This window comes from Pseudomonas edaphica, assembly GCF_965277385.1.
Taxonomy (GTDB): domain Bacteria; phylum Pseudomonadota; class Gammaproteobacteria; order Pseudomonadales; family Pseudomonadaceae; genus Aquipseudomonas; species Aquipseudomonas edaphica.
The window spans coordinates 5,213,145-5,270,815 of the sequence record NZ_OZ255725.1 but is presented as its reverse complement, the minus strand read 5'-3'; the positions used below and the strand labels follow the sequence as shown (position 1 = coordinate 5,270,815).

The 57,671-nt window shown below is 61.2% G+C and carries 42 protein-coding genes (2 of these 42 cut by a window edge); 25 read left to right on the top strand and 17 right to left on the bottom strand.

Annotated elements, in window-relative coordinates:
* Positions 1-466, bottom strand: partial view of an acyclic terpene utilization AtuA family protein gene (locus ACQY47_RS24035; RefSeq protein WP_428552487.1) — the 5' portion only. The gene continues 857 nt to the left of window position 1, outside the view; the window shows 466 of its 1,323 coding nt (coding positions 1-466); it begins with the start codon at positions 464-466; the stop codon falls past the left edge of the window.
* Between the two features lies 1 nt (position 467).
* Positions 468-1,760 carry a CitMHS family transporter gene (locus ACQY47_RS24030; RefSeq protein ID WP_138452847.1) on the bottom strand — a complete coding sequence of 431 codons (1,293 nt, stop codon included), beginning with the start codon at positions 1,758-1,760 and terminating at the stop codon, positions 468-470.
* Between the two features lie 111 nt (positions 1,761-1,871).
* Between ACQY47_RS24030 and ACQY47_RS24025 the strand changes: the two genes are divergently transcribed.
* Positions 1,872-2,768 carry a LysR family transcriptional regulator gene (locus ACQY47_RS24025; RefSeq protein ID WP_428552483.1) on the top strand — a complete coding sequence of 299 codons (897 nt, stop codon included), beginning with the start codon at positions 1,872-1,874 and terminating at the stop codon, positions 2,766-2,768.
* A gap of 65 nt (positions 2,769-2,833) precedes the next feature.
* Here ACQY47_RS24025 and ACQY47_RS24020 read toward each other — a convergent pair whose 3' ends face one another.
* Positions 2,834-3,436, bottom strand: a complete 603-nt coding sequence (locus tag ACQY47_RS24020) for a glutathione S-transferase family protein (RefSeq protein WP_428552480.1) — start codon at positions 3,434-3,436, stop codon at positions 2,834-2,836.
* 10 nt (positions 3,437-3,446) lie between these two features.
* Positions 3,447-4,613 carry a PLP-dependent aminotransferase family protein gene (locus ACQY47_RS24015; RefSeq protein ID WP_099548915.1) on the bottom strand — a complete coding sequence of 389 codons (1,167 nt, stop codon included), beginning with the start codon at positions 4,611-4,613 and terminating at the stop codon, positions 3,447-3,449.
* A gap of 81 nt (positions 4,614-4,694) precedes the next feature.
* On the opposite strand from ACQY47_RS24015, the gene ACQY47_RS24010 reads away from it, so the two are divergent.
* The 3 genes from ACQY47_RS24010 (at position 4,695) to ACQY47_RS24000 (ending at position 7,550) form a co-directional block, all read left to right on the top strand.
* Entirely contained in the window at positions 4,695-5,129 is a 435-nt protein-coding gene (locus tag ACQY47_RS24010; RefSeq protein WP_099548914.1) for a MarR family winged helix-turn-helix transcriptional regulator, read from the top strand.
* Between the two features lie 370 nt (positions 5,130-5,499).
* Positions 5,500-6,846, top strand: a complete 1,347-nt coding sequence (locus tag ACQY47_RS24005) for an NCS2 family permease (RefSeq protein WP_017137842.1) — start codon at positions 5,500-5,502, stop codon at positions 6,844-6,846.
* A 65-nt stretch (positions 6,847-6,911) separates the two neighbouring features.
* Entirely contained in the window at positions 6,912-7,550 is a 639-nt protein-coding gene (locus tag ACQY47_RS24000; RefSeq protein WP_428552474.1) for a LysE family translocator, read from the top strand.
* On the opposite strand, the gene ACQY47_RS23995 is transcribed toward ACQY47_RS24000, so the two are convergent.
* A complete protein-coding gene (locus tag ACQY47_RS23995; RefSeq protein ID WP_428552471.1) occupies positions 7,528-12,783 on the bottom strand; it encodes a dermonecrotic toxin domain-containing protein in 5,256 nt (1,751 codons plus the stop codon). The genes ACQY47_RS24000 and ACQY47_RS23995 overlap by 23 nt on opposite strands.
* A gap of 163 nt (positions 12,784-12,946) precedes the next feature.
* Positions 12,947-13,300, bottom strand: coding sequence for a hydroxyisourate hydrolase (gene uraH, locus ACQY47_RS23990; RefSeq protein WP_017137845.1), 354 nt, complete (start codon positions 13,298-13,300; stop codon positions 12,947-12,949).
* A gap of 390 nt (positions 13,301-13,690) precedes the next feature.
* On the opposite strand from uraH, the gene puuE reads away from it, so the two are divergent.
* The 8 genes from puuE (at position 13,691) to ACQY47_RS23950 (ending at position 20,906) form a co-directional block, all read left to right on the top strand.
* The gene (gene puuE / locus ACQY47_RS23985; RefSeq protein ID WP_017137846.1) at positions 13,691-14,617 is read left to right on the top strand and encodes an allantoinase PuuE; all 927 of its coding nucleotides are present in this window, start codon (positions 13,691-13,693) and stop codon (positions 14,615-14,617) included.
* A complete protein-coding gene (gene uraD / locus ACQY47_RS23980; RefSeq protein WP_428552467.1) occupies positions 14,614-15,129 on the top strand; it encodes a 2-oxo-4-hydroxy-4-carboxy-5-ureidoimidazoline decarboxylase in 516 nt (171 codons plus the stop codon). Before puuE ends, uraD begins: the two co-directional genes overlap by 4 nt.
* 41 nt (positions 15,130-15,170) lie before the next feature.
* Positions 15,171-16,166, top strand: coding sequence for an allantoicase (gene alc / locus ACQY47_RS23975; RefSeq protein ID WP_017137848.1), 996 nt, complete (start codon positions 15,171-15,173; stop codon positions 16,164-16,166).
* 126 nt (positions 16,167-16,292) lie between these two features.
* Positions 16,293-16,796, top strand: a complete 504-nt coding sequence (locus ACQY47_RS23970) for an ureidoglycolate lyase (protein ID WP_056861103.1) — start codon at positions 16,293-16,295, stop codon at positions 16,794-16,796.
* A 51-nt stretch (positions 16,797-16,847) separates the two neighbouring features.
* Positions 16,848-18,146, top strand: coding sequence for a urate hydroxylase PuuD (locus ACQY47_RS23965; RefSeq protein ID WP_017137850.1), 1,299 nt, complete (start codon positions 16,848-16,850; stop codon positions 18,144-18,146).
* 181 nt (positions 18,147-18,327) lie between these two features.
* Positions 18,328-19,674 (top strand): nucleobase:cation symporter-2 family protein, encoded by a 1,347-nt coding sequence (locus ACQY47_RS23960; protein ID WP_099548910.1) that lies wholly within the window; start codon positions 18,328-18,330, stop codon positions 19,672-19,674.
* Between the two features lie 53 nt (positions 19,675-19,727).
* Positions 19,728-20,105, top strand: a complete 378-nt coding sequence (locus ACQY47_RS23955) for a hypothetical protein (RefSeq protein ID WP_157786505.1) — start codon at positions 19,728-19,730, stop codon at positions 20,103-20,105.
* A gap of 15 nt (positions 20,106-20,120) precedes the next feature.
* On the top strand, positions 20,121-20,906 hold the full coding sequence (locus tag ACQY47_RS23950; protein WP_017137852.1) for an outer membrane protein OmpK: 786 nt from the start codon (positions 20,121-20,123) through the stop codon (positions 20,904-20,906).
* Positions 20,907-21,014: 108 nt separating this feature from the next.
* On the opposite strand, the gene ACQY47_RS23945 is transcribed toward ACQY47_RS23950, so the two are convergent.
* Complete coding sequence (locus ACQY47_RS23945; RefSeq protein WP_017137853.1) at positions 21,015-22,145, bottom strand: patatin-like phospholipase family protein; 1,131 nt, start codon at positions 22,143-22,145, stop codon at positions 21,015-21,017.
* 29 nt (positions 22,146-22,174) lie between these two features.
* Positions 22,175-23,110, bottom strand: coding sequence for a lipid A biosynthesis lauroyl acyltransferase (locus ACQY47_RS23940; protein ID WP_017137854.1), 936 nt, complete (start codon positions 23,108-23,110; stop codon positions 22,175-22,177).
* Between the two features lie 118 nt (positions 23,111-23,228).
* On the opposite strand from ACQY47_RS23940, the gene minC reads away from it, so the two are divergent.
* The 8 genes from minC to ACQY47_RS23900 all read left to right on the top strand — a co-directional run bounded on the left by minC (position 23,229) and on the right by ACQY47_RS23900 (position 31,415).
* Entirely contained in the window at positions 23,229-23,966 is a 738-nt protein-coding gene (gene minC, locus ACQY47_RS23935; RefSeq protein WP_017137855.1) for a septum site-determining protein MinC, read from the top strand.
* Between the two features lie 200 nt (positions 23,967-24,166).
* A complete protein-coding gene (gene minD / locus ACQY47_RS23930) occupies positions 24,167-24,979 on the top strand; it encodes a septum site-determining protein MinD (protein WP_003209098.1) in 813 nt (270 codons plus the stop codon).
* A 3-nt stretch (positions 24,980-24,982) separates the two neighbouring features.
* Positions 24,983-25,237, top strand: a complete 255-nt coding sequence (minE, locus tag ACQY47_RS23925) for a cell division topological specificity factor MinE (protein ID WP_003175252.1) — start codon at positions 24,983-24,985, stop codon at positions 25,235-25,237.
* Between the two features lie 95 nt (positions 25,238-25,332).
* Complete coding sequence (locus ACQY47_RS23920) at positions 25,333-25,968, top strand: pseudouridine synthase (protein WP_099487231.1); 636 nt, start codon at positions 25,333-25,335, stop codon at positions 25,966-25,968.
* 196 nt (positions 25,969-26,164) lie between these two features.
* The gene (locus ACQY47_RS23915) at positions 26,165-27,454 is read left to right on the top strand and encodes a M18 family aminopeptidase (RefSeq protein WP_138451017.1); all 1,290 of its coding nucleotides are present in this window, start codon (positions 26,165-26,167) and stop codon (positions 27,452-27,454) included.
* 183 nt (positions 27,455-27,637) lie between these two features.
* Entirely contained in the window at positions 27,638-27,814 is a 177-nt protein-coding gene (locus ACQY47_RS23910) for a hypothetical protein (protein WP_017137858.1), read from the top strand.
* A 72-nt stretch (positions 27,815-27,886) separates the two neighbouring features.
* Positions 27,887-30,052, top strand: coding sequence for a mechanosensitive ion channel family protein (locus tag ACQY47_RS23905; protein ID WP_428552454.1), 2,166 nt, complete (start codon positions 27,887-27,889; stop codon positions 30,050-30,052).
* A gap of 16 nt (positions 30,053-30,068) precedes the next feature.
* Positions 30,069-31,415 carry an amidohydrolase gene (locus tag ACQY47_RS23900; protein ID WP_428552451.1) on the top strand — a complete coding sequence of 449 codons (1,347 nt, stop codon included), beginning with the start codon at positions 30,069-30,071 and terminating at the stop codon, positions 31,413-31,415.
* Between the two features lie 149 nt (positions 31,416-31,564).
* Here ACQY47_RS23900 and ACQY47_RS23895 read toward each other — a convergent pair whose 3' ends face one another.
* The 5 genes from ACQY47_RS23895 to ACQY47_RS23875 all read right to left on the bottom strand — a co-directional run bounded on the left by ACQY47_RS23895 (position 31,565) and on the right by ACQY47_RS23875 (position 37,034).
* Positions 31,565-31,789, bottom strand: coding sequence for an MbtH family protein (locus tag ACQY47_RS23895; protein ID WP_017137860.1), 225 nt, complete (start codon positions 31,787-31,789; stop codon positions 31,565-31,567).
* A gap of 82 nt (positions 31,790-31,871) precedes the next feature.
* Positions 31,872-33,266 carry an aspartate aminotransferase family protein gene (locus ACQY47_RS23890; protein ID WP_017137861.1) on the bottom strand — a complete coding sequence of 465 codons (1,395 nt, stop codon included), beginning with the start codon at positions 33,264-33,266 and terminating at the stop codon, positions 31,872-31,874.
* Positions 33,267-34,140: 874 nt separating this feature from the next.
* A complete protein-coding gene (locus ACQY47_RS23885) occupies positions 34,141-34,908 on the bottom strand; it encodes an N-acetylmuramoyl-L-alanine amidase (protein ID WP_017134989.1) in 768 nt (255 codons plus the stop codon).
* Between the two features lie 123 nt (positions 34,909-35,031).
* Positions 35,032-36,354: an ATP-binding protein gene (locus ACQY47_RS23880; RefSeq protein WP_017134988.1), complete on the bottom strand. Its 1,323-nt coding sequence runs from the start codon at positions 36,352-36,354 to the stop codon at positions 35,032-35,034.
* The gene (locus tag ACQY47_RS23875; RefSeq protein WP_017134987.1) at positions 36,354-37,034 is read right to left on the bottom strand and encodes a response regulator; all 681 of its coding nucleotides are present in this window, start codon (positions 37,032-37,034) and stop codon (positions 36,354-36,356) included. The genes ACQY47_RS23880 and ACQY47_RS23875 overlap by 1 nt, the downstream gene beginning before the upstream one ends.
* A gap of 163 nt (positions 37,035-37,197) precedes the next feature.
* On the opposite strand from ACQY47_RS23875, the gene dsbD reads away from it, so the two are divergent.
* The 3 genes from dsbD to dsbG are packed head-to-tail and all read left to right on the top strand — an operon-like array spanning position 37,198 to position 40,516.
* Positions 37,198-38,925 carry a protein-disulfide reductase DsbD gene (gene dsbD, locus ACQY47_RS23870; RefSeq protein WP_169984801.1) on the top strand — a complete coding sequence of 576 codons (1,728 nt, stop codon included), beginning with the start codon at positions 37,198-37,200 and terminating at the stop codon, positions 38,923-38,925.
* Complete coding sequence (locus ACQY47_RS23865; RefSeq protein ID WP_017134985.1) at positions 38,925-39,776, top strand: TlpA disulfide reductase family protein; 852 nt, start codon at positions 38,925-38,927, stop codon at positions 39,774-39,776. Before dsbD ends, ACQY47_RS23865 begins: the two co-directional genes overlap by 1 nt.
* A complete protein-coding gene (dsbG, locus tag ACQY47_RS23860; RefSeq protein ID WP_428552442.1) occupies positions 39,752-40,516 on the top strand; it encodes a thiol:disulfide interchange protein DsbG in 765 nt (254 codons plus the stop codon). Before ACQY47_RS23865 ends, dsbG begins: the two co-directional genes overlap by 25 nt.
* A 117-nt stretch (positions 40,517-40,633) precedes the next feature.
* Here dsbG and ACQY47_RS23855 read toward each other — a convergent pair whose 3' ends face one another.
* Positions 40,634-53,524, bottom strand: a complete 12,891-nt coding sequence (locus ACQY47_RS23855) for a non-ribosomal peptide synthetase (RefSeq protein WP_428552439.1) — start codon at positions 53,522-53,524, stop codon at positions 40,634-40,636.
* Positions 53,525-53,575: 51 nt separating this feature from the next.
* Positions 53,576-54,328, bottom strand: coding sequence for a thioesterase II family protein (locus ACQY47_RS23850; protein WP_428552436.1), 753 nt, complete (start codon positions 54,326-54,328; stop codon positions 53,576-53,578).
* A gap of 300 nt (positions 54,329-54,628) precedes the next feature.
* Between ACQY47_RS23850 and ACQY47_RS23845 the strand changes: the two genes are divergently transcribed.
* Entirely contained in the window at positions 54,629-55,180 is a 552-nt protein-coding gene (locus tag ACQY47_RS23845) for an RNA polymerase factor sigma-70 (RefSeq protein ID WP_005789991.1), read from the top strand.
* A 188-nt stretch (positions 55,181-55,368) separates the two neighbouring features.
* Here ACQY47_RS23845 and ACQY47_RS23840 read toward each other — a convergent pair whose 3' ends face one another.
* Both ACQY47_RS23840 and ACQY47_RS23835 read right to left on the bottom strand, forming a co-directional pair.
* Complete coding sequence (locus tag ACQY47_RS23840) at positions 55,369-56,157, bottom strand: substrate-binding periplasmic protein (protein ID WP_176991392.1); 789 nt, start codon at positions 56,155-56,157, stop codon at positions 55,369-55,371.
* A gap of 93 nt (positions 56,158-56,250) precedes the next feature.
* Positions 56,251-56,874 carry a TetR/AcrR family transcriptional regulator gene (locus tag ACQY47_RS23835; RefSeq protein WP_099548899.1) on the bottom strand — a complete coding sequence of 208 codons (624 nt, stop codon included), beginning with the start codon at positions 56,872-56,874 and terminating at the stop codon, positions 56,251-56,253.
* A gap of 153 nt (positions 56,875-57,027) precedes the next feature.
* Here ACQY47_RS23835 and ACQY47_RS23830 point away from each other — a divergent pair, with 153 nt between their 5' ends.
* On the top strand, positions 57,028-57,671 hold the beginning of the coding sequence (locus ACQY47_RS23830) for an acyclic terpene utilization AtuA family protein (protein WP_428552431.1). 1,135 nt of this gene lie beyond the right edge of the window; the window shows 644 of its 1,779 coding nt (coding positions 1-644); its start codon is at positions 57,028-57,030; its stop codon lies off the right edge, out of view.

The window sequence follows — 57,671 nt, the reverse complement described above, 5'->3', positions numbered from 1 at the left end:
CAAGGATGCCGTCGACGCCCAGGTAGGCGTTCGCGGATATCAACCGCGCGCCCAAAGAGCCAACGGTCTGGCCGTTATCCAGCAAAAACCCGGGCTGTAAAACCTCCAACACGTCATCGCCCACCACCGCCACGACCTTGAGGTCCTGGCCCAACTCGTTGGCAACCCGCCGCACTTCAACGGCCGCCGCCACGGGGTTGGCCGCGCCCATATTGGTAATTACCCGCAGGCGACGGTGGCCCTTCAAGCCAACAAATGGCAACACCCGGCGCATACGCTCGCTCAGCAGTGGGTCGTAACCGCCCTGCGGGTCGCTGATACGCGCCTGTTGCGCCAGGGCAATGGTGCGTTCGGCCAGGCATTCGAACACCAGGTAATCCAGGTCGCCCTGTTCGGCCAGTTCCACGGCAGGCTCGATACGGTCGCCGGAGTAGCCGGCGCCGGAACCGATGCGCAAGGTTTTCATCTCAAATCACTCCCAGGAGCAATGCGGTCAGGGTCATCAACACCGACGCAGCAAACAGAAACGGAATAGTGAAGCGCTGGTGATCGGCCAGTTCGATCTTGCACAGGCCCACCAGCAGGAAGGTCGCAGGCGTCAGCGGGCTGACCGGGAAACCGGTGGTGTGTACGCCCAGCAACGAGGCCTGGGCCACTTGCAGCGGGTCGACGCCCAGGGCTTTGCCGACCTCGGCGATCACCGGCATCACACCGAAATAGTAGGAATCGGGGTCAAACAACATGCTCAACGGCATGGAAATAAAGCCCACCACCGCCGGGATCAACTTGCCGTGGCCGGCGGGAATCTGTGCGACCGCCACCTCGGCAATCGCCTTGAGCATGCCAGTGCCTTGCATGATGCCGGTGAACACGCCAGCGGCGAGCAGGATACTGGCCATGGTCAGGGCGGTTTTCGCATGGGCATCGATGCGCGCCCGTTGGGCATCCACATTCGGGTAGTTGATGCACAGCGCCACCACGGTGCCGAGCATAAACATCACCACCGGGTCGACCCAGCCGGCAATCATCACCACCATTACCAGCACGGTCAGCAACAGGTTGACCCAGAACAGCCGTGGGCGCCGCAGCTTGATGTCCTCTTCGCTGAGCACCCGTTGCGGTACCGCCTCCACCGAGGAACCGGCGCCCAGGCCCAGGCGTTTTTCTTCACGACGGCCCAGCCACCAGGCGCAGGCAAACACGAAGACCAGGCCGACGATCTGCACCGGGATCAGCGGCTGGAACAGGTCGGCCACCGGCACATGCAAGGCCGCCGAAGAGCGCAGCACCGGGCCGGTCCACGGCAGGAAATTGACCCCGGCGGCCATGGCGCAGACACACGCAAGGATGCGCTTGTCGATGCCCAACCGCGTATACAGCGGCAGCATCGCCGGCACCGTCACCAGAAACGTCACCGCGCCGGAGCCGTCCAGGTGCACCAGCAGCGCGAGGGTCGCGGTGCCGACCACAATCCGCGTAGGACGCGTGCCTACGGTGCGCAGGATGCGATCAATGATCGGGTCGAGCATGCCGGCGTCGGTCATGATCCCGAAAAACAGAATCGCGAACACAAACATGCCCACCACTGGGGCGACGTTCTTGATTCCGGTAATGATAAAGGCGCTGGTTTGCAGGCCGAAACCGCCGAGCAGTGCGGCGATGATCGGCAAGGCGATCAGCGCCACCAGTGGCGACAGGCGTTTGCTCATGACGGCAGCGAGCAGGCACAGGATGGTGATGACACCCAGGGTTGCGAGCATGGGTTACTCCAGAGCGGCCTTGGTGGCCGGTTATTGTTTTCCCTGGAGTATTGGAAGCAGGTTAGTCTTTGTAAATTGGAATATTCGGCCTGGCACGTTCGGAAAAACAAAATGAAGAACAGTATCCAACACATACAAGCCTTTTTAGCCGTAGCCCGTACCGGCAGTTTCACCAAGGCCGCCAACGAGTTGCACTTATCGCCCTCAGCCCTGACGGTGCAGGTGCAACAACTCGAAGACTGGCTTGGTGTCGCCCTGCTCGACCGCAGCCCTCGTCATGTGAGCATTACCGCCGCCGGCGAGGACGCACGCGGCCCCATGGAAAAACTGTTGCTGGACCTGGACAACATCGTCACTGGCTCGCGCGACCTCGCCGCCCTGCGCCGCGGCGTGGTCACCATCGCCGCACTGCCCTCGGTATGCGCCGGCGCCCTGCCGCCGGCCTTGCGCCTGTTTCGCGAACGCTTTGCCGGCATCGAAGTACGTTTGCATGACCTGGTCGCCCATCGCATTCATGCACAGGTGCGCGAAGGCGTGGTGGACTTTGGCATTGGTGTGCGCGCACGGCTGAGCCACGGCCTGGTGTTTTTGCCGGTGCTCAATGATCGGTTGTGTGCGTTTGTGCCACTGTGCCATCCCCTCGCCCACCATCGGCGGCTGACCCTGGAGCAATTGGCGGACCAGCCAATCATCCTCACCGGGCGCGACAGCAGTGTGCGTGAGCAGGTGGACGCGTTGTTTGATCAGACACGGCTGACAATGAATGCTGGCATGGAAGCCAACTACATGTCGACGGTACTGGCGTTGGTGCGCCAGGGGTTGGGCATCAGCGTGTTGCCGGAGTCGGCGGCGGACAGTTTGCAGGGGTTGAAGCGCATCAATATTGACCATCCCGGCGTGAATCGCGAGATCGGGTTGATCAGTCGCAGCGGGATGGGCCTTAGCCCGGCGGCGCAGCGTTGCTTTGAGCTGCTGAGTGATGAGCTGTCTGGCACAACATCGAACTGAAACTGGACACTATCAATGTGGGAGCCAGCTCCCACACAAGCCAGCTCCCACATGTCGATCCGCGTTTAATCAAGCATCGCTACATGTTTTGGATGACTGGCCACCCGCGCCAGCCACGCCTGCACACCCGGATAAGCGTCCAGCTCAAACCCACCCTCCTGGGCCACATGGGTATAGGCATACAACGCCACATCGGCGATGGAGAATTGATCGCCTACCAGATACGGGGTCAGTTGCAGTTGGCGCTCCATGACCTTGAGGGCCTTGTAGCCACCTTTGTGCAGCTTCTTGTATTCCTCAAGACGGTCTGCGGGCAAGCCCAGGTAAAACTGGATAAACCGCGCCACCGCAATATACGGTTCGTGGCTGTACTGCTCGAAAAACTGCCACTGCAACACTTGCGTGCGCAGGCGTGGCTCGGACGGCAAAAATTCGCTGCCATCGGCCAGGAAGTTGAGAATCGCGTTGGACTCCCACAGGCAAGTGCCGTCTTCAAGTTCCAGCACCGGGATCTTGCCATTGGGGTTCTTGGCCAGGAACTCAGCAGTCTGGGTGTCGCCCTTGAGGATGTCGACATCGATCCATTGGTACGGGATGCCCAGCAGGTTGAGCATCAATTTGACCTTGTAGCAGTTGCCCGACTTGTAATCGCCATAAACCTTGTACATGGGGCTCCCCTTATGCCGCTTGCGCGTGCTGTGCTTGACGGACCACCGCGGCCAGGCGCTTGAGACCTTCGTCCAGACGGGCCGGGTCGATATGGCTGAAATTGAGGCGCAACGAACCCAAGTGTTGATCGGGCTCGGAAAAGAACGGTTCACCGGGCATGAACGCCACGTCCTGATCCAATGCTTGCGCCAACAAGGTGCGGGTGTCGAGGGGTTGTTTCAAGGTCAGCCAGAAGAATAATCCACCTTGAGGCACTTGCCAGTCGGCCAGGTCGCCAAAGTGGCGCTCCAGAGCCGACTGAAAGGCATCGCGACGCTCGCGGTAAAAGTCGCGTAACTGCGCCAGGTGTTGCTGGTACTTTTGCGTGCCGATCCACTGCATCGCTTGCCACTGGCCGATGCGGTTGGTGTGCAGGTCGGCCGATTGCTTGAGCTTGAGCAGGTGCGGGAACAAATCCTCGCTGGCGATCAGGTAACCGACGCGCAACCCCGGCAACAGGGTCTTGGAGACGGTGCCGGTGTAGATCCAGCTGGCTTTTTTCAACCGCCCGGCGATGGGCTGCGCACTGGCGCCGTCGAATGTCAGCTCGCGGTAGGGCTCGTCTTCGATCAGGGTTACGCCGAATTCATCGAGCAAGGCGGCCACGGCTGCGCGCTTGGCCTCGCTGTAGCGCACGGCCGAGGGGTTCTGGAAGGTCGGGATGAGGTAGATGAACGCCGGGTGATGGCGTTCGAGGCTGGCGCGCAGCGCGGCCAGGTTCGGGCCGTCGGCCTCCAGTTGCACGGTGAGGCAATCGGCGCCGAACAGTTGGAAAATCTGCAAGGCGGCCAGGTAGGTCGGGCCTTCCAGCAAGACTTCAGTGCCCTTGTCGATGTACAGCTTGGCCGCCAGGTCGAGGGTTTGCTGGGAGCCGCTGACCACCAGCACCTGACTGGCCTGGCACGGTAAGCCCAAGGCGCGGGCCTCGGCGGCGAGCAGTTCACGCAGTTGCGGCTCGCCTTCGCTCATACCGTATTGGCCGATGTTCAGTGGCAGTTCATCCCAATTCAGTACCGGCAACATGGCTTCGGCGGGCAGGCCACCGGCGAACGACATCACTTGCGGGCGCTGGGCCGCCGCAAGAATTTCACGGATCAAGGAGCTTTTGAGGCGCGTAACACGTTCAGAGAAGGCCATAGGGTCACCGGTAGCGAAGTCGGGGGCAAATACGTCAAACTGGTTGACCGAAATTACGACGACTCGCGTGGATACGTCAATATGCTTGACCTTAAAAACCAGGGCAGCCAACAACAAGCCATGGAAGCCTTTTTCTTCGGCTACCAGGCTTTTACCGCCAAGGCCGACGAAATGCTCGAGCGCCGTGGCCTGAGCCGCGTGCATCAGCGCATCGTATTTTTTATCGCGCGTTACCCCGCCTTGAGCGTGAAGCAGCTGCTGGAGTTGCTTGGCGTGAGCAAGCAGGCGCTGAACATGCCATTGCGCCAATTGCAGGAAATGCACCTGGTCGACAGCGTTGCCTCCGAGGCCGACAAGCGCAAACGCCTGTTGGAACTGACTGAAGAAGGCCAACGTTTTGAGCAGTCACTGCGCCGCGAGCAGGTGAAGCTGTTGCAGCGTGCGTTCAGTGAAGCCGGTGAAGACGCCGTGGCTGGATGGTTGGCGGTGAATCAGGCCCTCGCCGGCCAACCTTAACCCTATGCCGAGCGAGCTTGTTGTGGCGAGCAGGCTTGCCCTGCGTTGGGCTGCTTAGCGGCCCCAAAACCTGCCGATGATCTCTAGCTGAAGCCCCGCGGTGACTGTTTCAGGGCCGCTTCGCAGCCCAACGCAGGGCAAGCCTGCTCGCCACAACAAGCCGAAGAAACGCCCGCGCATCCGCCTTTCATCCCCTTTCGCAGACAAAATAGAAAACATTATTTGCTTTATTTGTATACAAAAGCATAATTCGCTTCGTGCGAGTTCCTGACCTATTGATCAACAAAACCCGCCAGTACCTCAAAGCGCTGCTGCCCACCTCTGTGACCGGCGCTGGAAATAACAATAAAACTCTTGAGGAGTACTTGCTGTGGATAGCCAAAAAACCGAAGCCCCTACGCTGGACCTCGCCCCACCGCAAGGCGGCTGGCTGGAACGCCTGTTCAAACTGCGCTTGCATGGCACCACAGTGAGGACCGAGTTGATTGCCGGCCTCACCACCTTCATCACCATGGCCTATATCATCTTCGTCAACCCCAACATCATGGCCGACGCCGGTATCGATCACGGTGCGGCGTTTGTCGCCACCTGTATCGCCGCCGCGCTGGGCTGCCTGCTGATGGGGCTGTACGCCAACTGGCCGGTGGGTTTGGCGCCGGGCATGGGCCTGAATGCGTTTTTCACCTACACCGTGGTCGGCACCATGGGCTACCACTGGGAAACCGCGCTGGGCGCAGTGTTTATTTCCGGCGTGCTGTTCATGGGCCTGACACTGTCGCGCGTGCGTGAATGGCTGCTCAACAGCATCCCTGTGAGCTTGCGTCATGCCATGGGCGCAGGCGTCGGTTTGTTCCTTGGGGTGATCGGCCTGAAGACCGCCGGTATCATCGTCGACAGCCCGGCCACCTTGATCAAGCTCGGTTCGCTGCACGAGCCTGCGCCCTTGCTGGCGGCCGTGTGCTTCCTGTTGATTGCGATCCTCAGCTATCACCGGGTATTCGGCGCGATCCTGATCAGCATCATCGCCGTGACCCTCGCCGGGTGGGGCCTGGGCCTGGTGCACTACAACGGCATTCTCTCAACCCCACCGAGCCTGGCGCCGACATGGATGGCCATGGACATAAAAGGTGTATTCAATGTAAGCATGATAAGCGTGGTATTTGCTTTTCTTTTTGTACACATGTTCGACACCGCGGGTACACTGATGGGCGTCGCGCAACGGGCCGGACTGGTCAACGCCGACGGCAAGATCGATAACCTGTCCCGTGCGCTGAAGGCCGACAGTGCCTCCAGCGTATTTGGCGCCATGGTCGGTGTGCCGCCGGTGACCAGCTATGTGGAAAGCGCTGCGGGTGTGGCCGCAGGTGGTCGCACCGGGCTGACCGCCGTGACCGTGGGCATCCTGTTTGTGGCCGCGATGTTTTTTGCGCCACTGGCGGGAATGATTCCGGCGTATGCCACCGCCGGCGCGCTGATTTACGTGGCGATGCTGATGATGGCGAGCATGGCCCATATCAACTGGGATGAGGCCACCGACAGCATTCCGGCGATTGTCACCGCGATCATGATGCCGTTGACCTTCTCGGTCGCCGACGGGATTGCCTTGGGCTTTATCACTTACGTGGCGCTCAAGGCAGGCACCGGCAAGTACCGTGAGATTTCTGTCAGCCTGTGGGTGCTGTGCGCGATCTTTATCGCCAAGTTCATCTTCCTGTAGTTCGGGAACGGCTGAAAAACCGCCTCACCTTCGGGTGGGGCTTTTGCATAGAGGGAGAAATGTAGATGAACCTGGATACCTGGCTGTTGTTCAGTGGTGCGGCACTGGTGGTGATCCTGATCCCCGGGCCGTTGTCGCTGTTGATGATCAGCAATAGCCTCAACTACGGCCTGCGCCGTTCGTACCCGGCGTTCCTGGGCGGGGTGTTTGCCTCGATCTGCCTGTTGAGCGCCTCGGCTCTGGGCCTGGGCGCATTGTTGCTGGCCTCCGAGCAGTTGTTCAGCGCCTTGAAAATCATCGGCGCGCTGTACCTGTTCTATCTGGCCTGGCAGAGCTGGCAGCAATCTCGCCTGCCAACCCATGGCGCCGAGGTACCGCAGGCGCCGGCGGTGCCGCGTTTTCGCGCACTGTTCGGCCGGGCCTTTGTGCTGGGCGCCAGCAACCCCAAGGACATCCTGTTCTTCGCCGCCTTCCTGCCGCAGTTCCTCAGTAGCGAGCAGCCGTTTCTGCCGCAACTGCTGATCATGATCGCGACCTGGACCGTACTCGACTTGCTCTGCAAGCTGGCTTACGGCCTCGGCGCCCACGGTGCCGCGCGCTACCTGCGCAGCGGCGCGGGCCAGAGCTGGTTCAATCGCGTCAGTGCCTTGCTGTTCGGCGCAGCTGGCGTGTTCTCTTTGATCAAGACGCGGGTCTCAATTTGACGAAATAGACGGTTGGAGAAATATCCCCCATGATTGGCCAATGTATGCCCGCCAAAATCGGTACCAGTCGTTGTTCAAATCGCGCATTGGTCACCTCCCGGACTAACGCCGGATCCTTGTAGGACCTGAGCGCCAAATCAAACCACTTATTCTCAAACCGTTTGTAGAGCCGGACATTGCCCATCTCCGCCCACTCATAGGAAACGTAGTACAAACGAGCGGGGGAGTTGGGGTGAGTCACTAACGACTCTCGAATAGACTTCCCGTAACGCCAGACATTGACGTCCCGAATGATAAAACCCTGCTGTTCCAGGACGCTCCTTACAGCGGCGCGCTGTGTGGTATGTCTGTCTACCGTAACCGCCTTACCACCGTGCTGGAGCCTCTTCGCCGGCATGATAGACGGTATGAAGTCGATGCGTTCAAGCCCTGGCGCAACCCCTTGGTAATTGATGAAAGTGGTATTGCGCGCAATTGGAATGGGCCGCAACATCCGCAGCAAGTCATCCGTCTGGCCTGGGCGAGCCGGGGCTGGGGGCAGCCATTCGTCCAGCGCCGCACGTAGCCCAAGCATATGACTTGCCGTCGCCGGACGTGATGGGCCTGACAACTCGATCATTCTCAGCACGACAAAGTCGCGGGTTCTGTTGGTCATCGTGGGAAACGCTTCAGCCACATACTGCTGTAATGGCCTGTCGAACAGTGGCGGATGGTTTTGCCATCCACCTGTGAGGGTGCGTGATACCGGCAGGGGTTGGTCACGCCTGTCCCTGCCCGTCCAGCGCACGATATCTACCTCCGCCAAAGACACCAGCGGCTCATTTCTGGTGATAAACACGATACCGGTCAACGGCGCATGGTCGCCAGGGGGCAGCACTCTGTAAAATCCGCTGTTCGGGTCTGAAATGCTGGTATTAGGAGGAGCCACCCGCAGGACATTATGGGGATAACCCTGGGGATCCAAAGCCAGATGAAATATCCAGGGAGCCGGGGAACCCGACAATTGATCGGCAGACACTTGGGTGCGCCAATCCAGCCAATGGTTGGCCAACGTGGTCGACTGATAAATCCGGTTTTCAGTCGCCGTTCGTATAACCGGCGGGTGCCAGTCCGGCGAAGGTGGCGTTGGGGCGCGCCAGGGGTTGTGCACGCCAGAACTGGGACCCGCTTTCGGCGCATCGGCTCCCAGCAGCCATTCACGGGGATGTTCGATATTTAGAGTCAGCTCATCTTGCCCGCCTCCCTGGCTCTTTTTCAGGCGCAGCCCCCGTTCGTTTTCGCGCTGGTATATCGGGTAAACGTCATTACCCTCGCGGATAAACTGCTGGCCATTTTTCGCATAACGCCCTTTACCTCCCGGCCCCGCCAATTCAACGGCACCGTCCAAGCCGACAGGGGACTGAAAGTGTTCCAGCAGATGACGTGGCTTGATCGGTGACGGTTTCAAGCCCGTGCGCGCGCCGAGCATAAACCCTTGATGGCGGTGCAAGCGCCCCAAAGCGACACGCGAAACACGCGCGCCTTTTGGGGAAGGACCAAAGGATGTGAGCACGTCGACGAACGCAAGTATCGTCAAGAACCCCACATCCACAGCATCATGGGCAGATCCGCTGTAATGATAGCGCCGCGCCGCAAGCAGCATTTCATAAAGGCTGATGCCAACACCCAGTACCGGGACAAAGCCCAGCAGCCCACGAATCGTCGCGTCGTGCTGCTCCCCCAAACGCTGCTCGCGGTATTGCTCCAGCGTCTGGGAAGACTGGGATTGGGCCTGGGTACGACGTTGCAGTTCGAACACCTGGGCGTGGGCCAGCAGGAGCATGGCATTGCCAGTAGCAGTAGGCGCAGCCGCTAACCAATGTTCAGGCTGCGACTCAATTTGCTCCTTGATCAGAGCCTCGACGCTCTCCTGGTCAGCACGCGGTATCTTTGGCCGGGCCCAAAAAAACTCCACAAGCGCGGCAACAAAACGATACAGAATGGTTTGCCCAGGCTCACGCCAGTGAGGCTGGCGGAGTCGCACCCCCAGGTCTCCATCGGGGTAACGGTCAAGCGCCTGCGCCTCCCAGCCAGGCGCCACTTGGCGCGCCAACACCTTCTGGTTTTCGGGAAGTGCGCCGACAAGATTCATCGCCTTTTCTGCTTCGGCCAAGCTGGCATACGCGACAATCACCCGGCTTGCCGCAGCCATGGGCCAATACACCACACAGAGCTTTGATAACCTGTCATGAATGAACAATAAGCCAGCAATGTGCCGATCATGTTCTGAGGCAGCGTCCATCAGGCGCAGCACCGCCAGCTGTACATCAAGCCCATCTTTTTTCAGGTCACTTGCCGACCGAGCGGCCATCGCCAGGGTAAACAGACGCTGCCCTTTTTCACCCAAACCTTGCTGGACCGCAGAATACAACTGCATCTGAGCGCGTTGTTGCAAAGCCCTATAGACCAGGGCCTGTGAGAGCCCGGGAGACGTGGCCGGACTAGACGCCGGCGGATAAAAAGCCTCGAGGATCAGCTTGTCGTACGCGCCACCCAGATCGAGCGAAGACAAGGTGTCTATCAGGTAACGCACGCTCAAGCGCTCTTTCCAGGCCAAGTCCAGCCAGCGTGCGCGATTCAAGCGCCAGCGGGTCCAGGGCGCCTTGGGATCGAGGTTGTGCAAAGCCAATTGCAGCATACTGAAGGTGGTGCGCTGTGAGCTGACGACCATTTTTATATCGCGATCACCCACCACGCACTGACTCGACGAGCCACACAATTGGGAGCTGACATCATCGGGCAAATCCAACAGCGGTTTGTCGATATCCAACTGCGGGTAAAAACCGTCCTGAGTCAAACGAGCAATCAAGGCATTACGGGCAAATGACTCCAGGCTCGGCAAATCCCGCCATAGTTTGCTCTCCACCGCAAAGGCATTCGTCAGATAACGGCGTGATAGTCGTTTGTAGTGTTTTCGACTACCGCTTGAGGCATAGCCCAACCACGACGGGAGTTTTTTCGCTTGAGTGGCTGCAACCCGCAACAGGTTGATATTGGATAAGGCTAGCGTTCTAGCATCATTGGCAGGTACTTGCAGGCACTCGAACAATTCCTGGGCAAGCAACATACGGCTCAACTGCGGATCGCTCATCTCACTGAACAACCGCACACCCTTGCCCGCAAGTTTGTTCAACGCGGCGTAATGTTGCATCAGTTTGGTGAACCAGTCTTTGAGCAGGGGGCGCTTGATGGCCTCGTAGTTCACCACCAGGGCCGTATTCCTGGGTAATGCAGTGATCGCGGCCCGCGCCACCTCGCGCTGATCCCGTCCGATACAGCGCCACAGCACGGAGCCATCGGGGCTTTTCAGGCTGGTTTGAAGGCCTTCGGCGAAAGCGTTCAAGTTATCAAAGGGCACCAGTGCGCCATACAAACCCGTGACGCATAACAACACCGAGTGTGGACCGTTCGGGTGAGCCAGGGCCTGATTAGTGGTCACAAGCGAAGCCCCCAACAGCGGGTACAACGGGTCGGACTCACTGCCGACCGTTACTTGCAACACACAGGTATCAGCAGCACTGTCGCCAGGCACCCAAGACTCACTCAATACCGTATTCAATCGCTCCAGATGCACGGAGGGCATCAGGTTCAACTGTTGCTGCATCTGGGCTTCCAGAAGCAAAGCCCGGCGCAGTGCAGTTCCCACCAATGAGCCGCGATTAGACGTGCCCAAAGGCTGTTCAAGCCAGAACGCCTTTTCAAACATGCGCTCGTGCGGGCCATGAGCCAATTGACTCGCTGTACTCACTTGTGCCTGCCATCGCTGCTCGAGGTTCAAAAAGTCTTGATAGGGTGCAGTGCTTTTGCCCACATCCGTCGGATCCAGCAGGGCCATCAAGCCTTTTTCGGAACGTTTGAGTTGCGCTTCACGGGTCTTGAGGGCGAGGTCCGGCGTCAAACTTGCACACACAATCTCACCGCTGCGGCGCTGATGATCCCACTCCGGCAAGGCGTCCAGGCTGTTTCCCAGCAGGAGGCTGCATGCCAGCCGGCGACGGCCTTTTTCGATGAATTTGAGGAAGCGTTTCACCTCAGGAGCGTTGAATTGCCCCACACCTTGAACGCCCACAGCCGCAGGGTTGATTGACAATGCGCAGGCCACCTCATTATCCCACTGCGCCTCCAGCAGCTCGGTCGCACTGGCAAGCAACACGTCTTCCTGATGTACACCAATAAGCTGAAGGGTAAACGCCTGAGGCGTAACACTGGGTGTGTTACACAGCTCATGCCAACGGCGCAGTGGCAAGCACTGCCAAAGTACTTGGCTCAAAGGGCCGTTGACCAGTGCCGGCAGGTCGCACTGCATTCGGTACCAGGAACTGAACTCGTAAAACTCACGAATCAGACCCGGCAGGTAGATCACATGGGGCGTATCCCCCGCGATGCCTTCACGATAAATATACAAAGCGCCCGGCACAGGAACCAGTGCCCGATTTGTGCCAGGCCACGCCACCCTGCTCACTTGAATACTCGCCCAGTCGCCTGCCGCCCTGCGTCGCGCATCGGCACCCGGGATCTCCATGACTTTACGGACCATGGCATAGCCGCGGTCCGAGAGTTGGTAAACGCGATGGGCCAGCAGTGCATGCTCGGCGAACAACGATTTTCGTAACTGGACCCAACGCTGCTTGCGCGTCAGCCAGGAGCCATAGGCCAGTTGCTGCCAATAGTCTCGTTCAGCCTTCTCAACCTGGCCGAGCAGCGCCAACCCCTTCACACGGACCAACGCATCCCAAGCGGTAAACGGCAACGTCCGTGCCGGTTCGTCCTTGATACGTAATGTAGTGAACTGGTTAATGTCCAGCGGCACATCCGGATCAATGAGAAGTGCCAAGCCTTTTTCGGTCAGGCTGTAGACCTTCTGGGGCAAAGGCGGCGGCCGGAACTCGGTGAACAACAGCGTATCGGGGTCCAGCGCAAAGGCCTTGCGTAATGCGCCCCGGATAATGCCCAAGACTCTCGGCGCACGCCCAATCAAGTCTTTTAAAAGTTTTACCGCCTCTCTGGCCCTGGCTTGGGCTTCGTACAGGCGATTGATTTCAAGGCTGGGCTGCGTGACCGCGTTTAGCCGTCGGGTCAGGAGTGTGCGAATCGCCGCATCACGCTGCGCGTCCGAGGTTTGCGGGTCATCAAAATTAAGCGTTTGCGCCGCAGCAGCCTCAGCGGCCAACCAGGCGGTGGTGTCGGTACTCATGGCGGACTGTTCCATACAGAAAAGCCGAGCCTAGGTACCTCGACCGCCCCAGGTGCGTTACATACTTGGGCGGCCCGTGAGCCATTCAGAATAAAAAAAGCCCGCAGTGTGGGCGGGCAAAAAACCAACGAAGAGCTTTGGGGGTGTGAAGCGAGGTGACGACTCAGCTACCGCGATAGGTGGAGTAGCTGTAAGGCGAAATCAGTAAAGGCACATGGTAGTGATCCTGTTCGGCGCTGATGCCAAAACGCAGCACGACGACGTCGAGAAACGCCGGTTCCGGCAATTGCACACCACGGGCGCGGTAGTAGTCGCCGGCGCTGAATTGCAGTTGGTAAACACCACTGCGGTAGTCGTCACCTTGCAGCAGCGGCGCATCGCAACGGCCGTCGCTGTTGGTGGTGGCAGTAGCAACCCGTTCCAGCTGCGCGCCGTCGACGCGGTACAGCTCGACCTTGATATTGCTACCGGGGCAGCCGTGTGCGGCGTCCAAAACGTGTGTGGTCAAACGTCCCATGGCGTCTTCGCGCCTCCTGAAGTCAGTAAAAGAGAAACCTGCACTTTTTCAGGGCATCGAAAAAGCCGGCGATGGCTGATTAAGACACTTTTTAAAAAAATTGTACACAATAAAAATCACAAAGCTTTGGATCTTCCCGTCGGTGTTGCTCGATGAGTCAATTCGTGAGTAAACCTTGCTTTTAAACGACCTTTTGTCCATTAACTGACCAGTCAGGCAAGTTTCTTGCTACAGCATCTGAACCCGGCGATACAGAAAAAATGCAGAAATGTAGGCTTACAAAGTGACAGATAAGTTGTATACAATCACTCATCGCTGTGACGCCACCCAGTCTTTTCACTGCCCGGCCGCCACACACACTTGCTATCACGAACAAGAAGGAAGACTGCAGTGAGCGCTGACTACCCACGCGACCTGATCGGTTACGGCAGTAACCCTCCTCACCCCCACTGGCCGGGCAAGGCACGCATTGCGCTGTCGTTCGTACTCAACTACGAAGAAGGCGGTGAGCGCAACATTTTGCACGGTGATAAAGAGTCCGAAGCCTTCCTCTCGGAAATGGTCTCGGCCCAGCCGCTGCAAGGCGCCCGCAACATGAGCATGGAGTCGCTGTACGAGTACGGCAGCCGTGCGGGTGTGTGGCGCATCCTCAAGCTGTTTAAAGAATTCGATATCCCGCTGACCATCTTCGCCGTCGCCATGGCCGCCCAGCGCCACCCGGATGTGATCCGCGCAATGGTCGACGCCGGCCATGAGATCTGCAGCCACGGCTACCGCTGGATCGACTACCAGTACATGGACGAGGCCCAGGAGCGCGAGCACATGCTCGAAGCCATCCGCATCCTCACCGAACTCACCGGCGAGCGCCCACTGGGCTGGTACACCGGCCGCACTGGCCCCAATACTCGCCGGCTGGTGATGGAGGAAGGCGGTTTCCTGTACGACTGCGACACCTATGACGACGACCTGCCCTACTGGGAGCCGAACAACCCGACCGGCAAGCCGCATTTGGTGATCCCTTATACCCTGGACACCAACGACATGCGCTTCACCCAGGTGCAGGGTTTCAACAAGGGCGATGACTTTTTCGAGTACCTCAAGGACGCGTTCGACGTGTTGTATGCCGAAGGGGCCGAGGCGCCGAAGATGCTTTCCATCGGCCTGCACTGCCGCCTGATCGGCCGCCCTGCACGCCTGGCTTCGTTGAAACGGTTTATCGAATACGCCAAAGGCCATGAACAGGTGTGGTTCACCCGCCGCGTTGACATCGCCCGTCACTGGCACGAAACCCACCCGTACACGGGAGCGGCGAAATGACTGCGTTCCAGACCCTGAAGCCATCGACCCTGAGCCGCGATGAATTTGTCGCCGCTTTCGCCGATATCTACGAACACTCGCCATGGGTGGCCGAAAAGGCCTTCGACCTGGGCCAGGACAGCTCGGTCGACCAGATCGAAACCCTGCACCAGCGCATGAGCGATATCCTGTTAAGCGCCGATCATGCCAGCCAATTGGCCCTGATCAACGCTCACCCGGACCTGGCCGGCAAAGCTGCCGTCCAGGGCAAACTGACCCAAGCCAGCACCGATGAGCAAGCTGGCGCGGGGATTCACCAATGCACGGCCGAAGAGTTCTCGCGCTTCACCGAGCTGAACGATGCCTACAAGGCCAAGTTCAAGTTTCCCTTCATCATGGCGGTAAAAGGCAGCAACCGGCATCAGATCCTCGCTGCGTTCGAAACGCGCATTCACAATTCGGCAGACGCCGAGTTCAAATGCGCGCTGGCCGAGATCAACAAGATCGCGTTGTTCCGTTTACTGACCCTCTAACAGACCATCCCCAGCCACTCTATCTAAGGCAGACAAGAAGAATGAAAGCTTACGCCGTACCTTTCGAAAAGTTCGTTAACCTGGCCGATGCCCGCCTGGGCACCAAGATCATCTCGGTGACCGATGACTGGTTCGCTGACGCCAACCGCCTGTTCCAGCCGACCCCGGCCGTGTGGAAGGAGGGCGTTTTCGATGACAACGGCAAGTGGATGGACGGCTGGGAGTCACGCCGCAAGCGCTTCGAAGGCTACGACAGCGCGGTGATCCGCCTCGGCGTACCCGGCTCGATCAAGGGCGTGGACATCGACACTTCATTCTTCACCGGCAACTTCCCGCCATCGGCCTCCCTGGAAGCCTGCTTCCTGGCCTCGGGCGAGCCGGACGCCAACACCCAGTGGGTGGAAGTGCTGTCGGCCGTGGAGCTGCAAGGCAACAGCCACCACTACCACGAGATCAACAACGACCAGGCGTTCAGCCACCTGCGTTTCAACATCTACCCGGACGGCGGTGTGGCCCGTCTGCGTGTGTACGGCGTGCCGTTCCGCGACTGGTCCTCGGTGGGCGACAACGAACAGGTCGACCTGGCAGCGGCCCTCAACGGCGGTCGCGCCCTGGCGTGCTCCGACGAACACTTCGGCCGCATGAGCAACATCCTCAACCCGGGCCGTGGCATCAACATGGGCGACGGCTGGGAAACCGCCCGTCGTCGTACGCCAGGCAATGACTGGGTGATCGTCGCGCTGGGCCACCCCGGCGAGATCGAGAAAATCGTGGTCGACACCCTGCACTTCAAGGGCAACTACCCGGACACCTGCTCGATCCAGGGCGCGTTCGTGAAGGGCGGCACCGACAGCCAGATCGAAACCCAATCGCTGTTCTGGCGCGAGCTGCTGCCGGCGCAGAAACTGGAAATGCACGCTGAACACACGTTTGCCGAGCAGATCAAGGCACTGGGGCCGATTACCCACATCCGCCTGAACGTGTTCCCGGATGGTGGTGTGAGCCGCCTGCGGGTCCTCGGTAAAGTCGCTAAATAAGCGGTGAGCCCATCGCAGGCAAGCCAGCTCCCACATTTGAATGTATTCACAGATCAAAATGTGGGAGACGGGCTTGCCCGCGATAGCAATAGAACAAACAACACAGAATTCGGATAAGAGACAGCCATGCGCACACTAGTGATCGAACCCCTGACCAAAGAAGCCTTCGCCCCTTTCGGAGACGTTATCGAAACCGATGGCAGCGATCACTTCATGATCAATAACGGGTCGACCATGCGCTTTCACAAGCTGGCCACGGTAGAAACCGCCCAGCCTGAAGACAACGCAATCATCAGCATCTTCCGCGCCGATGCGCAGGACATGCCTCTGACCGTGTGCATGCTGGAAAGACACCCGCTGGGCAGCCAGGCTTTCATCCCGCTGCTCGGCAACCCCTTTCTGATCGTGGTCGCGCCACTTGGCGATGAACCTGTATCGGGCTTGGTCCGCGCCTTCGTCACCAACGGCAGGCAGGGCATTAATTACCATCGCGGCGTCTGGCACCACCCGGTGCTGACGATCGAAAAGCGGGATGACTTCCTGGTGGTTGATCGCAGTGGCACAGGCAATAACTGCGATGAGCATTTTTTCAAAGAGGATGAGCGGTTGATCCTCGCCCCCCACCAATAAGAGAAGGTCTGATCACCCGACAACAAGGGTGACAGGCGAGAGGTAAAGACTGTGGAAGCACATTTGATGGAATGGCTGAACCTTAGCGTGCGCTGGGTTCACATGATCACTGGCGTCGCGTGGATCGGCGCTTCCTTCTATTTTGTCTGGCTGGAAAACAACCTTAATCGCGTCAACCCCAAAGACGGCCTGGCCGGTGACTTATGGGCGATTCACGGTGGCGGTATCTACCACCTGGAAAAATACAAACTGGCCCCGCCGACCATGCCGGACAACCTGCATTGGTTCAAATGGGAAGCCTATTTCACCTGGATGTCGGGCATCGCGCTGCTGTGCGTAGTGTTCTACGCCAACCCGACCTTGTACCTGCTGGCCCCGGGCAGCAGCCTCAGTGGCCCCGAAGGCGTACTGCTGGGCATTGGCTCACTGTTCGTCGGCTGGTTCATCTATTCCTTTCTGTGCGATTCGGCGCTGGGCAAACGCCCTGCCCTGCTCGGCTTTATCCTGTTTGTACTGTTGATTGCGGCCGCTTACGGCTTCAGCAAGGTCTTCAGCGGTCGCGGTGCTTACCTGCACGTAGGTGCGGTGATCGGCACCATCATGGTCGGTAACGTATTCCGCATCATCATGCCCGCCCAGCGCGCGCTGGTGGCGGCCATCGCCGAGAACCGCACACCTGACCCGGCGCTGCCGGCCAAGGGCCTGCTGCGTTCGCGTCACAACAACTACTTCACCTTGCCGGTGCTGTTCATCATGATCAGCAACCACTTCCCGAGCACCTACGGCAGCCAATACAACTGGCTGATCCTGGCGGGTATCGCGGTGGCAGCGGTGTTGGTGCGTCACTACTTCAACACACGGCATAACAGCCAGAAGTATGCGTGGACGTTGCCGGTGGGCGCATTGGCGATGATTTGCCTGGCGTATGTGACCGGTCCTAAACCTGTTTCGACTGCACCTGACGTGGCCAAGGCACCCGCGGCCATCGAGTACCAGCCATTGCCGGAAACCGCATTGGGCGGTGGCTTGAAACCTGCTGCGCCAGCCGCACCCGCTGCAGAACCTGCTGCGGCACCGGCCCAGGCGACGATTGATTTCGACAAGGTGCATGGCGTGATCCAGGAACGCTGCGCCGTGTGCCATTCGGCCAAGCCCACCAGCCCGCTGTTCAGCACCGCACCGGCAGGCGTGATGTTCGATACCCCGGCGCAGATCCAGCAGCAGGCGGCGCGTATTCAAGCGCAAGCCGTGGCCAGCCAGATCATGCCGCTGGGCAACATCACCCAGATGACCCAGCAGGAACGGGATTTGATTGGCACCTGGATCAACCAGGGGGCGCGCACTAACTGACAGCCCGAGTAACACAAATCCAAAATGTGGGAGCTGGCTTGCCTGCGATAGCGGTGCATCAGCCACCAGATGAGTTGCTGAGCCACCGCCATCGCAGGCAAGCCAGCTCCCACAGGGATTTGTGGTGATTTACAGAGTGCGTTCCAAACAACACAAAAATAAAAAAGATCCGAGGTGTTGCATGACCGAGCTAGTCGAACCGCAGATTCCCGCCGCACCCGCCATGGTGCGGCTGCCCCTCTTGCAACTGATTCTGGTAGGCCTGCAACACGTCTTGCTGATGTACGGCGGCGCCGTCGCCGTACCCCTGATCATTGGCCAGGCCGCAGGCTTGAGCCGTGAAGAAATCGCCTTTCTGATCAACGCCGATCTGCTCGTGGCGGGCATTGCCACCATGGTGCAGTCATTCGGCATCGGCCCGGTGGGCATTCGCATGCCGGTGATGATGGGCGCCAGTTTCGCCGCCGTCGGCAGCATGGTGGCCATGGCCGGCATGCCTGGCATCGGCCTGCAGGGCATCTTCGGCGCGACCATCGCTGCCGGTTTTTTCGGCATGCTGATCGCGCCGTTCATGTCCAAGGTCGTGCGGTTTTTCCCGCCCTTGGTGACCGGCACCGTGATCACTGCCATCGGCCTGTCGCTGTTCCCCGTGGCCGTGAACTGGGCCGGTGGCGGCAGTGCCGCCGCCACCTTCGGCTCGCCGGTTTACCTGGCGATTGCCGCGCTGGTACTGGCCACCATCTTGCTGATCAACCGTTTCATGCGCGGCTTCTGGGTAAATATCTCGGTGCTGATCGGCATGGCGCTCGGCTATGGCTTGTGCGGCCTGCTCGGCATGGTCGACCTCGGCGGCCTGTCCCAGGCACCGTGGGTGCAAGTGGTGACGCCACTGCATTTCGGCATGCCCAAGTTCGAGTTGGCACCGATCCTGTCGATGTGCCTGGTGGTGGTGATCATCTTCGTCGAGTCCACCGGGATGTTTCTTGCGCTGGGCAAAATCACCGGCCAGGAGGTCACGCCAAGGATGCTGCGCCGTGGCCTGTTGTGTGACGCTGGCGCCTCATTTTTCGCCGGTTTCTTCAATACGTTTACCCACTCCTCATTCGCCCAGAATATCGGCCTGGTGCAGATGACCGGCGTGCGTTGCCGCTCGGTGACGATCATGGCCGGGGCGTTCCTGATTGTGCTGAGCCTGCTGCCCAAAGCCGCCTTTTTGGTGGCATCGATTCCACCGGCAGTATTGGGCGGCGCCGCCATTGCCATGTTCGGCATGGTCGCGGCGACCGGCATCAAGATCCTGCAGGAGGCCGACATTGCCGACCGCCGCAACCAGTTGCTGGTGGCAGTCAGCATCGGCATGGGCCTGATCCCGGTGGTGCGCCCGGAATTCTTCGCGCAGTTGCCCCTGTGGATGAGCCCGATTACCCACAGTGGAATCGCCATGGCCACCCTCAGCGCCTTGTCGCTGAACATCCTGTTCAACATCCTCGGCGGTTCGGAACGCCCCGCGGTCGCCCACACGCATTGATTTGGCCTGTTAGCAAAAAACAACAAAAATAATAACCAACAGGAAATACCCACATGCACCCTATTCACCTGGGGCCGGCCACAAGCCGCGCCCCATTCTCGCCCCCTGCGCTCTCTAACAGCGCACTTGAGCCAAGGCCTGGGAGCCAGTATTCTCCGCGCCCGCTCGAATCGACTCAAAAAAAAACAGCGAATGTAAAAGCTGACTGCAGGGCCAACTTATCCTGGCCCAATGTCTGCGGCCAACGTGCAGAAAAAAACCTCCGGATTCGACTGCATCAAGTGCAGCCGAAGGCCTTTTATTGGCTTTTTAAACACCTTGGCGCAGCTCTTGCTAAAAGCATTAAAGCTGACCAAACAGACGATTTTTGCAGCGAACCAAAAGGCGCCACACCAGAGCGCCTGCGTAGAAAAACAACCATAAAACTTTGACTCGGGAGCAACCGAATGAAACCTATGTTCAAAGGCCTGATGCTGGCAGGATCCCTGCTGGCCGGCGGCCAAGCCGTGGCAGGCGATTTGTTGCAGTGGCAGAACAACAGCCTGACGTACCTGTGGGGCAAGAACTTCACCGTTAACCCGCAGATCCAGCAAACCGTCACCTTCGAGCACGCCGATGCGTGGAAGTACGGCGACAACTTCCTGTTCGTCGACCGCATCTTTTACAACGGCAAGGAAGACGGCAACGTCGGCCCAAGCACTTACTACGGCGAGTTCAGCCCACGCTTGTCGTTCGGCAAGATCTTCGACAAAGACCTCTCGTTCGGCCCGATCAAAGATGTGCTGCTGGCCTTCACTTACGAGTTCGGCGAAGGCGATAACGAGTCGTACCTGCTGGGCCCGGGCTTTGACCTGAACATCCCTGGCTTCGACTACTTCCAGTTGAACTTCTACCAGCGCCAGACCGAAGGCAACCGCCCGGGCGATGGCGTGTGGCAGATCACGCCGGTGTGGTCGTACACCATTCCCGTGGGCAACTCCAACGTGCTGATCGACGGCTTCATGGACTGGGTAGTGGACAACGACAGGAACGCCCGTGGCACTTACCACGCCAACCTGCACTTCAACCCACAGGTCAAGTACGACTTGGGCAAGGCGCTGCATTGGGGCGAGAAGCAGCTGTATGTCGGCTTCGAATATGACTACTGGAAGAACAAGTACGGGATCGAAGATTCCGGCGCGTTCAAGACTAACCAGGACACGGCGAGCTTCCTGGTCAAGTATCACTTCTAGAGTCTGACGGCGGTCCCCTGTGGGAGCTGGCTTGCCTGCGATAGCGATCTGTCAGCCAACATAGTTGGCACAGGAATACCGCTATCGCAGGCAAGCCAGCTCCCACATTTAGTTCACTGTCAGCCCAAGGAATTTGGACAATTCCTCGCGCTTGGCAAGTGCGTCCTTGCGCCCCAGTTCAATCAACTCGCTGCAATACCCCGCCTCGAACAACAAGTAACTCAACACTCCCGCCCCACTGGTCTTGGTCGCCCCCGGACCGCGCAAGAACAGACGCAACGCCGCCGGCAATTCCTGCCGATGCCGCGCCGCGATTTCATCGATCGGCTGGCTGGGCGCAATCACCAGCACCTCTACCGGCGCCAGCCCAGGCGCAACATGGCTGAATTGGTTCAGACGCTCCAACAGCTCAATATCGCTTTCCAGGCTGTCAATAAACGTGCTGTTAAGCATATGCCCACCAATCTGCGCCAAGGTCGGCTCCTGGCCAGTGTAAGTACGTTGCACCGAAGGTTCATTGCCACGCGGGTTGCCGCTGACGCCCACCACCAGCACCCGGCTGGCCCCCAGGTGCAAGGCCGGGCTGATGGGCGCGGATTGGCGCACGGCACCGTCACCAAAATATTCCTGGTCGAGTTTGACCGGCGCAAACAGCAAGGGGATCGCGGAGCTGGCCAGCAAGTGCTCAACCGTCAGTTGGGTCGGCACACCGATGCGCCGATGGCGCAGCCAGGCATCGATCTTGCCGCCGCCCTGATAGAAGGTCACCGCTTGCCCGGACTCATAACCAAAGGCCGTGACCGCGACTGCATGCAGATGCTTGTTGCGGATCGCCTCATCAATGCCGTGCAGGTGCAGTTTGTCGTTGAGCAAGTCGCGCAACGGCGCACTGTTGAGCAACGCCACCGGCACCTGGGCACCCAGGCCCAACAGGCTATGGATAAAGAAACGGCTGGCCTGGTGCACCACGCCCGGCCAATCGCTGCGCAGCACCAGATGGCTGCGAAAGCCCTGCCAAAAGGCGGTAAGGCGTTGGATGGCCGCGGTAAAATCCGTGGCGCCACTGGCCAGGCTCACCGCATTGATCGCGCCGGCGGAGGTGCCGACAATCACCGGAAAAGGATTCGGCGCCCCCGGCGGCAGCAACTCGGCAATCGCCGCCAGTACGCCCACCTGATACGCCGCTCGCGCCCCGCCACCGGAAAGAATCAAGCCTGTGACCGGTTCAGCTGGGCGCATTGCGTCACTCCCTGGAAGAAAAGTAGCGGTTACCGGCGGCGCGGTTCGTACAGCTTAGCCTCGCCGGGCGGGCGGCTCTTGAAGCGCCGGTGCGTCCACAGGTACTGCTCGGGGCATTCGCGCACCGAGGCTTCGACCCACTGGTTGATGCGTAGGCAGTCAACCTCGTCGCTCTCACCGGGGAAGTCGGTCAGCGGCGGGTGGATCACCAGGCGATAACCGCTGCCATCGGCCAGGCGCTCCTGGGTGAAGGGCATCACCAGCGCCTTGCCCAGCCGCGCAAACTTGCTGGTGGCGGTCACGGTAGCGGCCTGGATGCCGAACAGCGGTACGAAAATACTCTGCTTGGCGCCGTAGTCCTGATCCGGCGCATACCAGATGGCGCGGCCCGAACGCAGCAGCTTGAGCATGCCGCGCACGTCGTCGCGCTCTACCGCCAGGGAATCGAGGTTGTGCCGCTCACGGCCACGGCGCTGGATGAAGTCGAACAGCGGGTTGCCGTGCTCGCGGTACATGCCATCAATGGTGTGCTTCTGCCCGAGCAGGGCCGCGCCAATTTCCAGGGTGGTGAAGTGCAACGCCATCAGGATCACACCCTTGCCATCCAGATGCGCCTGCTTCAAATGCTCAAGCCCTTCGACATGGGCCAGGCGTGCCAGGCGCGATTTGGGCCACCACCAGCTCATGGCCATCTCGAAGAAGGCGATGCCGGTGGACGCGAAGTTTTCCTTGAGCAGCCGTTTACGCTCCTTGGCGGATTTTTCCGGGAAGCACAGCTCGAGGTTGCGCGCGGCGATGCGGCGGCGATCAGCAGCCACACGGTACATGCCGGCACCAAGTAATCGACCAATGGTCAGCAATGCACGGTAGGGCAACTGGGTAATCAGCCACAGCAGGCCGAGTCCCAGCCATAACAGCCAAAAGCGCGGGTGAAAAAATACAGCTCGAAAACGCGGGCGATCCATTACAGATTCCGGTAAAGACAAGGGCCGCGCATTCTACAACGTTCGACTCGGCTTGCGGCCCGTGGTTGTTATCGTTATAAGTCTCGACACTTTTCGTGACAAGCCGCTTTTGCCGACCATGAGCCAAACCGAACCGCTAGACCAAGATCCCGTGTTCCAGCTGAAAGGCAGCATGCTCGCCATCACCGTGCTGGAACTGGCCCGCAACGACCTCGACGCCCTGGACCGCCAGCTCGCCGCCAAGGTCGCCCTGGCGCCGAACTTCTTCAACAATGCCCCGCTGGTACTGGCCCTGGACAAACTCCCGGCCGGCCAAGGCGCGATTGATTTGCCCGGCTTGATGCGCGTCTGCCGCTCCCACGGCTTGCGCACCCTGGCCATACGCGCCAGCCGTATCGAAGACATTGCCGCGGCCATCGCAATTGAACTGCCCGTATTGCCACCCTCCGGTGCCCGCGAGCGCCCGCTCGAACCGCTGGAAGGTGAAGTGAAGAAAAAACCGGAAAAACCGCCGGAACCTGCGGTCAAGCCTACAAAGATCATCACCTCCCCCGTACGCGGCGGGCAGCAGATTTACGCCCAGGGTGGCGATCTGGTGGTGATCTCCTCGGTTAGCCCCGGGGCGGAACTTCTGGCCGATGGCAACATCCATGTATACGGCCCCATGCGCGGACGTGCCCTCGCCGGCATCAAGGGCGATACCAAGGCGCGGATTTTTTGCCAGCAGTTGAGCGCTGAGCTAGTGTCCATCGCAGGCCAGTACAAGGTTTCAGAAGATTTGCGCCGTGATCCGCTGTGGGGGGCCGGGGTGCAGGTCAGCCTGTCGGGCGATGTGTTGAACATCATCCGTCTTTAACGGATACTGCCGCATTTTCCAAGCATCTCTAGACTCTGATAGCAAAGCGAAACCGGCAAGACTTGTGTAGGAATAATTGGAAGTTGGCGTTTCCCTGCGGAAACCACATCTTTTTCCTACAAAGGCTGTCCGCCTGCAGCGAGTTCCAAGAGATGTTTTTCAGGGGCTGAAAAGTCCTTTTTCCTTAGGGGTGAAACACCTTGGCCAAGATTCTCGTGGTTACATCCGGCAAGGGTGGTGTGGGTAAGACCACCACCAGCGCCGCTATCGGTACCGGCCTCGCTCTGCGCGGCCACAAAACAGTCATCGTCGACTTCGACGTCGGTTTGCGTAACCTCGACCTGATCATGGGCTGCGAACGCCGCGTGGTGTACGACTTCGTCAACGTGGTGAACGGCGAAGCCAACCTGCAACAGGCCCTGATCAAGGACAAGCGCCTTGAGAACCTGTACGTGCTGGCCGCCAGCCAGACCCGTGACAAAGACGCGCTGACCAAAGAAGGCGTAGGCAAAGTCCTGGCCGAGCTTAAAGAAACCTTCGAATACGTGGTGTGCGACTCGCCGGCCGGTATCGAAACCGGTGCTCACCTGGCGATGTACTTTGCCGATGAAGCCATCGTCGTCACCAACCCGGAAGTCTCCTCGGTACGTGACTCGGACCGCATGCTCGGCCTGTTGGCCAGCAAGTCCCAGCGTGCCGAAAAAGGTGAAGACCCGATCAAGGAGCACTTGCTGCTCACCCGTTACAACCCTGAGCGCGTCAGCAACGGCGAAATGCTCGGCGTTGAAGACGTGAAGGAAATCCTCGCAGTGACCCTGCTGGGCGTGATCCCCGAATCCCAGGCGGTCCTCAAGGCTTCCAACCAAGGTGTTCCGGTGATTCTTGACGACCAGAGCGACGCCGGCCAGGCGTACAGCGATGCAGTTGATCGCTTGCTGGGCAAGACCGTGGAACATCGCTTCCTCGATGTTAAGAAGAAGGGATTCTTCGAGCGTATCTTTGGAGGCAACTAAATAATGAAATTTCTCGACTTCTTTCGCGCCAACAAAAAGCCAAGTACCGCGTCGGTAGCGAAAGAGCGTCTACAGATCATCGTGGCGCACGAACGCGGCCAACGCAGTACCCCGGACTACCTGCCAGCCTTGCAGAAGGAACTGGTCGAGGTGATCCGCAAGTACGTCAATATCGGCAACGATGACGTGCATGTCGCCCTGGAAAACGACGGCAGCTGCTCGATTCTGGAACTCAATATCACCCTGCCTGATCGTTAATCGAAAAGGCGGCCGCCACGGCGGCTCGATCACCTTGATCCCGTTTGGGAACCGGGTGGCCGAGCCGCCGTTGGCGTTTGTTACGAGGCTGTTTAATGCCGCTGTCCACTATTCATATCCTGCATCAGGACGCCGCCGTCCTGGTGGTGAACAAGCCGACCCTGTTGCTCTCGGTGCCTGGCCGCGCCGATGACAACAAAGACTGCCTGATCACCCGCCTGCAGGAAAACGGCTACCCCGAAGCCCGCATCGTGCATCGCCTGGACTGGGAAACCTCGGGGATCATCCTGCTCGCGCGGGACGCCGACAGTCACCGCGAACTGTCGCGCCAGTTTCATGACCGCGAAACCGAAAAAGCCTACACCGCCTTGGCCTGGGGTCAGCCGGAGCTGGACAGCGGCAGCATTGACCTGCCTTTGCGCTACGACCCGCCGACCAAGCCGCGCCACGTAGTCGACTATGAGTTTGGCAAAAACGCACTGACCTTCTGGAAAGTGCTGGAGCGTTGTGGCGATTGGTGCCGCGTGGAACTCACGCCGATCACCGGGCGTTCGCACCAGTTGCGGGTGCATATGCTGTCGATCGGCCATCCGCTGCTCGGTGATGGCTTGTACGCCCATGAACAAGCCCTGGCCGCCTGGCCACGCCTGTGCCTGCATGCGAGCATGTTGAGCTTTACGCACCCGCAAAGCGGCGAGCGGCTGCGCTTTGAGTGCCCTGCACCTTTTTAAGCTGAAAATACAGTCAAATGTGGGAGCTGGCTTGCCTGCGATAGCGATCTGTCTGTGCCAAATATATTGGCTTACACACCGCTATCGCAGGCAAGCCAGCTCCCACATTGGCCTTGCAGGGTTTTCAAGCGAGTAGCTTCACTTCAAATGTGGAGCCAATACGGTAAACTCCGCGCATTGCTGTCTGGAGCTATTTATGCGCGAAGCGTTGAATCAAGGCCTGATCGACTTCCTCAAGGCCTCCCCTACTCCTTTTCATGCCACTGCCGCCCTCGCCCAGCGCCTGGAAGCGGCCGGTTACCAGCGTCTCGACGAGCGCGAAACCTGGGCCACCGAGGCCAACGGGCGCTATTACGTCACCCGTAACGATTCCTCGATCATCGCCTTCAAGCTCGGTAAGCATGCGCCGCTGCAAGACGGCATCCGTATGGTCGGCGCCCACACCGACAGCCCCTGCCTGCGGGTCAAGCCCCAGCCGGAGCTGCAACGCCAGGGCTTCTGGCAGTTGGGCGTGGAAGTCTACGGCGGCGCGCTGCTGGCGCCGTGGTTCGACCGCGACCTGTCGCTGGCCGGCCGCGTGACCTTCCGCCGCGACGGCAAGGTCGAGAGCCAACTGATCGACTTCAAGTTGCCGATTGCCATCATCCCCAACCTGGCTATTCACCTGAACCGTGAAGCCAACCAGGGCTGGGCGATCAATGCACAGACCGAGCTGCCGCCGATCCTTGCGCAGTTTGCCGGTGACGAGCGGGTGGACTTCCGCGCCGTGCTCACTGAGCAACTCGCCCGCGAACACGGCCTGAACGCCGATGTGGTGCTCGACTACGAGCTGAGTTTCTACGACACGCAAAGCGCTGCGGTGATCGGCCTCAATGGCGATTTCATCGCCGGTGCGCGCCTGGACAACCTGCTGTCGTGCTACGCCGGCCTGCAAGCCTTGCTCACCAGCGAAAACGACGAAACCTGCGTGCTGGTGTGCAACGACCACGAAGAAGTCGGCTCCTGTTCGGCCTGCGGCGCGGATGGCCCGATGCTGGAACAGACCCTGCGCCGTCTTCTACCGGAAGGTGAGGAATTCGTACGCACCATTCAGAAATCACTGTTGGTCTCGGCAGACAATGCCCATGGCGTGCACCCTAACTACGCCGAGAAACACGACGCCAACCACGGCCCCAAACTCAACGCCGGCCCGGTGATCAAGGTCAACAGCAACCAGCGGTACGCCACCAACAGCGAAACCGCCGGGTTCTTCCGCCACCTGTGCATGGCTCAGGAAGTGCCGGTGCAGAGCTTTGTAGTGCGCAGCGACATGGGTTGCGGCTCGACCATCGGCCCGATCACCGCCAGCCACCTGGGCGTGCGCACCGTGGATATCGGCTTGCCGACGTTTGCCATGCACTCGATTCGTGAGCTGTGTGGCAGCCATGATCTGGCGCACCTGGTGAAGGTGTTGGGCGCGTTTTATGCGAGCCGCGATTTGCCCTGAGACCGAGACGCGGCCATCGCGGGCAAGCCAGCTCCCACAGGGAATGTATTCCAATGTGTGGTGTGGGCTTGCCCGCGATGGCTGTTTCACTCACAGCCAACACTATCTGATTCACATCAACACCACTTTGCATAATCCGACCTAGACTTGTCAGTATTCCCACTCCGACAAGGCCGTCGCCCCATGATCTCCATGTCTTCGTTCCACGCCATGCTCATTCCCATCATCATCGGCATGATCTTGCTCGCGACCGGCTTCAACTTTCGCGACAAGCCGGTGGGTGTGTTTGGTATGTGGGTCGGTATGCTGTTGATCCTCGGCACTGTGGTTTACAAGATCCTTGCCAAACTGGCGGAATAACAAATGCACTCGCATTGGGCATAGCGGCCTCGTACACTCGGTCAATTCGTCGTTTTCAAGGTTGACCGCCTCGTGCTTTCCCGTCTCTTTGCCCTGCCCTGCTATTTTCTGATCGCCCTGCTCACGCTGCTGCCCCTTGCGCCAGCGCAAGCCGTGAGCCTGCCCGGCCTGCTGGGCAGCACCAACAAGACCCAGCCTCAGGCCGATGTGCCGCTGGGCCAGTCGCTGGACGAGGTGATCAAGACCCTGGAAAACGACCAGCAGCGCACCCAACTGCTGAGCGACCTGAAGAAGCTGCGCGAAGCCACGCAAAAAGCCCAGCCCGCTGCCGAACAAGGCGTGCTCGGCTTGATCGGCAGCACCCTGGCCGAGCTTGAAGCCCAGTTTTCCGGGGCCGACAGCCCGTTGGGGCGCTGGTCCAACGAGATCGACCTGGCCAAGGAAGAACTCACGGCGCTGATGCTGCCGGCCACCGAATGGCTGCCGATCATTTTCGGTTTTGCCGTGATCCTGGCAGTGTGGAGCCTGCTGGCCGCCGCGCTGATCTGGCTCAGCCACCGTGTGCGTGAACGTTTCGGCCTGCCCGAAGAACTGCCGCAACACCCGCGTACCTGGGACATGGTGCGCTTCGCCCTGCGTAAACTGGGGCCGTGGCTGATTGCGTTGATCATCACGGTTTACCTCAGCTATGCACTGCCTTCGTCCCTGGGCAAATCCCTGGCGATGGTGCTGGCCTATGCGCTGGTGATCGGCACCTGTTTCTCGGCAATCTGCGTGATTGCCTTCTCGGTTCTCGACGGCCCACACCGTCACCGGGCCTTGTATATCCTGCGCCACCAGGCCTTCCGTCCGCTGTGGTGGATCGGCAGTTTTGCCGCCTTCGGTGAAGCCTTGAGCGACCCAAGGCTGGTGGCGGCGCTTGGCCAACATCTGGCCCACACCGCCGCGACCGTCGCCAATGTGATGGCAGCCCTGTCCACCGGCGTGTTTATCCTGCGCTTCCGCCGCCCGATCGCGCACCTGATCCGCAACCAACCGCTGTCGCGCCGCCTTACACGCCGCGCCCTCACCGACACGCTCTCGATCATCGGCTCCTTCTGGTACATCCCGGCGTTGTTGCTGGTGGGCATCTCGCTGTTCGCCACCTTCCTGTCGGCCGGCGACACCAGCACCGCGCTGCGTCAATCGCTGCTGTGCACGGTATTGCTGGTGTTGTGCATGGTGATCAACGGGCTGGTGCGCCGCCATGCGCTCAAGCCGCAACGTGGGCACAAGCGCCACGCGCTGTACTCCGAGCGCCTGAAAAGCTTCGTCTACACCCTGGCCCATCTGGTGGTGTGGCTGGTGTTCATCGAGCTGGGCCTGCGCGTGTGGGGCCTGTCGATGATTCGCTTCACCGAAGGTGACGGCCATGAAGTCAGCGTCAAACTGTTCGGCCTGGGCGGCACGCTGCTGTTTGCCTGGCTGATCTGGATCCTCAGCGACACCGCGATCCATCATGCCCTCACCCGCTCGCGCAAAGGCCTGGCCAATGCGCGTGCGCAGACCATGATGCCGCTGATCCGCAACGTGCTGTTCGTGACCATTTTTATCATCGCCGCCATCGTCGCCCTGGCGAACATGGGCATGAACGTCACACCGCTGCTGGCCGGTGCCGGTGTGATCGGTATCGCCATCGGTTTTGGCGCACAGTCGCTGGTCGCGGACTTGATCACCGGCCTGTTCATCATCATCGAAGACTCCCTGGCGATTGATGACTACGTGGATGTCGGCGGCCACCTCGGCACTGTCGAAGGCCTGACCATCCGCACCGTCCGCCTGCGCGACATCGACGGCATCGTGCACACCATCCCGTTCAGTGAAATCAAGAGCATCAAGAACTACTCGCGGGAGTTCGGCTACGCGATCTTCCGGGTGGCGATCCCCTTCAACATGGAGATCGACGACGCCATCAAGCTGATGCGTGATGTCGGCCAGAAAATGCGCAACGACCCGCTGCAACGCCGCAACATCTGGTCGCCGCTGGAGATTCAAGGTGTGGAAAGCTTTGAGTCCGGCAGCGCGATCCTGCGGGCGCGCTTCAAGACCGCGCCGATCAAGCAGTGGGAAGTGTCGCGGGCGTTCAACCTGTCACTCAAGCGTCATCTGGATGAAGCCGGGCTGGACCTGGCAACACCGCGCTTGAGCGTGCAGGTGGTGACCGCCGGTACGGTGCAGGAGAAAGATCAACAACAATAAACAAGGAGAGGTCTGTATGCGTTTAAACGGTCTGACACACCAATGGGTTTTCGGCATGCTGTGCGGGCTCGCCAGCAGCGCGGTGATTGCCGCCAGCAGCGGCCAGGATGCTGCCCGGGAAGAAATCGCCGCCCAGGCCAAAATCCTCGAACCGGCGTTGCTGCAAACCCGCCGCGATATTCACGCCCACCCCGAGTTGGGCAATACCGAAACCCGCACCGCCGAACTGGTCGCCAAACAACTGCGCGACCTGGGCCTTGACGTCAAAACCGGCGTGGCCCGCACCGGCGTGGTCGCCATCTTGAAAGGCGCGCTGCCCGGCCCGACCGTGGCCCTGCGTGCCGACATGGATGCGCTGCCGGTCAAGGAAGTCGCCGACCTGCCCTTCGCCTCCAAAGCCAAAGGCACTTACCTGGGCAAGGAAGTCGACGTGATGCACGCCTGCGGCCACGATGCTCACACGGCAATCCTACTGAGCACCGCGAAAATCCTCAGCGGCATGCGTGAGCGCCTGCCCGGCACCGTGGTGTTTTATTTCCAGCCGGCCGAAGAAGGCCCGAGCGACTTTATCCCCGACGGCAAAAACACCTGGGGCGCGAAAATGATGGTGCAGGAAGGTGTGATGAAAGCGCCCAAGCCGGACGCGGTGTTCGGCCTGCATGTCTGGGCCGGTGTGCCTGCCGGGCAGATCGCCTATCGGCCCGGCCCGACCCTGGCCAGCTCCGATGACCTGCGCATCAAGATCCTCGGCAAACAGACCCACGCCGGCCGCCCGTGGGACGGCATCGACCCGATCACCGTCGGCGCGCAGACCATTGTCGGTTTGCAGACCGTGGTGAGTCGGCGCACCGACATCTCGTCGTTTCCGTCGGTGGTGAGCATCGGCACCATCAACGGCGGCACCCGCTACAACATCATCCCCGAGTCGGTGGACATGAGCGGCACCATCCGTTCCTACGACTACGGTATTCGCCAGAAACTGCACGCGGACGTGCGCCAGACGGTGGAGAAAATCGCCGAAAGCGGTGGCGCCAAGGCCGAAGTCACGATCATCGAAAAATACGACCCGACCATCAACAACCCGGCACTCACCGAAAAAATGCTGCCAAGCCTGCGTTGGGCAGCCAAGGATGATGTGGTGCAAGGCCCACTGGTGGGCGGCGCCGAGGACTTCTCGTTTTACGCCAAGGAAGCGCCGGGGTTGTTTGTGTTTCTGGGGGTGACGCCGAGGGATCAGGACATGAGCAAAGCGGCGCCGAACCATAATCCGGGGTTCTTTGTGGATGAGTCGGCGTTGGTGGTGGGAGTGCGGACGCTGGCGTCGTTGGCGACGGACTATCTGTATACCAACACAAAGCAGTAGCGAAGCGCTTACTGTGGCGAGCGAGCTTGCTCGCGCTGGACCGGGCTGGCGCTCCAGTGCGAAGCGCTCGCGTTTTTTGGGGCTGCTCCGCAGCCCAGCGGGAGCAAGCTCCCTCGCCACAGAAAGCCCGCTCACAGTGCTCCGACGTGTCAGCCAGCCAGCGCAGCGCCATCCATCTTCTGACGCAGGCTCAACGGGCGCATGTCAGTCCAGACTTCCTCAATGTAAGCCAGGCATTCTTTCTTCAGGCCGCTCTTGCCCACGGTGCGCCAGCCTTCGGGCACCACTTTGTAGTCGGGCCAGATGGAATACTGTTCTTCGTGGTTGACCACTACCTGAAACAGGATGTCGTCGCGGTCAAATACTGAGGTCATTGCTGTTCTCCATCGCTAAAAAACTGGCTGCGCACCACGCGCAGCACTGATATCTGTAGAAACGTACCAGGCCCGCTAAAAATTAGAGGCTGGCGACGGCTGCCACCAGCGCGCGCCCGAAGATCTCGGCCACGCGGTCGACTTCGGCGGCGGTGATCACCAGCGGCGGCAGGAAGCGCACCACGCTGCCGTGCCGGCCGCCCAGCTCCAGGATCAGGCCACGCTTGAGGCATTCGCGTTGCACCAGCGGTGCCAGTTGGCGATGCACCGGCGGGTGGCCCTGGATATCGGGCGTGCCGTTGGGGTCGACCAGCTCAACGCCCAGCATCAGCCCACGCCCACGAATATCGCCCAGGTGCGGGAAGTCGCGCTGCAGGATGCGCAGGTGCTCCGCCAGGCGCTCGCCCATGGCCGCCGCGTGGCCGGCCAGGTCGTGTTCCTTGAGGTAGCGCATCACCGCCGAGCCTGCCGCCATCGCCATTTGATTACCCCGGAAAGTCCCGGCATGCGCGCCCGGCAACCAGGTGTCGAGCCAGTCGCGATACACCACCACCGCCAGCGGCAAGCTGCCGCCAATGGCCTTGGACATCACCACAACGTCCGGGATGATGCCGGCGTGTTCAAAGGCAAACATCTTGCCGGTGCGACCGAAACCGCTCTGGATTTCATCCACGATCAAGGCCACACCGGCCTGCTCGGTGATGCGGCGCAGACCGCGCAACCAGTCGAGATCGGCCGGGATCACACCGCCCTCGCCCTGTACCACCTCGACAATCACCGCCGCCGGCAACAGCACGCCGGCTTCCGGGTCGTTGAGCAGGTTTTCCAGGTAATGCAGGTTGACCCGCACGCCTTCTGCGCCGCCCAGTCCGAATGGGCAGCGGTAGTCATAGGGGTACGGCAAGAATTGCACGCCATTACCCAGCAGAGCGCCCAAGGGCTTTTTCGGCCCCAGGCTGCCCATCAGGCTCAGCGCGCCCTGGCTCATGCCGTGGTAACCGCCCTGGAACGACAGCACCGTGCTGCGACCCGTGGCAGTGCGCACCAGCTTCAGCGCGGCTTCCACCGCGTCAGTGCCGGTGGGGCCGCAAAACTGAATTTTCGCTTCTTGCGCAAGCTTTGCCGGCAGCAGGCCGAACAGGTCCTGGACGAACTGGTCCTTGACCGGCGTAGTGAGGTCGAGCGTATGCAGTGGCAGCTCGTCACTCAGCACCTGCTGGATGGCTGCGATCACCACCGGGTGGTTGTGACCGAGCGCCAAGGTGCCTGCACCGGCCAGGCAGTCGATGAAGCTGCGACCTTCGACGTCTTCCACGTAGATGCCCTTGGCCCGCTTGAGCGCCAGCGGGATACGCCGAGGGTAGCTGCGGGCATTGGACTCTTGCTGGCGCTGGCGGGCCAGCAGTGGGGTTTCTTCGAAGTGGTAGAGCGTTTCCACCGGTGGTGCGTCTTCGATACGGCTGGTAGCGACTGACATCTCTCGATCCCTCAATACGCGGGTGGGGTGACCAAACGGGCGATCCGCGTATGTGCGGATTTCATGTTCTGGAGACGCACCAGCGGTGGGGGGATTTAGGGGGGGTGTGGTTTTTTGATGGGGGGCATATCCGTTATTTAGGTAACGGCGGCCTAGGGTTCCGCCCTTACGGCGGGTCACTTTTGTAAAGACACAAAAGTAACCAAAAAGTCTTCGCCCCAACACTCGGTGCCTCGCTATGGCTCGGCATGCCCGCAATCCGCCAGTGATTTGGGGGGCCGCCGCGATGGGCCATCCTTGGCCCAGCGCGGCTAAACCGGCATCCCTGCCGGTTTACCCCCCAAATCCCTGTCAGATTCCGGCCATCGTGTTTGACGGGGCGATTTCAGATCAAGATCAAAAGCGCAGATCAAAAGACCGCTGACTTCGTCATCGAAAAGGATGTAAGCGCCAGAGCAACAGCAACAGCAAAGCCATGCTCGGTCTAATGTGGGAGCTGGCTTGCCTGCGATGGCATCAACTCTGTGTACCTGACACACCGAGGTGTCTGCATCGCAGGCAAGCCAGCTCCCACAGAAAAGCAGCTCTTCAGTGTATGCGGACCCGCTTTTGCTTTTGATTCAACCACTCAGGTCGGCTTTCAGGCCGCCGTGCTGTAGATCTTGATCTTGATCTGAGACGCCCCGTTAACCACGATGGCCGGAGTGAGGGCACACCGAGCCCAAGCGAGGTGCCGAGTGGTGGGGCACAGACCTTTTGGTTACTTTTGGCTGGGCCGGCATTCCGGGCGTTTGCCAAAAGTGACCCGCTGTAAGAGCGGAACCATAAGCGGCCGTTACCGCAGCAACGGATATGTACCCCACCAAACAACCACTCAAATCCCTCGATAGCGATCATTCAACGCATACAAAATCGCACACGTCTCCCCATCCAGCACCCCGCAATAATCGCGCGGCCGAAAGTGCATCTGAAACGCCCGTGTCCTCCATTCAAACGCCTGCCGGTTCCAGGCCGGTTTATACCCGCACCGCTGAAATGCCCGCTCCACCTCTACTTCCGGCGGCAACCCAAGACAAAACCGTCGCTGGTACATCCTGCGCGTAGTTTCATCAAACCAGGCGCCGATCCCGGCCTCGAACAAGTACCGCCAAGGCAACCGAGGGCCCGGATCACTCTTGCGCCAATACGCCACATCCGAATGCCCGAGCACATCCAGAGGCCCCACCTGCGGATAACGCCCAAGCATGTCGCGAACCAACGCGATCAACGTATCAACCTGCTCCCGGCCATATTCGGGGAAGGTAAAGACCCCGGCATCATCGCGCGCCAAATTGACGATTTCGATGCCGATCGCACGGCTGTTGAGGTTATCCAGCCCGCCCCAATGGCTAACCCCGGCATGCCAGGCCCGTTTGTCCTCGTCCACCAGGCGAAACACCCGCAGTTCGTCATAACCGGCAGCGCCATAGCTGGGCTCATCAGGGTCAGGAAGCAAATAGTGAGCGCTGACGCCACCTTGTGTCAGGGTACGCAAAGACGACGCAAAGGGCGCCGCGGTGTAATGCAGGATCACCTGCCGCACAGCCTCGCCATTGCGTTGATTAAAATCTTTAGCGGGGAAACTGCTGTCGATCACCAACATAAGAACCGTCCTTTTCAATACAGGCTGAGTCATTCAGCCCGTTCAAACGTAAAAAAATTACCGCCATCCTGAAGGGATCAATTTCAGGCTGGCGGTAATTATTCAGTGCTTGAAGAAAAGTCCTCAGCGTCGCAACGGCATCCCCAGATCGACCCGCAGGCCATCCGGTTGGCTGTCGAATTTCAGCGAGCAGGAGCAGCGCTGCACGATGGCCTGCACGATCGCCAGGCCCAAGCCACAACCCTCGCTGCTGCCATTGCGCCAGAAACGTTGGGTCAGGTATTGCAAGTCTTCGGCAGAAATCTGCTTGCCATGGTCGCGCACGCGAAATACCACGGTGTCGGCGCTGGTGAACACGCTCAGCTCAACGCGAGTGTCACCCGGCGTATGGCGCAGCGCGTTATCCAACAGGTTACGCAAGGCCGCTACCGCCAGGGCCACCGGCATTTCCACCGGCGCTTGCGTGAGGTTGTCCGCCAGGATCAGGTCGATGCGGCGGTTATCGCCGGCATTGGCATCCTGAATCGCCAGCCGCGCCACTTGTTCGGCGCTCGATTGCAAGCCATCGTCAAACGAAAGGCTGCCCTCGACCCTCGCCAGCAGCAGCAATTGCTCCAGGGTGCGATGCAAGCGGTCGGCGCCCTCTTCGGCGTGGGCCAGGGACTGGTCGCGGGCGGCGCCGTCGGTCATGCGGGCCACTTGCAGGTGGGTCTTGATCGCCGTCAGCGGGCTGCGCAGTTCGTGGGCGGCATCGCCGGTGAGTCGGCGCTCGCGCTCGATGGTCTTGGCAATGCGCTGCAACAGTTGGTTCTGGGTGTCGAGCAGCGGCTTCAACTCGCTGGGCAGTGGGTGAATCTGCAGCGGTTCGAGGGAGTCGGCACTGCGGCGCATCAGGGCATCGCGCATGCGGTTAAGTGGCAACAGGCTTTGCCCGATGCCCAGCCACAACAGGCACAGGCAGCCCAGCAGGGCTACGCCCACCGGCACCGAGGCCGCCAGCAGGATCGACAGGTTCAGCGCCTCACGCTCCACCTGGCGGTCAGCGGTGGTGATCAGCAGGTCGCCACGGGACAACGTGAAGCTGCGCCAGCCCACACCGTCGATAATCTGGTCGCGAAAGCCACTTTTGCGCGACTCCAGGCCTTCATCCGGGGTCATGTGGCTGCGCGCCAGGATTTCCCCGCGCAGGGAGCTGACCTGGCAGGCCATGCCGCCTGGCACGTTCAGTTGTTCAGTGCGCAAATGCGTAGGCGCGCCACTCACACTGGCCAGGCCCGGCATCTGCTCGGTCAGCCCGGCCACCATGCGCGCCGATGCCACCAGACGCTGGTCGAGGGAAAACATCATCTGGTTGCGCAGATCGTTGAGCATCCAGGCGGCTGCCAGAATCCAGATCAGCACAAAAGCGGCGCCCAACTTGAACGTCAGGCGCAGGCGCAAACTCATCACGACGCGTCCTCTCCCCCATCCGCCGTGCCCAGGCGATAACCGAGGCCGCGCACGGTTTCGACGATGCCGTTGCCCAATTTGCGTCGCAGGTGGTGGATGTGCACGTTGAGAGCGTTGCTTTCCAGTTCGTCGTTGAAGCCGTAGACGCTGTCTTTAAGCTGTTCGCTGGACAGCACACGGCCCTTGTTATGCAACAGGGCTTGCAACAAGGCTTGCTCGCGGCGCGACAGGTCGACCGGCTGGCCGGCCAGGAAGGTCTCGCGGCTGCTGGGGTCGTAGGCCAGTTGGCCATGTTCGATCAGGTTGACCCGGCGCCCCGCCACGCGGCGCAACAGGGTTTGCAGGCGTGCGGCAAGTTCACGCAGGTCGAAGGGTTTGAGCAGGTAGTCGTCGGCACCGGCTTGCAGGCCGTCGACACGGTTGGTGACTGAATCGCGCGCGGTAAGGATCAGCACCGGGATTTCCAGGCCCTGGCTGCGCTGTTGTTGCAACAACTTGAGGCCGTCTTCATCGGGCAGGCCGAGGTCGAGCACCATGATGTCGAACGTGGCGGCCTTGAGCATCGCGCGTGCGGCGGCGGCCGAGGCCACGCGCTCGACGGTAAAGCCCTGGGCGCCAAGCCCGGCCACGATGCCGCTGGCGATCAGTTCGTCGTCTTCACAGACCAGTACGTGCATGGTTAACCCTTCATGAAAGATGGGGGAATTAAAGGTTGGGCGGATTAAGCGCCGATTATGCCGTGAAAACCGGCAGGCTCAGTTTAGAATAGCGCCCGGTTAATCATCGGTTAATCAACGCCACACATTGTGTGCCTAACTTGCATCAAACTAAGGCTTGACCATGCGGTATCTGTTTACCTTTCTGCTGGTGTTATTCGCAGGGTTCGCCCAGGCCGCGCCGGGCAATCCATTCGAGAGCAAACCCGATTTCCTGCCGGTGGGCAAAGCGTTCACCTTTACCTCCGAGCGCCTTGAAAGCGGCGAAACCCAGCTGTATTGGCAGATTGCCGATGGTTATTACCTTTATCAGCAACGCATGAAGTTCGACGGGCTGGCGGAAAAACCCGTGCTGCCGCAAGGCGAAGCCCACAGCGATGAATTCTTCGGCGAACAGCAAGTGTACCGCCAGGGCCTGGAAGTGAAGATCCCGGCGGGCGCCACCGGCCAGCTCAAGCTGGGTTGGCAGGGCTGCGCCGATGCCGGCCTGTGCTACCCGCCGCAATCGATCACTGTAGACCTGGGCGGCAACCCGGCTGTTGCGGCGACCGCACAAGCCCAGGACCAAAGCCTGGCCAGCGGCCTCCAACAGCGCAGCCTGGGTTGGAGCCTGCTGGTGTTCTTCGGCCTGGGCCTGCTGCTGGCATTTGCCCCGTGCTCGCTGCCGATGCTGCCGATCCTCGCGGGTTTGGTGGTCGGCAGCGGCGCCAGCCCCCGTCGCGGCTTTGCCCTGGCCAGCAGCTACGTGGTGTGCATGGCGCTGGTGTATGCGGCGCTCGGCGTACTGGCCGCGCTGCTGGGCGGCAACCTTGCCGCCCTCCTGCAAACGCCGTGGATCCTTGGCAGCTTCGCCGCGCTGTTTGTGATCCTGGCCCTGCCGATGTTCGGCTTCTTTGAACTGCAACTGCCGACCTTCCTGCGTGATCGCCTGGACAACGTCAGCCGCCAGCAAAGCGGTGGCAGCCTGGTCGGCGCCGGTATTCTCGGTGCGCTGTCCGGCCTGTTGGTCGGCCCGTGCATGACCGCGCCACTGGCGGGTGCCCTGCTGTATATCGCCCAGAGCGGCAACGCGCTGCACGGCGGCCTGATCCTGTTCGCCATGGGCATCGGCATCGGTATTCCGCTGTTGCTGCTGGTGACCGTAGGCAACCGTTTCCTGCCCAAGCCGGGCACCTGGATGAACGTGCTCAAGGGCATCTTCGGCTTCCTGTTCCTCGGCACTGCCGTGCTGATGATCCGCCCGGTAGTCGGCGAAAGCCTGTGGCTCGGCCTGTGGGGCGCCTTGGCGCTGGTGATGGCTTACTGCGGCTGGACACTTGCCCGCGAATACGGGCTGGCGGCCAAGGTGTTCGGCGCCGGCTCCTTGGTGCTGGGCCTGTGGGGCGCACTGCTGGTAGTGGGCGCGGCCGGTGGCAGTGACGACCTGTGGCAACCGTTGAAGGTTTACAGCGGCTCCAAGGTTGGCGCTGCACCCAGCGCCCACGATGCGTTCATGACCATCAACGACCCAGCCGTGCTGCAAAGCCAGCTCGACAGCGCCAAGGCCCAGGGCCAGTGGGTGCTGGTGGACTACTACGCCGACTGGTGCGTGTCATGCAAGATCATGGAAAAACAAGTTTTCGGCCAACCCCAGGTGATGGACGCGCTTAAAGACGTGCGCCTGTTGCGCCTGGACGTCACCGCCGACAACGCCGCCAGTCGCGAGCTGCTCGGTCGCTACAAGGTGCCGGGGCCACCGAGCTTCGTGTGGATCGGCCCGGACGGTGAAGAACGTCGCGCCCAACGCATCACCGGCGAAGTGGATGCCGCCGCCTTCCTGCAACGCTGGACGCAAACCCGAGACGCGCGCTGATGCTGACCCTGACCATCGGTACGTTCGCCATCGCCCTGAATCACATCCTGCTGATCAGCGCGCTGATTCTCGCCACGCTGGTGGGTTGGCGCGTGGCCAAGCGTGGCGGTGAAAACCCCGAATCGGTGCTGTTCAGCCTGTTTTTGCTGGGCATGCTGGTGGCACGCTTAAGCTTTGTACTGATGTACTGGAGCGACTACAGCCACGACCCATTGCAGATAGTCGACCTGCGCGACGGCGGCTTCCTGCCCTGGCCCGGCGTGATTGCACTGGTGCTGGGCGCCGTGTTCTACGGCTGGCGCCGCCCGGCCATGCGCACACCGCTGAGTGCCGGGGTAGTCACGGGCCTGGTGTTCTGGGGCCTGACCAGTGTGTCCCTGAGCCTCTACGACAAGGGCGCACAATTGCCGGACATTACCTTGCGCAACGCCAATGGCGACGTGGTGCAACTGGCCGACTACAAAGGCGGGCCGCTGGTGATCAACCTCTGGGCCACCTGGTGCCCGCCGTGCCGCCGTGAAATGCCGGTGCTGGAGCGTGCGCAACACCAACGCCCGGACGTGACCTTCCTGTTCGTCAACCAGGCCGAAAGCATGCAAAGCGTCAGCACCTTTCTCGCCACCCAGGGCCTGACCCTCGACAACGTGCTGTTTGATGCGAGTGGCCGCCTTGGCCAGGCCGTGGGTTCGATGGCCTTGCCGACAACCCTGTTCTACCAAGCCGATGGGCGCCTGATCAACAGCCACCTGGGCGAGTTGTCCCAGGCCAGCCTGGCCCGTGCCATGGAACCCTTCGACACTGCCCCTGCTGCCACAAGGAAACCGACATGCCAAGACTCCGCCACCTGCTGACCCTGCTGACCCTGCTGCCGCTTGCGGCCACACTGGCCCAGGCCGAAGACTGGCCGGCGCCGATCAAACAGATCGAAGCCAAAGGCGCCAAGATCCTCGGCAAGTTCGACGCGCCCAGCGGCCTCACCGGCTACGCCGCGCAATACCAGAACCGTGGCATGGCGCTGTACCTGACCGCGGACGGCAAAAGTGTGCTGGCCGGCAACCTGTACGACGCCCAAGGCAATGACCTGAGCAACGCGCCACTGGAGAAACTGGTGTACGCGCCGATGGCCAAGGAAGTCTGGGCCAAGATGGAACACAGCAACTGGATCCAGGACGGCGACAAAAACGCGCCGCGCACCGTCTACCTGTTCAGTGACCCCAACTGCCCGTACTGCAACATGTTCTGGGAACAGGCACGCCCGTGGGTCAAGGCCGGCAAGGTGCAATTGCGCCACATCATGGTCGGCATCATTCGCGAAGACAGCCCAGGCAAATCCGCCGCGCTGCTGGCCGCCAAAGACCCGCAAAAAGCCCTGGAAGAACACGAAGCCGCCGGCAAGGGCAGCAAATTGCAGGCACTGGACAAGATCCCGGCGGATATCGAAGCCAAGCTCGATGCCAACATGAAGTTGATGGAAGAGCTGGAACTGTCGGCAACGCCAGCGATTTTCTATCTGGATGACAAGGGTGGCTTGCAGCAACAGCAAGGCGCGCCGTCGCCGGACAAGCTGGTGAAGATTCTCGGGCCTAAATAGCCCATCAGATCGCTCCCTACGCTCTGCGTGGGAATGCCTCAGGTGACGCTCTGCGTCACGCTTTGGGACGCAGAGCGTCCTGGGCTGCATTCACACGCAGAGCGTGGGAACGATCAGTTACAAACCCTCCAGCTCCGCCATCAGATCACTCAACCGATCGACCTTCTCTGCACTGATCTCATTGGCCGCCAGGCCGTCGATATACTCGGCCAACTCCGCCACCGTGCTGCATTCGAACATCGCCCGCAGCGGCACATCCCGTTGCAGGGTTTTCTGCACCCGCGAAGCAATCTGCGTGGCCAGCAATGAATGCCCCCCCAGCTCGAAGAAGTTGTCCTGCACGCCTACCCTTTCGACCTTCAACACCTCAGCCCAAATCGCTGCCAGGGTAGCTTCCAGTTCGTTGCGTGGCGCCAGGTAATCCTGGCTGTGCAACTGGCCAATCTCCAGGGCCGGCAGAGCGTTGCGGTCCAGCTTGCCATTGGCGTTCAGCGGCAGGCGGTCAAGCCATAACCAGTGCAGCGGCACCATGTACTCCGGCAGCTCCGCGCGCAGGCGTTGCTTGATGCGGTCCAGGCGCTCGCCTGGATTCAGCGCTGCATCCGTCGCCACCAGGTAACCCACCAAATGTTTGCCGTTGACGCCTTCCTGCACACCCACCGCCGCATCCCGCACATCCGGCTGTTCATGCAGGCGCGCTTCGATTTCACCGAGTTCGATGCGGTAACCGCGAATCTTAACCTGATGGTCGATACGCCCGACATATTCCAGCACACCATCGCTGCGCCGACGCGCCAGGTCACCGGTGCGGTATAGCCGCTCGCCCGGCGCGCCGAACGGGTTCGGCACAAACACCTGGGCGGTGCGCAATGGGTCGCTGACATAACCACGCCCTACGCCCGTGCCTGCCACACACAATTCGCCCACCGCACCTTGCGGCACCAGCTCCAGCGCACCATCAAGCAGGTACAAGCGGTTGTTATCGGTTGGCGTGCCAATCGGCAGATACGTGCCACGGGTCGACGCCAGGTCAACACGGAAGAACGCCACGTCATCCGAACACTCCGCCGGGCCATAAGCATTGACCAAACCAATCTGCGGGTAACGCAGCAACCACTGGTGCGCCAGCTCCGGCGGCATCGCTTCACCCGTCGGCAGCATCCAGCGCAAGCCATCCAGGCTCATGCGCTCCTGGGTCAGCATGCCCTGGATCAGTGACGGCACGCTCTCCAGCACGGTAATACCTTGGGCCTGCACGTGCGCCAACAAACCCTGCGGGTCATGGGCGATGCTGTTCGGCACGATATCCACCCGCGCGCCAAACAGCGGCGCGGCGAGGAACTGCCACACAGAAATATCGAAGCTCTGCGAAGCGGTCTGCGCGATCACATCTGTCTCGCTCAGTTGCAGATACGGCACCTTGCTCAACTGGTTATTGAGCATGCCGCGCTGTTCCACCATCACACCTTTGGGCAAACCCGTGGAGCCAGAGGTGTAGATCACATAGGCGAGGTTATCCGGCGTGCTGTAGATGCCTGGGTTTTCGCCACGGCCGGGCACTTCTTCCCATACCAGCAACTGGCAGTCGGTGCCGTCCAGCAATTCAATCGCCTGCTCGCGGCACGCCTCGGTGCACACCAGCAACGGCGTGCGGCTCAGGTCGATGATGCGGCTCAGCCGCTGGCTTGGCAGGCCTGGGTCCAGCGGCAGGTAACCGGCACCAGCCTTGAAGCTGCCGATGATCATGCCGAGCAAATCCAGGTTACGCTCGGCCAGCAGCGCCACCGGCTGATCCAGCCCGACACCGGCCTCGATCAGCGCGTAGCCCAAGCCGTTGCTGCGACGGTTCAATTCATCGTAGGTCCATTGCTGGTCGAGGCAACTGGCAGCGATGCGCTGCGGATGTTGCGCCACCTGCACTTCGAACAACTCGACATAGCTGCGTTCCAGCGGGTAGTCATGCTCGCTCTGGTTGCAGCCGTCGACCAGGAACGCCCGCTCTTGCTCGCCGATCAGCGGCAAGTCCGCCATGTCGCCATGGAAGCCCTGCACCAACGCCAGCAGCAGGCGCTTGAACTCGCCCAGCATGCCTTGCACGGTGGTTTCATCGAAATAACGCTGGTCGTAGGACAGGTGCAAGCCGAGGTCATCGCCCGGATAACACACGGCCGTCAGCGGAAAGTTGGTGTGGGTGCGGCCGGAGTCCGAGGTGGCATTCAGGCTTTGCGCACGGTCCAGCACCGAGACTTCCACCGGTGCGTTTTCAAACACGAACAGGCTGTCGAACAGCGGCTGGCCTTTAGGCAATTCGCTGTGTTCCTGGATAGTCACCAGCGGCAGGTATTCGTATTCGCGCAGTTGCATATTGCTGTCGAGCAAGCCGCTCAGCCACTGACGCACACTGCAAGTCTGGTCGTCTTCCGGCAGTTTCACCCGCAGCGCGATGCTGTTGATGAACAGGCCGACAGTGCGTTGCATCTCGGGCATCTCCACCGGCCGCCCGGCGACGGTGACGCCAAACAGCACGTCACGATCACCGCTCAAACGCCGCAGCACCAAGGCCCACGCCGCTTGGGCGAAGGTGTTGACGGTGAGTTGATGGGCCTGGGCCAATTCGCGCAATTGCGCACCGTCGCGGGCATCCAGGCGGGTGTAGCAATCGCCTACCACCATGCCGCCGCTGTGGCCTGCGTGTTCACGCAGGAATGGCCGGTCGCTCGGGATCGGCGTGGTGCGCTCGAAGCCTTGCAGGTTCTGTTGCCACCACTGGCGCGCTTCATTGAGGTTCTGGCGTTGCAGCCAGGCGATGTAATCGCGGTAGCGCGGCGGCGTGGCCAATTGCGCATCGCGGCCCTCGCCCAGGGCCATGTAGATGTCGAAGAAATCATTCATCAGCAACGAGCGGCACCAGGCATCGATCAGGATGTGGTGGTTGCTCATCATGAACCAGTAGCGCGCCTCGCCCACGCGGATCAGCCGCAGGTGGAACGGCGCCTGGTTGAGCAGATCAAAACCGGCCTCGCGCTCGGCCTTGAGCAAGGCTTGCAGACGCGGCTCCTGCTCGGCTTCGGGGTCATGGCTCCAATCCAGATACTCAATCGGCGTGCTGCCCGGCTTGTGGATCACCTGCAGCATGTCCTCGCCGACGTTCCAGCAGAACGACGCACGCAAGGCTTCATGCCGGGCGATCACCGCCTGCCAGGCCTGAGCGAAACGCTCGGGGTCGAGGGCGCTGTTGATGCGGTAGCGGTCCTGCATGTAGTAGAGGCCGGTGCCCGGCTCCAGCAAGGTGTGCAGCAGCAGGCCTTCCTGCATTGGCGTCAGCGGGTAGACGTCTTCGATGACGTTGGCCGGCACCGGCAGGCTGTCGAGCTGCGATTGAGTCAGGTGCGCCAACGGGAAGTCGGACGGCGTAAGGCCACCCGCCTCGTCGTTGAGGCAATGCGCGATCAGGCTTTGCAGCTCGCTCAAGTACCCATCCGCCAGTTCACGGATGGTCTGTGGGTCATGGCGCTCACGGCTGAAGGTCCAGCGCAGCACCAATTCGCCGCCGTACACCTGGCTGTCGACACTCAGCTCGTTGGGCAGCGGCGCATCCGGGTCGTGGGCCAGGCCCGCCGATTCATCCAGCGGGTGGAACAGTGCATCGGCGCCGAAGCTCTGGTCGAACTGGCCGAGGTAGTTGAAGGTGATCTGCGCCGTTGGCAATGCGGCCATGGTCTGTTTGCACTGATCGTCCGCCAGGTAACGCAGCACGCCATAACCCAGGCCTTTGTGCGGCACGCCGCGCAGTTGTTCCTTGATGGCCTTGATCGAGTCGCCCTGCCCGGCTTGCGGTGTCAGGCGCAACGGGTAAGCACTGGTGAACCAGCCGACGCTGCGGGTCAGGTCGATTTCATCGAACAGGGTTTCACGGCCATGGCCTTCCAGTTGGATCAAGGTCGAGGCGTGCCCCGTCCAGCGGCACAGCACGCGGGCCAAGGCGGTCAGCAGCAGGTCGTTGACTTGGGTGCGATACGCGCTCGGCGCCTGTTGCAGCAACTGTCGGGTATGGTCGGCACCCAGGCGCACGCTGACGGTCTCAGCCTCGCAATTGCGCAGTGCACCCTGTGGACGCGCCACTGGCAATTCCACCGCAGGACCGGCCAGTTGGTCTTGCCACAGGCTCAACTCTTCGCGCAGGGATTCGCTGCCGGCATAAGCGCGCAGACGCGCGGCCCAATCGCGCAATGCGCTGGTCTTGGCGGGCAGGCTGACGGACTGGCCGTCGCTCAACTGGCGGTAAACCGTTTGCAGGTCCTCCAGCAGTACGCGCCACGACACGCCGTCTACCACCAGGTGATGAATCACGATCAGCAGGCGTTGCTGGCCTTGCGAGCCGTCCACCAGCAAGGCGCGCAACAGCGGGCCATGCTCAAGGTCGAGGCTGCGTTGGGTGTCAGTGAACAGCTCAGTGCAGGCCTGCATATCGCGCACTTGCGCCTGCATCAGCACGCCGCCTTGGGGCACGGCCAGGTGCTCGGCATGCCAGTGTGCGTCGCGCGTGGAGAAGCTCAGGCGCAAGGCGTCGTGATGCTCCAGCACCGCCAGCAGTGCTTGCTCCAGGCGATGGGGCTCCAGCAATTGCAGCGGCTTGAGCAGCAATGCCTGGTTCCAGTGCTGACGGTTGGGGATCTCGGTATCAAAGAACCAATGCTGGATCGGCGTCAGGCCCGAGCTGCCAGTGAGCAGCCCCTGCTCGGCTGTCACTTGCTCGGAGCGCGTAGCCACGGCGGCCAGGGTTTGCACGGTCTGGTGCTGGAACAAATCCCGTGGGCTGAAATGAATCCCGGCCTGCCGCGCACGGCTGACCACCTGGATCGACAGGATCGAGTCACCACCCAGTTCAAAGAAGTTATCGTCCAGGCCGACTTGCTGCACGTTCAACACCGCGCACCAAATGGCCGCCAGGCTTTGCTCCAGCTCATTGCGTGGCGCCACGTAGGTTTGGCGATTGGCCTCAGGATCGGGCTGCGGCAAGGCGCGGCGGTCGAGCTTGCCGTTGGCCGTGAGCGGCATGCTGTCGAGCACGATCAGGTGCGCGGGCACCATATAGTCCGGCAGTTGCGCCTTGAGGTGCGCCTTCAGCGCTTCGCGCAAGGTGGCAGGGTCGGCGTCGCTGACCAGATAGGCCGCCAGCTGTTTACCACTGGCTGAATCCAGCGCCAGCACCACTGCTTCGCGCACGGCTGGGTGCTCCAGCAAGCGCGTTTCGATTTCACCCAGCTCGATGCGGAAACCGCGAATCTTCACTTGATGGTCGATACGGCCCAGGTACTCCACCAAGCCATCGGCGCGTTGGCGCACCAGGTCGCCGGTGCGGTACAAACGGCCGCCATTGGCAGCAAACGGATCAGCGACAAAACGCTCGGCCGTCATGCCCGCACGTTCGTGATAACCCTGGGCCAGACCGGCCCCGCCGACATACAGCTCACCGGTCGCGCCTTGGGGCACCAGCGCCAGGTCGGCGTCGAGAATATAGGCCACGCGAGCACCGATGATGCTGCCGATCGGCACGCTGGCGGCGCCCTCTTCCAACACCTGCGGCGCCAGGCTGGCGAGCGGCATCACCACGGTTTCGGTCGGGCCATAGGCGTTGAAAAACAGCTCTGGCTGGAACGCCGCACGAATCCGCTGCAAGTGCTCGCCGGTCAGCGCCTCGCCGCCGGTGATGCACATGCGCACCGGCAAGGTCTGTTGCTGGGTCGCCAGCCATTGCGCCAATTGGCTGCCGTAGCTGGGGGTAAAGCCGAGGATATTGATGCCATGGGCACGGATCAGCGCGCAGATTTCTTCGGCATCCCACTGGCCTTGGGCGCGCAACACCACTTGCGCACCACTGAGCAGCGGCACCAGCAAACGCTCAGTGGCGGCGTCGAAGTTGATGGAATAAAAGTGCAGCTCGCAATCATCCGCGCGCATGCCAAAGCGCTCGATCACGGCCTGGCAATGCATGGCGATTTCAGCGTGGGACACCACCACGCCTTTGGGTTTACCGGTGGAGCCGGAGGTGTAGATCAGGTACGCCTGATGTTGCGGCAGGCTGATAAAGGGCAGCGCGTCGGCGGGGTAATTGGCCAACACCGGCAAGTCATCTTCCAGGCACCAGCACGCCACGGTAGCAGGCAGTTCGCCAAGGGCTCCGAACATCGCCGCATCACTGAGCAGCAGGCCGATGCCGCTGTCTTCGATCATGTAGTGCAGGCGGTCGAGCGGGTATTCCGGGTCCAGCGGCACATAAGCGCCGCCAGCCTTGAGGATCGCCAGCAGGCCGATGACCATTTCCAGCGAGCGCGGCAGCGCCAGGCCGACCCGCACCTGCGGGCCAACGCCGCGCTCGCGCAGCATCCAGGCCAGGCGGTTGGCGCGTTCATCCAGTTCGCGATAGCTGAGCGTGACCCCGGCAAAGGTCAACGCCGCTGCATCGGGGCGGGCCAATACTTGTTGGCTGAACAGTGGGTGAATGCACTGATCCAGACGGTGTTCACCCGCCTCGATACCCAGGCTGCTCTGCAAGGCGCGCTGCTCAGTGGCCGTCAGCAAGGGCAACTCGCTCAGACGCTGTTGCGGGTTGGCGATCAACGCTTCCAACAGGTTTTGCCAATGTGCGGCCATCCGCGCAATACGCGGCTGGTCGAACAAGTCGGTGCTGTAGGTCAGGCAGCAACCCAGCCGATGGTCGAGGTCGGTGACTTCCAGGTTGAGGTCGAACTTGGTCGCCCGCGCATCGTTGACCAGGTACTCAACCGTCATGCCCGCCAGTTGGCGGCTCTGCTGGAATTCCCAACGCTGCACGTTGCACATCACCTGGAACAGCGGGTTATACGCCGCGCTGCGCGATGGTTGCAGGGCTTCCACCAGATGATCGAATGGCAGGTCCTGGTGAGACTGGCCTTCGATCACGGTATGGCGCACCTGCTCGAACAACTCGGCCACATTCATCTGCCCATTGAGCTGGCAACGCAGCACCTGGGTGTTGAGGAATGCGCCGATCAGCCCTTCGCTTTCCGGGCGAATGCGGTTGGCCACCGGCGCGCCGATGCGCAGGTCGGTCTGGCCGCTGTAGCGGTAGAGCAGCACCGCCAGGGTGGCGGTCATGGTCATGAACAGGGTCAGGCCGCGTTCGGCGTTAAAGGCGCGAACGCGAGCGGCCAAGTCATCGCTCAGGTCAAAGCGGTACAGCTCGCCCTGATGGCTTTGCACCAGCGGCCGTGGGCGGTCGGCGGGCAGTTCAAGCAACGGATGCTCGTGGCCCAGCTGTGCGGTCCAGTAGTCCAGTTGGCGTTGGCACTCGCCAGCCTCCAGCCACTGGCGCTGCCACACGCTGTAGTCGAGGTATTGCACCGCCAGCGGCGCCAGCGGCGAGTCGCGTTCGTCGATAAACGCCTCGTACAGCGCGCCGAGCTCACGGGCGAAGATGTCCATGGCCCAGCCTTCGGTGACGATATGGTGCAGGGTCAGCACGAAGTAGTGCTCTTGCTCGCCGGCCTTGACCACGCAGGCCCGCAACAGCGGCCCGGTTTCCAGGTTGAACGGCGTGTGAGCTTCCTGATCGGCGAAATCTTGCAGGCGCTGCTGACGCTCGGTTTCATTGAGCGCGGAGAAATCCTGCCAGCCCATGCGCATACCGGTTTGCGGCGAAACCTTTTGGTACGCCACGCCATCGACGCTCGGGAAGGTGGTGCGCAGGGTTTCGTGACGCATGATCAAGGCTTGCAACGCCGCCTCAAAACGCCCCACATCCAGCACGCCGCGCAGACGCGCCATGCCGCCGACGTTGTAGGCCGGGCTGTCGGGCTCCATCTGCCAGAGGAACCACATGCGCTGCTGGGAATAGGACAGCGGCACCCGCGCGCTGCGGTCGACCCGGGCGATAGCGGTTTGCTGATTGCGTTGGCCCGAAGCCTGGATCGCGCCCACTTGCTCGGCAAACGCCCCCAGTTCACTGGCTTCGAACAAGGTGCGCAACGGCAACTCGACGTCGCAGGCCTGGCGGGTGCGGGAGATGATTTGCGTGGCCAGCAACGAGTGGCCGCCGAGGGCAAAAAAGTCGTCGCGCAGGCCGATACGTGGCAAGCCCAGCACTTCGCGCCAGATCGCGGCAATCTGCTGCTGCAACGGCGTTGCAGGCTCGATGTGCTCGCGGGTTTGCCACACAGGCTCTGGTAATGCGCGGCGGTCGAGTTTGCCGCTGGGGCTCAGGGGCATGGCGTCCAGACGCATCAGCAAGGCGGGCACCATGTACTCCGGCAGCTCGGCGGCCAAGGCGGTTTTTACCTCCTGCTCGGTAAGCTTCGCAGGCGCGGTGTAGTAACCGATCAACTGCGCATCACGCACCAGCACCACGGCTTGGGCGATGCCGTCCAGCGCCAGCATCCGGGCTTCGATTTCTTCCGGCTCCACACGGAACCCACGCAGTTTGACCTGTTGATCAAGGCGGCCGAGGTATTCGAGTACACCCTCGGCGCCCCAACGCACACGGTCACCGGTGCGATACAGGCGTGTGCCGGGTGCGCCCAACGGGTCAGCCACAAATCGCTCGGCGGTCAGCCCGGCGCGGCCAAGATAACCGCGCGCCAGGCCGATGCCGCCGATGCACAGTTCGCCCGGCACACCGGCCGGCAATGGGTTGAGTTGCTCATCCAGCACGCGGCAGATCACATTGCCCAGCGGCCGGCCGATGGGCGAGCGTTCGCCATCCGCAACCTGGCAATGCCAGTGGGTCACGTTGATCGCGGTTTCAGTCGGGCCGTACCGGTTGTGCAGTTGCACCGCCGGCAGCTGCGCCAATACGCGGTTACGCAGCTCGGCAGGCAAGGCTTCACCGCCGGAGAACAGACGCCGCAGGCTGGTGCACTCAGTCACCAACGGCTCATCGATAAACAGCTGCAGCAGCGGCGGCACAAAGTGCAGCGTGGTCACGCCGTGTTCCTGTACCAGCTGCGCAATGCGGTGCGGATCGCGATGTTCGCCAGGGCCGGCCAGCACCAGGCGGCAGCCGCTGATCAGTGGCCAGAAGCACTCCCACACCGATACGTCAAAGCTGATCGGCGCCTTTTGCATCAGCACATCGGTGTCGTTGAGTTGATAGGTGGCCTGCATCCACTGCAAGCGCTCGGCCAGGGCCGCATGGGTATTGCCCACGCCTTTGGGCTGGCCGGTGGAGCCGGAGGTGTAGATCACGTAGGCGAGGTTGTCTCCATTCAAGTGCAGGCCCGGCGCCTGGGTCGGCCAGCTGTCCAGGTGCAGGCTGTCCATGGCGATCACGCACACGCCCTCGGTGGCCGGCAGCAGTTCAAGCAGTGCGGTTTGGGTCAGCAGCAGGTGCACGCCGCTGTCCTTGAGCATGTAGGCCAGGCGGTCGGCGGGGTAATCCGGATCGAGCGGCACATAGGCGCCACCGGCCTTGATGATTGCCAACAGGCCAATCAGCAGCTGCGGCGAACGCTCGGCGGCGATGGCCACGCACACATCCGGGCCGACGCCCTTGTCACGCAGGTAGTGGGCCAGGCGGTTGGCCTGGGTGTGCAGTTGGGCGAAGGTCAGGCTGCCGCCTTGCCAGACCAGTGCGGCGTTGTCAGAGATCTGTTGGCTGAGCAGCTCGGGCAGCCACTGCCGGGCCGGGGCACACGGGGCTTCGCTCCATGGCTGCTGCTCGTCTGTGTGCATCAGCTTGAGGTCGCCGATGGCTTGCTCCGGCTGCTCGCACACCGCGTGCAGCAGGTTGATGAAGTGCTCGGCGAGGCGCTGGATGGTCGCGCTGTCGAACAGCTCATCGGCGTAGTCGAACGCCAGGCTCAAACGCCCGTTGCGGTCTTCTTCAGTGTGCAGTTGCAGGTCGAACTTGGCTTCGCGACTGTGCCATGGCAGCTCATCGGCAAGCATGCCCGGCAAGCGGCGCAAGGCGCTCAAGTCGCGCTGCTGGTGGTTGAACATAACCTGGAACAGGCCTTGTTCGCGGGCCTGGGGGAAGGCTTCCAGCAGTTGTTCGAAGGGCAGGTCCTGGTGAGCCTGGGCGCCCAGCGCAGCCTGGCGCGTGGCAGCCAACAGCTGATTGAATGGCAGGCGCCCGTCCAGCTCAACGCGCAACACCAAGGTGTTGATGAAGAAGCCAATCAGGCCTTGGGTTTCCTGGCGCGGGCGGTTGGCGTTGGGCACGCCGATGCGAATATCGCGCTGGCCGCTGTAGCGGTAGAGCAGGCTCTGGAACGCCGCCAGCAACAACATGAACGGTGTGGAATCGTGAGCTTGCGCGGCCTGGCGAATGGCTTCGCTGAGCGCTGCGTTCAAGCGCACGCTATGGCGCGAGGCACTGTGGGTGTGCTGCGCAGAGCGTGGATGGTCGGTGGCCAGGCTCAGGGCCGGGTGCTCATCACCCAGTTGCGCCTGCCAATAGGCCAATTGCCGCTGGCCTTCGCCTTCGGCCAGCCATTGGCGCTGCCAACTGCCGTAGTCGGCGTATTGCAGGGCCAGTGGCGGCAGCTCCAGGGTTTGGCCCTGGGTCGCGGCGGCGTAGAGGCGCGAGAACTCGTCGATCAGAATATTGAGCGACCAACCGTCGGCGATGATGTGATGCAAGGTCACCAGCAGTTGGTGATCTTCATCGTCCAGGCGCACCAGCGTCACCCACAGCAACGGGCCTTTTTCCAGGTCGAACCGGGTGCGCGCTTCGTCTTCGCGGATCTGCTGCGCGCGGGCTTCGCGTTCGGCGCTTGGCAGGTCGCTGAGGTCGATCACTTGCAGCTCGAAACCGGTGTTGGCCTCGACGCGCTGGAAGGCTTGGCCATCGCGCTCATAGAAGCGCGTGCGCAGGGCTTCGTGGCGCTGGATCAACTGCTGGAAGCTGGCGCGCACGGCATCTTCGTCCAGCTCGCCGCGCAACCGCAGGGCGCCGGGGATGGTGTAGGCGCTGCTGTGCGGGTCCAGTTGCCAGGTGATCCACAGGCGGTTCTGTGCCAGGGATTGCGGCAAGTCTGCCTGGCGTGACAAGGCCTGGATCGCGCCTTGGGCAATGCCGCCGTCTTGCTGCAATTGCGCCACATTGGCGGCGAACGCCGAAAGCGTCGGCGCCTCGAACAGCAGGCGCAGGTTCAGCTCCAGGCCCAGGCTTTCACGCAGGCGCGCGACCACCTGGGTGGCGGTGATGGAGTTGCCGCCGAGCAGGAAGAAGTGGTCATCGGCCGCGACCGTTGCGACCTGCAACTGCTCGCACCAGATCGCTGCAATCTGTTTTTGCAGCTCGGATTCAAGCAGCGCATCACTGGCCTGGGCTTGCAGATTCGGGAACTGCGCGTAGCTGTCGAGGCTGCCATCGGCATGACGAAGCGCGCAGGCCGAACGCTGCACCTTGCCGCTGGAAGTCTTGGGCAACGCGCCAGGGTTGAGCAGTACCACCACGCTCGGGGCTTCTTGATAGGCCTCGGCCACCGCCTGGCGAATCGCCTTGATCAAGGCCTCGGGCGGCAGGATTTTCTGCACGCTGCGGCTGACTTCTGCGGCAATGCCGATGCCTTCCAGGCCTTGGTGATTCACGGCGAACGCCGCGACCCGGCCTTTGCGCACCACCTCGACTTCGCGCTCGACGGTCTGCTCGATGTCCTGCGGATACAGGTTGTGGCCGCGCACGATCAGCAGGTCTTTAAGGCGACCGGTGATGTACACCTCGCCCTCGCGGATAAAGCCCAGGTCGCCGGTGCGCAGCCAGGTGCGCCCCGCGTGTTGTACAAAGGTTTTGGCACTGGCCTCGGGGTTGCGCCAGTAGCCGTGGGCGATGCTGGGGCCGGCGGCCCAGAGTTCGCCGACACGGTTGTCGGGCAATTCGGTGAGGGTGTGCGGATCGGCGATCAGCACCGCGTGTTCCGGCTGGCTCGTGCCGCAACTCATGATCGCGCTGCCCTGCCCCGGTTCAGCGCGGTTGGCGGCCAGCGCCTGTTCATCCACACGCAACGCGGGGATGCCTTGACCACGGGTGCCACCGGCGACAAACAACGTCGCCTCGGCCAGCCCGTAGGAGGCGAAGAAATTATTCGAGGTGAAACCACAAACGGCAAACTTCTCGGCGAAACGTTCCAGGGTGTCGAGGCGGATCGGCTCGGAGCCCGAATACGCCACGCGCCACTTGCTCAAGTCCAGGCGTTCCAGCGCGGTTTCACTGACCCGCTCACTGCACAGGCGATAGGCGAAATCCGGCCCGCCGCTGATGGTGCCACCGTATTCGCTGATCGCTTCCAGCCAGCGCAATGGGCGGCCGAGGAAGTACGCCGGCGACATCAACACACAGGGCACGCCACTGAAGATCGGTTGCAGCAAGCCGCCGATCAGGCCCATGTCGTGGTACAGCGGCAGCCAGCTGACGATTACATCATCCGGGTGCAGATCAATGCCGAAGCCGCGACGGATCAGCACTTCGTTGGCCACCAGGTTGCCGTGGCTGACTTGCACTCCCTTGGGTAGCGCGGTGGAGCCGGAGGTGTATTGCAGGAAGGCGATGTCGTCCGCTTGCAGTTCGGGCTCGACCCAATTGCCGGCGGTCTGCAGGGTATCGACGCTCAATACCGGCGGCGCGTTCTCGATCTGCGCCAGGCCGTCGGCGAGGCTGGAGATGGTCAGCAGCAGGCGCGGCTCGGCATCGCTGATGATCGACAGCAGCCGCTCCTGATGATGGCGCTTGGTCGACTCCGGCGGATAGGCCGGCACCGCGATGACCCCAGCGTACAGGCAACCAAAGAACGCCGCGACGTAATCCGGGCCGCTGGGGAACAGCAGCACCGCACGGTCGCCCAATGCCGCATTGGCCTGCAAGGCGGCGGCGATGGTGCGGGCGCGCTGGTCTAGGTCGCGGTAACTGAGCACAACGCTGTCGGCGGCGGATTCGGCCAGGAAGCGCAGGGCCACCTGGTCCGGGGTCTGCGCAGCGCGGTGTTGAAGGGACTGGACCAGGGTGCGGGGAAGTTCGAAGGCGTCCATCATGGGGTTCCTGCCTGAAATCGGCTTACGGGAAAATCGGGAATTAGGGCCGTGCTAAACGGCAGCCAGTTGGCGCGCCGCATCATTGCGCCAGCGGGCCAAGTGCTCGTCGGCATAGCGACGCAGGCAGCGCAGCACCGCGCTTTCGTGCTGCACGAGGAAGAAGTGGTGGCCGTCGAACATATCCATGGAGAAGCCGCTGGCGGCATCCAGTTGCCAGTCGAGCAACTGGTCGGCGCGCACACTGTCCTGCTTGCCGCCAAACACATGGATCGGCATGCCCAGTGGCGCGCGCTCGCCATAGGTGAAGCTGCCGCACAGCAGGAAGTCGGCGCGCAGAATCGGCAGCATCAACTGCATCAATTCCGGGTTGCACAGCGCCTCTTCGGCGGTGCCCTGCAGTTCGCGCAGGCGGGCGATCAGTTGTTCATCGGTCTTTTCGATGGCGTATTCGCTCACATCGCGGCGCGCCGGGCCGGCGGTACCGGAAGCAAATAACGCCAGCGGCGCAGGCAGATTGCGTGCTTTCAATGCATGCGCCAGTTCAAATGCCAGCAGGCCGCCCAGGCTGTGGCCGAACAAGGCATAGGGGCTGCCCAGGTCACGACCGATCTCGTCGGCAAGCTGCGCGGCCAAGGTTTTGATATCGCGCTGCAACGGCTCATCCATGCGCATGCCGCGACCCGGCAATTCCAGCGGGCACACCTGCAACCAGTCAGGCAGAGCCCGGCGCCAGCGTGCATAGACCATCGCGCTGGCCCCCGAATAGGGCAGGCAGAACAGGCGCAATCGCGTGGAAACGCTCATTGATCGCGGTCTCCAAACTGAAAAACGCTGCCTGCACGATAAAAACCCATTTCGCCCTCCTGCGGGTGCTGATCCTTGGCCGTTGGCTAACGGGCCTGTCACCCAGAAGAACGGACGGCCCGGGCAAATAATTAGTCGCCGGGAGCGAGGGAGGCGTAGTTCACAGCGAACAAGAAAGCATAAGATTAGTTCGTCTTCTCATTTGACAATCATTATCATTAAGCATAATTTGTTGCCCGATGTGTAGGAGGCCTCAGCAAGGACGCCCTCCCCTAACTCTTTCGCGACAAGGTGATTTCCATGACGGAACAAGTATCCACAGGCAGGTGCGACTCACCCCTTTTGCAGGCATTCGTCGACAATCGACTTATTTTGGTGAAGATCGCCGCCCGGATTACCGGTTGCCGCTCGCGCGCCGAAGACGTCGTGCAGGACGCCTACTTTCGGCTGCAATCAGCACCGACCATCACCTCGTCGTTCAAGGCTCAATTGAGTTATCTGTTCCAGATCGTGCGCAACCTGGCGATCGACCACTACCGCAAGCAGGCCCTGGAGCTCAAATATTCGGGAACGGAAGAGGAAGGCTTGAATGTGGTCATTCACGGCGCTTCACCGGAAACTTCGCATATCAACTTCAACACCCTGGAAAACATCGCTGACGCCCTGACGGAGTTGCCCCAGCGCACCCGCTATGCGTTCGAGATGTACCGCCTGCACGGCGTGCCGCAAAAGGACATCGCCAAGGAGCTGGGCGTTTCCCCAACCCTGGTGAACTTCATGATTCGTGATGCGCTGGTGCATTGCCGCAAGGTGTCGGGCAGCCATAGCGATACGTTTGCACGCAGGGTGTGAAGCTGTAGAGATATGTGGCGAGCAGGCTTGCCCTGCGTTGGGGCGCGAAGCGGCCCTAAAACCGGACACTCGGTCCTAATTGGAAGAGCGCGGTGGCCTTACTGGGGCCGCTTCGCAGCCCAACGCAGGGCAAGCCTGCTCGCCACAACAAGCCAGGTGGCTACAACAGGCCTGCTCAACGCAGATAATCAGGGCACCGGCCTCACATCAATGCGATACGGCTCGAAGATCTTCAACATCTCCCCGCTCTCACGCAGGTGCTTGAGCAGCTCGGCGAACGCCGCGCCGGTGATCGGCGCTTTGGGCCGTACCAGCGCGTAGTGGTGATACACCTGGTCAATCCGCTCCGAGACCAGGAACTGCCCGGCCATGTCCGCATTACGCACCATGAAGTCGCTCAGGTACGAACGCGTGACCAGCGCAATATCGGCACGCCCGCGCGCCACCATCAGCAGGTTGCTGTCATGGGAGTAGGTCAATGTGGCGTTGAAGTGTTCGGCCATGTTCTTGGGGTCGGGGTTGAAACCGGCAAAGGCGTAGTGATAACCGCTGAACACTGCCAGGCGCTTACCGGCGAGGTCGGTGAAATAGCTTTGGTCGCGGCCGGGCTTACGTTGGGCGACGAAGATTTCTGCATCTTCCAACCCCATGTCGACACTGGTGTGGGGAATATCCTGCCAACCCCAGTCGGGGTTTTCGAAGATGGCCATGTCGACCCGACCTTGCTCGAAATCACGAAAGCGCCGTGGAATCGAAGTCGGCACCAACACAAACTGGTAGTCGGTTTGCGCAGCGTTCAGGGCTTCGACCAGTTGCGGCAACAAACCGGTATCGGCGCCCTGCTCGGGCCGAACGGTGTAGGGCGGGAAGTGCGCGGCGCCGATCCTGACCAATTGCGCGGCCGACGCCGGCAGCCACCACGCGGTGCCCAGTGCCCATATAGTCAGTCCTGCAGCCAGCCGCCATGGCGAAAACATTGAGGCACACACCGTTTAACACTCTGATGGCAATAAGCTAGGCGTTTTTGTCAGGGGAGACAACTTTCCGTCGGCAAATTAATAGCTTGCGCCTCAATCAGCTTTAAGCACCATCAACAGCGCCTCCTCGGCCAACTGCTCGAGGGTCAGGCTGCCTTCGGCGCGAAACCAGGTGGTGGTCCAGGACAAGGCGCCGGTCAGGAAGCGTCGAGTGATAAACACATCGCCCCTGATGTAACCCGCCGTCTTGGCCTCGCCCAGCACCTGCAGCCAGATGTCCTCATACACATCGCGCAGCGCCAGCACCTGAGCCTGGCCTTCAGCCGACAGCGAACGCCATTCATAGACCAGCACTGCCATCGCCTCGCCACTGCCACCCATGATCGACTGCAACTCGCAGCGGATCAGCGCCAGCACGCGCTCACGCACGTTGCTGGCCTCTTCAAGTGAAGCGCGCATCATCGCGGTGTTGTAGTGGATGGTTTCCTCCATCACGGCACGCAGGATCTCGTCCTTGCTCTTGAAGTGATGAAAGATACTGCCGGACTGAATGCCCACGGCACTGGCCAAATCACGCACGGTCGTGCGCTCGAAACCCTTGTTGCGAAACAGGTGAGCCGCGGTTTGCAGCAACTTGCCCCGGGCACTGTCGGGGTCGGTCAACTGGCCGCCGTCGACCATGGTGCGCATCACCCGCAGGGCTTTTTGCTCATCCATGCTGCTCTCCTTCATCTCTACTGACGTCTTGGGCGGCAATTTAGGCCGTGGCCGCCAGCCAAGCAAGCGCTTGGGCAAAACTTATCTCAACCGTTTACAAACCAAGCGCTTGCTTGGTAGTCTCGACACCAGCCATCAGAGGAAGGATTTCTCATGAGCAAGACGGTTCGTATTGGCTGCGCCAGCGCCTTCTGGGGCGACACCTGCACGGCCGCCGCCCAATTGGTGCACGGCGGCGTCCTGGACTACCTGGTGTTCGACTACCTGGCGGAAGTCACCATGTCGATCCTCGCCGGTGCGCGGATGAAAGATCCCCAGGCCGGTTACGCCACGGATTTTGTCGAGGTGCTCACGCCGTTGCTGGGGGAGATCCAGCGCCAGGGCATCCGTGTGATCAGCAACGCCGGAGGCATCCACCCGCACGCCTGCGCCGCCGCCCTGCAAGCGGCCTGCGACAAGGCCAGTGTGCCGCTGAAAATCGCCGTACTGCTGGGCGACGACCTGCAACCTCAACTCAAGCAACTGCACAACATCACCGATATGTTCAACGGCGCGCCCCTGCCGCCGATGTGCGTTTCGGCCAACGCCTACCTCGGCGCACCCGGCATTGCTCAGGCACTGGCGCTGGGCGCCGATATTGTGATTACCGGGCGCGTGGTCGACAGCGCCGTGGTCAGCGCCGCGTTGGTGCATGAGTTCAACTGGTCGTGGCAGGACTACGACCGCCTCGCTCAAGCTGCGCTCGCCGGGCATATCATCGAATGCGGCGCGCAGTGCAGCGGCGGTAACTTCACCGA

Bases quoted from the DNA above. Each gene is read 5' to 3' on its own strand.
- ACQY47_RS24030 (WP_138452847.1), bottom strand. From the start codon at position 1,760: ATGCTCGCAACCCTGGGTGTCATCACCATCCTGTGCCTGCTCGCTGCC.
- ACQY47_RS24025 (WP_428552483.1), top strand. From the start codon at position 1,872: ATGAAGAACAGTATCCAACACATACAAGCCTTTTTAGCCGTAGCCCGT.
- ACQY47_RS24020 (WP_428552480.1), bottom strand. From the start codon at position 3,436: ATGTACAAGGTTTATGGCGATTACAAGTCGGGCAACTGCTACAAGGTC.
- ACQY47_RS24015 (WP_099548915.1), bottom strand. From the start codon at position 4,613: ATGGCCTTCTCTGAACGTGTTACGCGCCTCAAAAGCTCCTTGATCCGT.
- ACQY47_RS24010 (WP_099548914.1), top strand. From the start codon at position 4,695: ATGCTTGACCTTAAAAACCAGGGCAGCCAACAACAAGCCATGGAAGCC.
- ACQY47_RS24000 (WP_428552474.1), top strand. From the start codon at position 6,912: ATGAACCTGGATACCTGGCTGTTGTTCAGTGGTGCGGCACTGGTGGTG.
- ACQY47_RS23995 (WP_428552471.1), bottom strand. From the start codon at position 12,783: ATGAGTACCGACACCACCGCCTGGTTGGCCGCTGAGGCTGCTGCGGCG.
- uraH (WP_017137845.1), bottom strand. From the start codon at position 13,300: ATGGGACGTTTGACCACACACGTTTTGGACGCCGCACACGGCTGCCCC.
- uraD (WP_428552467.1), top strand. From the start codon at position 14,614: ATGACTGCGTTCCAGACCCTGAAGCCATCGACCCTGAGCCGCGATGAA.
- alc (WP_017137848.1), top strand. From the start codon at position 15,171: ATGAAAGCTTACGCCGTACCTTTCGAAAAGTTCGTTAACCTGGCCGAT.
- ACQY47_RS23970 (WP_056861103.1), top strand. From the start codon at position 16,293: ATGCGCACACTAGTGATCGAACCCCTGACCAAAGAAGCCTTCGCCCCT.
- ACQY47_RS23960 (WP_099548910.1), top strand. From the start codon at position 18,328: ATGACCGAGCTAGTCGAACCGCAGATTCCCGCCGCACCCGCCATGGTG.
- ACQY47_RS23955 (WP_157786505.1), top strand. From the start codon at position 19,728: ATGCACCCTATTCACCTGGGGCCGGCCACAAGCCGCGCCCCATTCTCG.
- ACQY47_RS23950 (WP_017137852.1), top strand. From the start codon at position 20,121: ATGAAACCTATGTTCAAAGGCCTGATGCTGGCAGGATCCCTGCTGGCC.
- ACQY47_RS23945 (WP_017137853.1), bottom strand. From the start codon at position 22,145: ATGCGCCCAGCTGAACCGGTCACAGGCTTGATTCTTTCCGGTGGCGGG.
- ACQY47_RS23940 (WP_017137854.1), bottom strand. From the start codon at position 23,110: ATGGATCGCCCGCGTTTTCGAGCTGTATTTTTTCACCCGCGCTTTTGG.
- minC (WP_017137855.1), top strand. From the start codon at position 23,229: ATGAGCCAAACCGAACCGCTAGACCAAGATCCCGTGTTCCAGCTGAAA.
- minE (WP_003175252.1), top strand. From the start codon at position 24,983: ATGAAATTTCTCGACTTCTTTCGCGCCAACAAAAAGCCAAGTACCGCG.
- ACQY47_RS23920 (WP_099487231.1), top strand. From the start codon at position 25,333: ATGCCGCTGTCCACTATTCATATCCTGCATCAGGACGCCGCCGTCCTG.
- ACQY47_RS23915 (WP_138451017.1), top strand. From the start codon at position 26,165: ATGCGCGAAGCGTTGAATCAAGGCCTGATCGACTTCCTCAAGGCCTCC.
- ACQY47_RS23910 (WP_017137858.1), top strand. From the start codon at position 27,638: ATGATCTCCATGTCTTCGTTCCACGCCATGCTCATTCCCATCATCATC.
- ACQY47_RS23900 (WP_428552451.1), top strand. From the start codon at position 30,069: ATGCGTTTAAACGGTCTGACACACCAATGGGTTTTCGGCATGCTGTGC.
- ACQY47_RS23895 (WP_017137860.1), bottom strand. From the start codon at position 31,789: ATGACCTCAGTATTTGACCGCGACGACATCCTGTTTCAGGTAGTGGTC.
- ACQY47_RS23890 (WP_017137861.1), bottom strand. From the start codon at position 33,266: ATGTCAGTCGCTACCAGCCGTATCGAAGACGCACCACCGGTGGAAACG.
- ACQY47_RS23885 (WP_017134989.1), bottom strand. From the start codon at position 34,908: ATGTTGGTGATCGACAGCAGTTTCCCCGCTAAAGATTTTAATCAACGC.
- ACQY47_RS23880 (WP_017134988.1), bottom strand. From the start codon at position 36,354: ATGAGTTTGCGCCTGCGCCTGACGTTCAAGTTGGGCGCCGCTTTTGTG.
- ACQY47_RS23875 (WP_017134987.1), bottom strand. From the start codon at position 37,034: ATGCACGTACTGGTCTGTGAAGACGACGAACTGATCGCCAGCGGCATC.
- dsbD (WP_169984801.1), top strand. From the start codon at position 37,198: ATGCGGTATCTGTTTACCTTTCTGCTGGTGTTATTCGCAGGGTTCGCC.
- ACQY47_RS23865 (WP_017134985.1), top strand. From the start codon at position 38,925: ATGCTGACCCTGACCATCGGTACGTTCGCCATCGCCCTGAATCACATC.
- dsbG (WP_428552442.1), top strand. From the start codon at position 39,752: ATGCCAAGACTCCGCCACCTGCTGACCCTGCTGACCCTGCTGCCGCTT.
- ACQY47_RS23855 (WP_428552439.1), bottom strand. From the start codon at position 53,524: ATGATGGACGCCTTCGAACTTCCCCGCACCCTGGTCCAGTCCCTTCAA.
- ACQY47_RS23850 (WP_428552436.1), bottom strand. From the start codon at position 54,328: ATGAGCGTTTCCACGCGATTGCGCCTGTTCTGCCTGCCCTATTCGGGG.
- ACQY47_RS23845 (WP_005789991.1), top strand. From the start codon at position 54,629: ATGACGGAACAAGTATCCACAGGCAGGTGCGACTCACCCCTTTTGCAG.
- ACQY47_RS23840 (WP_176991392.1), bottom strand. From the start codon at position 56,157: ATGTTTTCGCCATGGCGGCTGGCTGCAGGACTGACTATATGGGCACTG.
- ACQY47_RS23835 (WP_099548899.1), bottom strand. From the start codon at position 56,874: ATGGATGAGCAAAAAGCCCTGCGGGTGATGCGCACCATGGTCGACGGC.